Origin of the sequence: Exiguobacterium sp. UBA7533, from assembly GCF_002479335.1 — a bacterium.
Lineage (GTDB): Bacteria > Bacillota > Bacilli > Exiguobacteriales > Exiguobacteriaceae > Exiguobacterium_A.
The window spans coordinates 204,837-262,257 of record NZ_DLMP01000002.1; the positions used below are offsets into that span (position 1 = coordinate 204,837).

The window sequence follows — 57,421 nt, forward strand, 5'->3', positions numbered from 1 at the left end:
TGTGTGCTGTTTTATGTCACGTTAGAAAGTAATAGAAAATGCCTAATAAAATCAGAATGATCGGGAGAAAAATGAAATACATCCAAGACATATTTTTTGCCGAAGTCTTGTGATCGTACTGCTCTTCTGCTGGTTGCTTAGCAATCCGCAACGTAAAGATGAGTCCGACGAGACAAATGACTAATGCGATCCAAAATAAAGTCAACATAAGCATGCTCCTCTCTTCTTTTATCATACAGAAAATGGTCATGTTCTGCAGTGGTGAGTTGTGACAGTTTAAAGTTGACAACGTACTAGTTGAGGGGCTAAACTAACTTCATAAGTTTAGGGGGTAAACTAAAAATGAAAGATAATTTACGTGAAGCAGTCCTCCTGTTCGAAGAAGTCATGATCCATGGAACTGAACGTGTGCTGAAGTCAGTCGAAGCGCCTGTTTGGCAAATGTATTCACCGGAACAACTCCATGTGTTGAAGCTCGTTGGAAAATACGGACCAATCTCATCGGGGCGTCTCGCGGCAGTACAGGGCGTACATAAAAGCGCCATTTCCAATCGGCTGAAAAAGTTGACGGAAAAAGGACTTGTCATCGTCGAACGCCGAGAAGATGATCACCGAACGAAGTACATCTCGTTGACCGAAGCAGGACGATTGGTTGCGACAGAGGCGGAGCAAGAAATCTATACGTATCTCGAAAGTTTGATTGAAGGAAAGGTCGAGGAAGAAGAAATCATCCAGTTCATCGAAACCTTTAAGAAAATCAAAGAGATTCTGCAGTTGAACGTCTAAAGACAGAATAGAAGGAAGAGGAGAATCAGACATGCGACAAATCGTCAAATGGCGCTGGGCAATTCTTGCATTATTGCTCATCGTCACAGTAGGTTTACTATTTACGGCACCAAACTTGGCAAAACAAGCAGAGGACGCAGGGGCGATTCAGCTTGCGGATAACGCTGACTCACAGCGGGCAGCAGATATTTTAGAAAAAGCGGGAGCAAGTGAAGAAACGATCTCTCTTGTTATTCCGCTCAAAGACAAAGTCAGCGATGCTGATCGAAAGTCGATTGGGAAAATCGTTAAAGATTTAGAAGCACTCGATCGTCCGGTCACGGATGTGCTGAATCCGTTTGAAAACAAAGAGACGGAAGGACAGCTCGTCTCAAAAGATCAAAAGACAGTCCTTGTGCCGATCACGGTCGACGGTTCGCAAGAAGAAATCGTCAAACTGGCAAAACAAATTCGGACAGATCTCTTGCCAAAGGATCAAACGATTTATCTAACGGGTGAAGCGTTAATCAACGATGACGTCAATACAAGCTCACAAGAAGGGTTGAAGCGGACGGAACTGATTACCGTCGGGTTGATTTTCGGACTACTTCTGCTCGTCTTCCGTTCCATCGTCACACCGTTCGTACCACTTGTGGCAGTGGGCTTTACGTACCTGATCAGCCAATCACTCGTCGCCTTTTTCGTCGACTGGTTCGGATTCCCGGTATCGAACTATACGCAAATCTTCCTCGTTGCCATCCTGTTTGGGATTGGGACGGATTACTGTATCTTGCTACTGAGCCGGTATAAGGAAGAATTGACGGCAGGACACGATGTCGAGACAGCGATCGTCAACACGTATAAGACAGCAGGGCGTACGTTACTAATCAGTGGTCTTGCTGTTCTTGTCGGTTTCTCAGCGATTGGGTTTGCGGACTTCCCAATCTTCAAATCATCGGTCGCTGTTGCGGTCGGGATTGCCGTCCTCTTACTCGTCTTATTTACACTTGTCCCCTTCTTCATGGCGACACTCAAAGAAAAATTATTCTGGCCGTCAAAGAAGGCAGCGAGTCACCAAGATAGCAAACTGTGGTCACATTATGGTGGGTTATCGATCCGTCGTCCTTTACTTGCGATGATCATCGTTGCGATCGTCACGGTCCCGACACTCTTTACGTACGATGATGACCTCTCGTTTAATACCGTCGATGAGATTGGTGCGAAGTATGATACGGTCAAAGGACTGAATGCGATCTCGGATGGATTTGGAGCAGGTGAGTCGCTCCCGGTCAATGTCATTCTTAAGAGCGACAAAGATTTGATTACAGAAAAGACAGTTCCTTATGCGGAACAGTTGAGTCGTGAGCTCGTGAAAATCGACGGGGTCAAATCGGTTCGTTCGATTTCTCGTCCGACAGGCGAAATCATTAATGACTTCTACGTCGATCGTCAATTAAAACAAGTTGCTTCCGGCATGAAGAAAGCAACCGCCGGTCTTACGGACGTTCGGTCTGGTCTGACGACAGTTGAAGACAATCTCAACGGTATTACAGGACAACTACCGGCAGGAGACTCGGCTTCAGCAGGAGCAAGTCAGTTGCAACAAGCAGCAGACGGACTTGGACAGATCAACCAACAGTTGACGCTCGTCGGTCAAGGTCTGCAATCGACTCAAAATATACCGCAAACCATTGGGACATTAAATGCCTTGTCTGGTCAATTGAGCCAAGTTCAATCTGGCATCAGTCAAGCAGCAAGTGGAATAGCCTCACAAGGAGCACAAGCCGGTCAACTTGGAAGTGGGCTGACACAACTTGCGGATGGTGTTGGTCAAGCAAACACAGGGCTTGCGAAAATTAGTAATGGTCTAGATGACATCTCGAATTTGTTAACCGAGATGGCACAAGCGACATCGATCCGTGGGACAGGTGTGTTCGTGCCAAAAGATACGTTATCGGACAAGGCCTTTAAACCAGCAATTGACCGTTACGCGATTGATCAGCAAACCGGATTGAAGTTTGAAGTCATCCTCGAAGATGATCCGTATTCACCAGAAGCGATTCAAACTGTCGCTGCAATCAAAAAGACGACAGCGAATACGATTAAAGGGACACCGTTTGAAGACAGCACTGTCGCATATGGCGGGATTTCAAGCGTCAACAGTGACTTGAATGATACGTCGAAAGCCGATTTCAAACGAACAGTGACCGTCATGTTGATCAGTCTCTTTGTGATTTTAGCGATCATGTTCCGTTCGTTGATCATGCCATTGTTCATGATTGGTTCGTTATTGCTGACGTATTATACGTCGATGTCGATCGCTGAGCTGATCTTCGTCAACGGTCTCGGATATGACGGCATCAGTTGGGCTGTTCCGTTCTTCGGATTCGTCATGTTGATTGCCCTTGGTATCGATTATTCGATCTTCCTACTCGATCGTTTCCGCGAAGAGACGATCAAGGGACTCGATACGAAGGAAGCGATGTTCCTGTCGATGAAAAAGATGGGATCTGTCATCATCACGGCAGCGATCATTCTTGCAGGAACCTTCGGAGCGATGATGCCGTCTGGTGTCTTGAGTCTCGTTCAAATCGCGACGATTGTCATCACAGGTCTACTTTTGTATGGATTAATCGTCTTACCACTCTTGATTCCAGCGATTACAGTTTCGTTTGGTAAAGGGGTCTGGTGGCCGTTTCGATCAAATGTCAAAAAATAAGAACTAATCAAACCGGATTCGTCTTCTAGATGAATCCGGTTTTTTCATGACGTATACTAAGAGCAGAGTATAAGGAGGTAGAACATGCAATACTTCAAACAACTGACTTCACGGATTTGGTATCAGACACCGGTCAGCGAGACGGATCGCCCGATTCTCGCCGTCGTGCGTGGGGAGAAGCATCAATTGATGATTGACGCGGGAAACTCGTCAGCCCATGCCGCTTTGTTTTTAGAAGAAATGAAAAAACACAATCTTGGATCACCTGACTTATTGGCCCTGACCCACTGGCACTGGGATCATATTTTTGGAATGAAACATCTCCGTCTGCCATCGATGGCAACACAGCAAACAATCACCCGTATGAAAGAGATGCAACCATACGCTTGGACGGATGCAGCGTTACAAGAACGAATGGATCAAGGGATCGAGATTCCGTTTTGTGCGGATGCGATCAAGCTCGAGTTTGGTACGACACGCGATATTGAAGTCGTCTTACCGACGATTGGCTTTACTGGACAATTGGAAATTGACTTAGGTGGCGTGCAGTGCCAACTGATTGAAGTCGAAAATGATCATTCTCCTGGTAGCCTACTCGTCTACATTCCGGAAGAACGCGTCGTGTTCTTAGGAGACGCGATGTATGCGGATATCTTTTCATCGAAGTGGAATTATACGGTCGAACGGACGAAGCGCTTATTAGCGGCAATCGATCGTTTAGAAGCCGATTATTATGTCTGGTCGCATGGAGAAGCGATGCCGAAGTCTGAATTTGAAGAAGAGGTCAACATGTTGCGTCGAGCCATTCGTGTAACGGAAGCGACCGGAGGACGACTGAAGGATATGCGGACTTTATATGCAGAAGAGACAGGACGATCGTTGACGGAAGACGAAACCGAAACATTGATCTATTTTGCAAATGGAGTGAAATGACAGATCGTAACAAGGGATAAAACGGAGGACGTCGAAATAAAAAAGTACTACGAGCTTGTTAAAGGGAGCGGTACTATATGACAAAGCCAAAATTCGAACGGGATGAAACCATCGATCGCGTTTTTTTTGGAAAAGCGGGCATCTTTTCATTTTTGGTTATCGTGGGAGGCATTCTATATCTACTATATGATCTGTACGTACAATGATCGGAACGCATGCGTTCCGATTTTTTGAATTCAGGGGAGTGCACGAAAACCAGATATTGGGTAATAACTTGCGTGAGACTGTTAGTGAAAGTGAGAGGAGATGTCGGATGAAACGAATTCAAATTGCGGATTTTGATCGACGCATGCCATCGATTGAACTGGTCGAAAAGGATGATCACTATGAAGCGATGCTTGTTCCGAGTTATGATCATACGTACCCTTCGACACAAATCCGGACGATCCGCTTAGCGGATATCTCCGTCAATCTGATTGTGACTCCGCAAGAAACACTGCTTGTTTCTGCGCTTTTTCATAAACCGGTTCAAGTGACGGATATTGTTTCCTGGATGCAGCTGTATACGATTAGTTTTGCCCAGTCGGATGAGACTGGTTATTTCGTCGAACAAGCGGATGAAATTTTAGAAGTCGTCTTGTATCAGAAACATCCGATCGTCATCGCGACACGTGGTCAAGATCGATTGTATTACGATACGACGGGAGCAATCGAGGTCCGGCGGGCGACGAATGAATCGGTCGGCGAGCGTCCCTTGCTTTATTTGAACGGGGAAGCCTGGTATGGTGTCCCGCGCTTGTCGTTCAATCGAATGAAGGATGAGCTGCACGTCAATGGAACGTTTTTATATGCGGACTATATGGACGCACACCATGGAAAAATCGGTTTCTTTCGCGAGAATGATCCCTCTCTACCAATCGTTTTGCTCGTCGGTCAGGCAATCGTTGAGATCGAACTGACCGAGAATCCGGACGGTTCACGCGTCCTGATTTTAGAACAACCATATGACGAAGCATGAAAGTGCACAAAAACCGTTCAGCAGATGAACGGTTTTTAAGTGAGACCGTGAAATCCCTTACAAAATATGCGAAGATAGTAAAGAGACAGACCAAAGGGGTTGATGGGGACATGGCGAAAGAAACACCGCGTAATTCTAAATGGATGCGTTCCTATAATCGGGCACTCGTCTTGCGACTGATTCGGATGCATCAACCGATTTCGCGGGTTGAGTTAGCACAACGGACGAACTTAACGAAGCCGACGGTATCGAACATCGTCAGTGAATTGATTGCAGAACAACTCGTGACGGAGCGAGAGCTTGGGGTATCGAACGGGGGACGAAAACCGATCATGCTCGAACTCGTCGCAACAGAGCAATACGTCATCGGCATCGATGCGACAAGTCACCAATTCATCGGAGTCGTCGCGGATTTAAGTGGTAATACGATTCATGAGTCCGAAGCCGTGGGACGTTTTGAGACGAATGAAGAATTGATTGAAGCGATTGGTCGATTATGCGAGACCTTGATTGCACAGACACAAGGACGGGGAACGATTCACGGTATCGGGATCTCCGTCCACGGGATGGTCAATCCGGAGACAGGTGTCATCTTGTTTGCACCACGTTTCCACCTGCATGACGTCGAGTTGAAGGTACAACTTGAAGCACGCTTTGACTATCCTGTCTTCATCGAAAACGATGTTCGAGCACTCGCTTCGTTTGAGCTATTATTCGGTGAAGGTGTTGGGGTCGAACAATTCTTTTATCTCTATGCCGGGGAAGGCATCGGGGGTGCTTATGTGCTCGATGGACAGCTTGTCGACGGACAACATCATATTACGGGAGAGGTCGGACATATGCGTCTTGATCTCGATGGACCGATTTGTTCGTGTGGGAACAGAGGATGCCTAGAAGCATTAGCAGGCGAAAAAGCATTGTTACGGGATTATGCTGTCGTGGATCCGCAAGTCATGACGATTGCTGATTTGCGCAAACGGTTAAACGAACGCGATGAACAAGCAGTTCGTACATATGAACGGGCGGGGGAATATATCGGAATCGGTGTCTTGAATACGATTCATCTCCTGAATCCACGCCGGATTTTACTTGGGGGACCGATGTTTGAGCTCGCACCCACGATCGTTGATCAAATCAAGGAACGGGTCGAGCACACGGCGTTGACCGCTGCTTCACGTGAAACCGATGTCAAGATGGTTCCGTGGGGTGAAAAACAAGGAGCACTCAGTGCGGCTGCCCTTGCGACAAATAGTTTATTTCAAACGATTTAATGAACCGATTCCGTGTCTTGCAAACTAGCAAGACACGGAATCGGTTTTGTTATTCAACAAATAATTTGTTGAAACCGTTTACAAGTTAAAAACCAATGTGCTATAGTCGATATAAAGTTAGATAATAAATTTAATTTACTAAGTTCATGGTCAACTAAGTGGAGGTGGATGCAGGTTAGCAGGGGCTAATCAAGCTGAAGCAGGAAAGGGAGGCATCGCGCAATGGAACCACACGATCCATGGGTTTCGTACCGTGAAGCTTTCGGGCGTTACGGAGCAATCCGCGGTTTTTATTTTCATCGGTCAACGCAACAGATGACAGAACAGGGTCCAGGCGATGTCCCGACAGACGAGCAGGATATCGTGCTCGTCCGACCACGACGTGACGGTGTGTTTCAATTCCGGATGTCATCGGTACAAGGGGTCCTGACGATCCGTTCATCCGAGCTACACATTCGAAAAAATGAGAGCGGATACATTGAATTACGCGCACTCATGCAACACATGCGCTCTGCCGGTTGTTTGACGCTGGGTGGAGAGTTATATCTCTTCGTCCGACCGGACGTCGATACGCTGGCATACCGTCTTCGATTGATCGCCCGTGTATTGATTCAGCTACAGGGAATGCCGATTCAGACGAAGGTGATCGAAGAATGGTGCCGACAGGCACTAATCGAAGGGGAACACGCTAGACGATACGCTTGACTACTTACACATAAAAGGGGAGTTCTTACATGAAATTCAAAAAAACGAAACTCGTTGCTGCAGCATCAGTCCTAACATTATCCGCATTCCTCGCCGCTTGTGGTGGCGAAGACGAGCAACAAACGAAAACAAAAGACGGTAAGACGATCGTCACATGGTGGGGCTGGGCACCGCAACCAGAAGCGGGGAAAACTGTCGTTGATGCTTTCAATAAATCACAAGATAAATACGTCGTTCAATTCAAACGATACAGTGAAGACTACGAAAAACAATTACAGGTCGCGATGTTGTCAGGTAAAGGTCCAGACATCATCGGTCTGAAAGAACCGATGATTCAGCAGTACAAGGATCGCGTCGTACCGGTCGATTCGTACATGGATAAAGCAGCAGGTAAAGGCTGGAAAGATAAGTTCGTTGAGCTCGGAATCGAACAAACAACGATTGACGGCAAACAATATGCAGTTCCAATTGGTTTCACAGGTCAAGCGTACTTGATGTACAACAAGACGATGCTTGATAAATACGGTGTGACACCACCGAAGAACTACAAAGAAACAGTCAGCGCAGTCAAGAAGATTAAAGACTCAGGCGATAAAGTCATCCCACTCATGCTCGGAGCAAAAGATGCATGGATTGACATCGATGTCTACAACGTCCTCAGCCACCAGGTCGCACCAGGTTACATTCAAAAAGTCCTCTCGGGTCAAGCAAAATGGACAGACGACGAAATGGTTAAAACAGCACAAGTCTGGCAAGATCTCTTCAAAGATAAAGTTTTCCAAGAAGGAGCGCTTGGTCTAGCGACATACAATGACGGGATGAACCAATTCTTTGATAAAAAAGCAGCGATGTGGGTCATCGGTTCATGGGAAGCACACTCGATGACAACAGCTGAGAAAAAAGACAAATGGAAAATCAAAGATGAACTCGGATTCGTTCCACTCCCGAACTTAGTAGGTGGAACAGAGCAACCGGTCATCGCATCGATCGATATGGCACTTGGTGTCAATAAAGAGTCGAAACAACAAGAAGGTGCAGCAGAGTTCATCGCCTTCATGAGTCAAGGAAAAGGACAAGAAGTCTACATGGGTGAGTTTGAAATGGCACCTGGTATCAAGGATGTCAAAGTCGATTCAGACGCTGCCTTCACATCTGAAGGCGAAAAAGAATCGTACAAGATGTTAAACGACACATTAGCAAAAGCGGTTGCTAGCCGTGGTATCCGAGATACGAAATTAAACGATATCCTCGGTAAGGAACTTCAAAACATCGCGACAGGACAAGATCCGAAAGAATCATTACAACGCGTTCAAGACGCAGCGGATCAATCAGCGAAATAAGACTCGACAGTGAAGTGGTACGCCTGCGTGCCACTTCCTGATTTTTGGACTTGAGGAAAGTGGGGAATCGATATGCAGACAGAGCGACAGGAATTGCCGATTAAACCAAAAGCAGAACCGCTCCAGCCGGTGGCGACACGCCCGCCCGCACCGAAGAAGAAAAAGAACATGAAGCGAAACATGGTCGGATGGGCCTTCGTTGCTCCGATCGTCTTGTTCGTCGTCAGCTTCATCTATTATGGGATTTTCTATAATGCCTATAACTCATTCTTCTCGTGGGACGGGATTTCGTTTGACAAAGTATTCGTCGGACTCGACAACTATGCTGAGATGTTCCAAGATCCGGACTTCTATCTCTCGCTGAAGAACACATTCATCTTCACGATTTTGACCGTTTCGATTCAAGCTGGTATCGGTCTCGTCTTGGCGTACTTCCTGCATACACCGGGACCATTGCGGACGGCGATGAAGTCGGTCTTCTTCTTCCCGGTCGTCTTGAGTCCTGTCGTACTCGGTGCGGCATTCTCACAAATTTATGATTTCCAGTTTGGTTACATCAATGAGTTCCTCCGTGCGATTGGTCTCGGTAGCCTCGAGCAGAACTGGCTTGGTGATCCGGATATCGCGCTTTATTCCGTCATTGCGATCAACATCTTCCAGTGGACGGGTTCTTCGATGGTCATGTACTACATGGCAATGTTGACGATTGAGAAGGAAATCTTCGAAGCAGCAAAAATCGATGGAGCTGGATTCTTCCGGACACTGTGGAGCATCGTCTTCCCGAACTTGAAAGGAACGACGTTCACTCTGTCGATTCTCGGAGTTATCGGTGGTCTGAAGACGTTTGACTTAGTCTGGATCACGACAGCTGGTGGACCAGGATCGTCGACGGAGTTCATTTCGACATACCTATTCCGAAAATCGATGTTGCAACAGGAAGTTGGTTTCTCGAGTGCTGTTGCCATCATCCTACTGACGATCGCCTTGCTGATCACGTACTTCCAATTGCGTGTACAAAAGAAAATGGATAACTAAGGAGGAACGACCCATGGATGTAGAATCTAAAAAAAGCCGCTGGATGATTAACCTCGTATTGGCGCTTGCGTCAATCGTCTGGTTATTCCCAATTTTCGTCATGTTCAAAGAGAGTCTTCGCGTCAATGGATTCGATAACTATATTGCGACATTACAAAACCCGAACTTCCCGACATTCGTCTTCAACAGTTTCTTTGTCGCTTTCTTCATGATCATCATCTCGATCACGATTTTGGCGTTCGCAGCGTTCGCTTTCTCGAAGCTTGAGTTTGCTGGAAAACGTCTTTTGTTCAACATGGTCCTTGCTGGACTCATGTTACCTGTTGCATCGATGATCGTACCCTTGTTCTTCACGCTTCGTTCATTTGACGGGCTGAACAACCACTGGGGACTGATCGGAGCGGAAGTTGCCTTCTTCTTACCATTCGGTCTGATGCTTATCAAAGGATACTTTGATGAATTGCCAAACGAATTGATGGAAGCAGCGTATATCGATGGTGCGACGATTCTTGAAGTCTTCTTCAAAGTCATGCTACCGCTCGCAAAACCAGCGCTCGCAACAGCTTTAATCTATGCGTTCCTTAACTCATGGAACGAGTACTTGATGGTTCTTACGTTCATGACCGACCCTGCTTATCAGACAGTCACGATGGCACCAAGTTTCTTCAAGGATGCGCTTGGCGGGGACCCAGGGAAAATCTACGCTTCACTTGTTTTGATCAGTTTACCGACGATGATCTTCTATATCTTCTTCCAACGTTTCTTCCAAAAAGGGATGACGGCGGGTGCAGTAAAATAATTGTTTTTGCGTAAGGGGGAGCACAATGTATTTAGGAGTCGATTATTATCCAGAACAAACACCACGAGCACTATGGGAGGAAGACTTCCGACTGATGAAGGAACTTGGTGTCAACGTCGTTCGTCTCGCAGAATTCGCTTGGTCGATGATGGAGCCGGAAGAAGGCGTCTATGACTTTAGTTTTTGGGATGACGTCATCGAACGTTTGAGTGCGGAAGGATTCGATATCGTACTCGGGACACCAACCGCGACACCACCTGCGTGGTTGTGTACGAAGTATCCAGAAATCTTACCGGTCGATGAGAACGGTGTGACGATCAGCTTTGGTGCTCGTCGCCATTATACGGTCCATAGCGAAACGTACCAACGACTATCCGTCAAGATCACGGAAGAGATGGCGAAACGATACGGTCAACATCCTCGTGTTATCGGGTGGCAAACGGATAATGAATATGGGCATGAGAAATCGGATCGTTCTTACGGTGATGTCGACCGCGCTGCTTTTCAGCGCTGGTTAGAGAACCGTTACGGAACGCTTGATGCTTTGAACGAAGCATGGGGAACCGTCTTCTGGAGTCAGACGTACACGGCGTGGGATCAAATCCCGGTACCGCGTAAAGTCTATCAGGAACATAACCCATCCCTGCTCGTCGACTTCGATCGTTTTTGTGCCGACGGCTATACGTACTACAACAAATTACAAGTCGATGTCTTACGTCGCTACATCCCAGAGAACGTCTTCATCACGCACAACCTCGTCTACAGTGACATGGCGGTCAATCAACAGCAAATGGCGCAAGATCTCGATTACGTCGCGTTCGATAACTACCCGGTCTGGGGTGGCTTACCGGAGCCGAACCGGTTCGAGAAGATGGCAAGCGATCATGATCTTTGCCGCTCTTCGAAGCAAGGAAAAGGCTTCTGGGTCATGGAACAGTTGAGTGGCGCACAAGGCTGGAGTAAAATCGGTTACTTGCCACGACCAGGGCATATTCGTCTCTGGACGTATCAAGCAGTCGCGCGGGGAGCAGAAGCGATCGTCTACTTCCGATTCCGGGCTGCTCATTTTGGAACAGAGGAGTTCTGTCACGGCATCATCGATCATGATGGAAAACCGAAACGGAAATTCGAAGAAGTCAAACAGATCATGACGGAACTGAATACGTATGGCGATGAGATTAACGCGAGCCGTTACGACGCGAAGGTTGGTGTCTATTTCGATCAAGAAAACGTCTGGGCGTGGACGCATCAGCCGCACAGTGATGCGTTTGATTTTAGGACGGAGTTCGTCCGCTTCTATGGCGGAGCGGTTCGTCAACAAGTCGCAACCGACATCGTCTTCCCAGGTGATGATTTATCTCGTTATAAACTGATCATCGTTCCACTCTATTTCTTGACGAATCCTACGTTCGATGACGCCTTGATTGCGTACATGGAACAAGGCGGTCACGTCATCTTCACGTACCGGACAGGTGTCAAAGATGCACAAAATCATGTCGTACCGACGACGTTACCGGGTAAATTCGCACCGTATGCGGGTATTGAAATCGACGAATATGAGTCACTTCAATCCGTTCAGCAACATAAGGTGGCAGGTATCGGCGAGATGTCAGGACAATCCTCAACAGCGCGCCTCTGGTGTGACTTGATCACACCAACGACAGCAGAGACGCTTGCTGTCTATGAAGATACGTTCTACGAGGGTGTAGCGGCTGTGACGCGCAATGCCTATAAAGGAATGATTACCTACATCGGCTCATCGATTGATGATGCGATGATTGATACAATTTACCGTCAAGCGTTCACAGAGGCTGGCATCGAGATGATCGATGCTCCGGATCAAGTTGAAATTATTCGTCGTCACGGCGAACAACGCGATTTCCTCTTCTTGATGAACCATAACACGAAAGAAGCACGGGACGTCACGCTCGACGGAACATACAAAGCATTGACAAAAGATGGGACATATCGTGGAACGGTCCAGCTCGCACCACTTGAGACACTGATTCTGACGACGTAAGGAGGAAGAGAACCATGGCAATCTTTGAAGTAGCAGGACGTCGTTTCGTCATCGAAGGGAAACGGGTCGCTCACGTCGTCACGATCGGTGCGAACGGGAAGCTGATCCACACGTATTTCGGTGCCAAGTTACCATATCGAGATGATTATGAAGCGTTACCGAGTCCGATCGTCGCACACAGTTCGTTTGAATCACCAGATGGCGTCGCGACGTACGATTTCGTACCATTCGGCGAGATGTTGTATACGGAGCCGACATTGAAGTCGGAAAGAGAGGACGGGCAACGGATTCACCAGTTCCAGTTTGAACGCTCCGAGCAGACAGAAACGAAATTGACGCTCTGGCTGTTTGATCCCTTGCAGGAGATGCGTGTCGGAGTGCAATATGAACTGTTTGAAGATTACGATATCATCGGTCGTTCGATTGTCGTCGAAAATACAGGACGATTACCTGTTCGTTTAACAGCAGCCCAGTCCTTCGCAATGGGACGTTGGCATCAACCGAATTTAAAACTGCATCACTTCGCTGGGATGTGGACAGGTGAGTTCAAGAAACAAATCACACCGGTGACACCAGGACGCCAGACGATTGAAAGTCGGCGCGGGGTGACGAGTCATCAAGCGAATCCTTGGTTCGCACTCGAACAGGATGCAACAGAAGATGGCGGTGAAGTCGTTTACGGACATTTTGCCTATTCGGGTAACTGGGCGATTCACGTCGAACAAGATGCGTTTGGTTTCGTTCAGCTATCGGGTGGCATGAATCCGTTTGATTTCAGTTGGAAACTATCACATCAACAACAGTTGACGACACCGACGTTCTACATCGGGTATGCGGACGGTTTCGCAGATATGAGCGCCCATGCGCATGCGTTCCAACGTGATGTCATCATGCCGCGTGCGACTGATCGTCCAGTTCTCTATAATTCATGGGAAGCGACCTATTTCGATGTGACGGAATCTGGTCAACGTGAACTCGTCGATCTTGCAGCAGGAATCGGCTGTGAACTGTTTGTCGTCGATGACGGTTGGTTCGGTGAACGCCATTCCGATCAAGCGGGACTCGGGGACTGGCAAGTCAATCGGGAAAAGTTTCCGAATGGTCTAGAGCCTTTGATCTCATATGTAAAACAACAAGGGTTACAGTTCGGGCTATGGGTCGAACCGGAGATGGTCAATCCGGATTCTGATCTATACCGGGCGCATCCGGATTGGATTTATCATGCACGGGATGCGGTTCGGACGACGTCACGGAATCAACACGTCTTAAATCTAGGATTACCAGAAGTTGAGCAATTCATTCTCGAGATGATGGATGACTTGCTGACGCGTCACGCGATCGACTACATCAAATGGGACATGAACCGTGCCTTCTCGGAACCGGGTGTTCCAAAAGACCAGACGGATCGCCAACAGGAATTATGGAAACGTCACGTCGATGCATTGTACCGGATCTTTGATGAATTGCGTCGCTTGCATCCGACGGTCGACTTCGAAGCCTGTGCCGGTGGTGGCGGACGAATTGATCTCGGGATCCTCGCACGGACGGAGCAAGTCTGGACAAGTGATAACACGGATCCACTCGATCGCTTACAAATTCAGCATGACTTCTCTTACGCTTATAACGCGAAGATGATGAGCTGCTGGGTAACGGACGGACCGAACTGGTTAAATGGACGCAACGTGCCACTTGCGACACGCTTCGTCTCCTCGATGCAAGGAACGCTCGGGATCGGTGGTAACTTAAGCGAGTGGTCGACGGATGAGTTAGCGGAAGCAAAAGGCTGGATCGAGACCTATCAAGCGATTCGTCCGACAATCCAACGCGGCATCCAGTACCGTCTTTCATCCTTCACACAACAGACACCAAGCGTCATGCAGTATACATCGGAAGAAGAAACAGTCTTGCTCGCGATCGCGCCACTTCGGCAATACGGAATACATCAGTATCACTTTAAGCTAAAAGGACTCGACCCAACAATGCGCTACCAAGTCGAGGACCGGATGTTAAGCGGTGCCTACTTGATGCAACAAGGCTTGACGTTCTCATACACGACGGATTATGAAGCCCGCTGTCTGCGGATTCAGCCGGTCCATCGTGCGCTCTCACTACTCGAATCAAAGGAGACGATCGTATGACAGACCAGACGTTAGAAGCACAATTTGAACAGCGGTTTGGCTCACCGTCGACGCATCGCTTTTTTGCCCCGGGTCGGATCAATTTAATCGGTGAGCATACGGATTACAATGGTGGTCACGTCTTTCCATGTGCGTTGACGTTCGGTACGCATGCGATCGCGCGAAAACGAGACGATCAACGTTTCCGCTTCTACTCGCTGAATTTTGAGCAGGACGGCATCATCGAAGTCGCACTCGAAGAACTGGCGTATGACGCGAAGCACGGTTGGGCGAACTATGCGAAGGGTATGATTACAGTCTTACAGGAAGCAGGGTACCGAATCGATTCAGGATGTGACATCCTGATTCAAGGTGACATCCCGAACGGAGCCGGTCTTTCGTCATCCGCTTCACTTGAACTCGTCATCGGAGTCTTGCTCGATCGATTGTATGGATTAGACATTCCACGTCTTGATCTCGTCCGCTTTGGTCAACAGGTCGAAAACCGTTATATCGGCGTCAATAGTGGTATCATGGATCAATTTGCGATCGGTATGGGGAAAGCGGGAGCGGGATTGTTGCTCGATTGTGAAACGCTCGACTATACGTATGCTCCACTCGATTTGACGGGATATACGATCATCATCATGAATACGAACAAACGCCGTGAACTGGCAGATTCGAAATATAATGAACGCCGGGCGGAATGTGAGGCAGCACTCGCTTATCTCAATCAGTTCACATCACGGGAAACGCTTGGACAATGGACGACGTCAGAATTCACGAAAGTCGCATGGGAAGACGAAATCTTGATGCGTCGTGCCCGACACGCGATTTCAGAAAATGAACGAACACTTCAAGCACTAGCGGCACTCGAAGCGGGAGAACTGAAGACGTTCGGTCAGTTGATGAATGCTTCACACGTCTCGTTACGGGAAGATTATGAAGTGACAGGGATTGAACTCGATACACTCGTCGAAGCCGCTTGGGAGCAACCGGGTGTGCTCGGCGCACGGATGACAGGTGCTGGTTTTGGTGGCTGTGCGATTGCGATTGTTGAAGACGAGGCAGTCGACGCGTTCAAACAAGCTGTCGGCGAACAATATGAAGCACGGATCGGTTACCCAGCGACGTTCTATACAGCGACGGTCGGTGACGGAGCACGTGAAATCGAACGGGAGGTCATCTAAATGGCAACTTTAGTCGTAGGTGGAGCTGGTTATATCGGCTCCCATGCTGTCTATCAATTGATTGATGCCGGAAAGGATGTCGTCGTCATCGACCATCTGCAGTCCGGTCACCGTGAAGCGGTTCATCCGCGGGCACGTCTATATGAAGGAGACATACGCGATCGTGCTTTTCTCGATCGCGTCTTTACGGAAGAGACGATTGAGCAGGTCATCCATTTCGCTGCTTTTTCACTCGTTGGCGAGTCGATGACAGAACCATTACGCTACTTTGATAACAACGTTTACGGGACACAAGTGTTGCTCGAAGCGATGATTGCCCATGACATTAAACAGATCGTCTTTTCTTCGACGGCAGCCACATACGGTGAACAGGAGCAGATGCCGATTCTCGAAACAGCAGAAACGCGTCCGACGAATGCCTATGGTGAGACGAAGTTGATGATGGAGAAGATGATGCGATGGTCTGAACAAGCATATGGCTTACGTTATGTCGCATTACGTTACTTCAACGTTGCCGGTGCGCGCGTAACAGGAGAAATCGGGGAAGATCATACGCCGGAAACCCATCTAATCCCGCTCGTCCTCGAAGTTGCCAACCGACAACGGTCAGAAATTTCGATCTATGGCGATGATTATCCAACGCCTGACGGTACCTGTATTCGTGATTACATCCATGTCGAGGACTTGATCGACGCCCATATGCGAGCACTTGATTATTTGGCTGATGGAAACGAGAGTACGGTCTTTAACCTCGGTTCAAGCCAAGGGTTTTCCGTTCGGGAAATCATTGAAGCAGCCCGTCGCGTGACGGGACATCCGATTCCAGAACGGATCATTGAACGTCGTGCAGGGGATCCGAGTATCTTAATCGCCGGATCTGCCAAAGCAAAAGAAGTTCTCGGCTGGACACCACAACGTACCGACATCGAAACGATCATCCGTGATGCTTGGAATTGGCATGCGCACAATCCAGAAGGGTACCGGACGAGCGTTCGTTAATAGAGAGACAGAATGAGGAGAGTGACGGCGATGAATGAACTCATCCAACAGTTAGTAGCGCAAGCGATCCAGAAACGCTTGATTGAACCGGAAGATGCGATCTACGCCCGGAACCGGATTCTAGCGCGAATCGGTCAAGCCGATTTTGAAGAACAGGCAGACGTACCATCTCGCCCAATTCCCGATATTTTGGACGACATGATTGAAGTGTTGATCGTAAGTGGGCAGTTGCCGGCGCGTCTTGAAGACAAAGAGCAGTTCGCAGCAGATGTGATGGACATTTTCGTTGCCCGTCCATCTGACGTGACGGCGGCATTCCGCCGTCTGTACGCTGAATCACCGGTAGCGGCAACAGATTACTTCTATCAACTTAGCCAAGCGAGTAACTACATCCAAACGAAGCGGATCGCTAAAAATAAACGCTATCAAGCGGATACGGCTTACGGGACGATCGATGTCACGATCAACTTATCGAAGCCGGAAAAAGATCCGCGTGAAATCGCAGCAGCTCGGACAGAGGCATCAACGGCGTCGAACTATCCTACCTGTCTGTTGTGCGTCGAAAATGTCGGCTACGCGGGTCGTGCGAATCATCCGGCCCGTGCGAATCACCGGGTTGTTCCGCTGACACTGATGGAAGAATCGTGGGCACTTCAATACTCACCATACGTCTACTACAATGAACATAGCATCATCCTGTCGCAGGAACATCGTGACATGGTCATCAATCGGGATGCCTTTGCACGTCTGATTGCCTTCGTTGAGCAGTTTCCACATTACTTCGCTGGTTCGAACGCTGACCTGCCAATCGTCGGTGGATCGATCCTGACGCATGATCATTATCAGGGCGGACGCTATACGTTTGCGATGGACCGAGCAAAAACTTTAACATCCTTTACGTTCCCGGATCAGCCGACAGTCACTGGGGAGACATTACACTGGCCACTGAGTGTGTTGCGTCTGAAGAGTAAAGATGCGTCGGCATTACTCAATGCTGCGACGACCGTCTATGAGACATGGTTGACGTACACGGATGAGAGTCAAGAGATTCGTTCACATACTGGTGAGACGCGACACAATACCGTGACGCCGATCGCCCGTCAACGTGATGGACAATTCGAGCTCGATCTCGTCTTACGGAACAACCGGACGTCAGCAGAACATCCGGACGGTATTTTCCATACGCATGCCGATATTCACCACATCAAGCGAGAAAATATCGGTTTGATCGAAGTGATGGGACTGGCAGTCTTACCGGCACGCCTGCTTCAAGAGTTGCAACAGGTCGAACAGTTCATCACAGGTGAAGTCGACGAAGTAGCTGTCGCTCATGCTGACTGGGCACAGGAACTAAAACAAGCGTATGTCGGACAACATGTCACGACATACGTCGAGCAAGCAGTTGCTGCAAAATTCGTACGTGGTCTTGAGGACTGTGGTGTCTTTAAACAGACAGAGGAAGGTCAGGCGGCGTTCGGACGATTCGTTCAACTCGTGACGCGCCAACCAGTGGAGGAACAACGATGACACGACTACTTGAGAAAGAGTTGATTCGACATACATTACGTCAGGAAGGCATCGAAGTGACACTCTGGAACTATGGCGGCATTATCCAGGACATCCGGACGATTGATCGGGATGGTCATTTGGAAAGCGTCGTCTTAGGTCTAGAGACGGTAAAAGACTATCAACAACACTCGCCGTACTTCGGGGCAATCGTCGGACGCGTCGCTGGTCGAATCGGACAGGCACGTTTCGAAGTAGCGGGAGACGTTTATCAGCTCGTCGCAAACGACGGGGCGAATCATCTGCATGGTGGAATTCACGGATTTGATCAAGCGTGGTTTGATGTCATCGAAGCGACGGATACATTATTCCATTTGCGCTTAAAAAGTCCAAACGGAGAAGAAGGTTATCCGGGAACAGTCACACTCGATGTGTTTTATCGACTAAAAGATACGACATTGACACTTGAGATGTCGGCGGTGACGGATCAGACGACACCACTCAATCTGACGAATCATACGTACTTCAACCTATCTGGAAATGCGAAGCGAGATGTGTTAGATCATGTCTTGACGTTACCAAGCGACTGTTACTTACCGGTCCAGCCAGATGGCTTGCCGACAGGCGAACAACGGGATGTATTCGGAACCCCATTCGATTTCCGGAACGGTCAGTCGATTCGTAAGGGAATTACGCTTGAGCATCCTGAGACGATCGCTGTCGGAAATGGCTACGATCATCCCTTCGTGTTGCGGGATAACACACTTCGACTCGCAGATCCGGTATCCGGTCGTTTCGTCGACGTCACGACGAATCAGCCGGCGGTCGTGCTCTATACGGGAACGCAACTACTGACCGATTATACGGTTCACGGTGTTCCTGCTCGACCATCACTTGGTTTATGCCTTGAAACACAAGTCCATCCGAATGCAGTCCATGAATCTGATTTTCCATCAATCTTGTTGTCACCAGGTGAGACCTATCACTGGAAAACAGCTTATCGTTTTAGTGTAGTATCTTGAAATAAGCCCCGCGTCCCGTGTCCAATTGGACAGGGAAGCGGGGCTTATTTGTGGTAGAACAGGGAAGGAAAAGTCTCAATTCACAGACGTTGCTCGAGCGCGAGTAGCGTCCGCTTCATATTCAGTCCACCATGATAGCCGAGCAAATCACCTTTTTTGCCGATAATCCGGTGACACGGAATCGCAAGCAGTAATCGATTTTTACCGATTGCCGTGCCAATCGCGCGAGTCGCGTTCGGTCGGAAAAGACGTTCCGCGATATCGGAGTAGGTGGCGGTTTGACCGTACGGTACCGCACGTAGAGCATTCCAGACTTCAAGTTGAAACGGGGTACCGACTGGTGCGATCGGAAAGGACAGTGTCGTCGACTGCTGATTCAAGTAGGCCAGCAGTTGCTCCGTATATGGAGCAAGCGCGGTATCAGAAGCAATTCGTTCCGCCCGAGGCAAGTGTTTCCGCGACCAGTCATCGAATAAATCCTCCGGTTCATCCCAAGCACCGACATAACAGAGACCATCCGCTGTAGCGGCGACCGGAAACGTATGGGTGTTCCATTGCATGCGAGTGAAGTACAGTTCCATGACCATATTTTCCTTTCTACACGAAATGAAGTGACGCATCCCAAAGAGGTGCTTTTTGCGCAGAGGCACCTCTTTTGATTACGCGCGCGAACCGACCTGTTGACGTGGTGGAAGATGGATCGATTGACCAAATAAGGATTCCATCGATTCCGTCAAGGCTTCGACCCTACTCGGATGTGCCATGACAGGGAAGAGGAGGTCTTCTCGTTTCGCTGTCAGTTCCAGTGCTTGGGTGAATTGACCGACGAGACGATGAGCATCGTCTCCTATCATATGAATACCAAGGATCAGTGATGTCTGTTCGTCAGCGATGACCTTGACGAACCCACTGCCCCCTTCAATCGTCGTCGTTCCGTTTGCATTTAGTGGGAACTGTCCACTCTGAACAGTATGTCCGGCTTCACGGGCTTCCTGTTCCGTCATCCCGACCGAAGCAATCGGAGGAAACGTTCGCAGAACGGTCGGATAATACGGTGTCGTCGGATCGACGTCTTGACCGGACAAGTGAGCTGCTGTCCGCTTCGCTTCGTGAATCGCACGAGTGGCGAACTGTGGACCCGGTGTGACATCACCGATCGCGTAAATATGCGGTTGATCGGTTTGTCCGTATGCGTCGACGGGGATCGTCCCGTCTTCTGCAAGCGTCACACCAATCCGTTCGAGACCGAGTGTCAAACTGTTCGGGATCCGGGAAAGGGACTGGAACAAATAGGCACCCTGATAGGCGACTTCTTCTCCGTTTTTCATGACCGTGACGGTCGCGTCCGATGAAGCCTCGATACGTGTCACGACATCCGACACGAGACGGATTTTTTGTTTTTTGAATGTCCGCTTCAGTTCCTTTTCAACGCTTGGTTCAAGCGACAATTGATCGGCAAACAAAGTCACCTCTGTCCCAAGTGCATGGAAACAGGCTGCAGCTTCGAGTGCTAACGTGTCAGATCCAATGATCAATAAGCTGGTTGGTAGTTGCTCGAGTTGATAAAGCTGTTCGGCATTCAGTCGGCACGATTCCTCGTGCTGGATGCTATGACTACCGGTCGCAATGATAACGTCTTGAAACCGGTACGTATCGAACTGATGTCCCGACTCAACACCGATCCGGTCCTCTGACAGGAAGGAGGCTGCACCAGAGATATGCTCAATCTGGTTCGCCTGACAGAGGGCGACGACACCTTGACGTAATTGCTGCACGACACGATTGCGGTAAGCATTCAGTTTACTGAAGTCATGGACAGTAGGGGGAGTGAATCCAAGGTCTTCAAGATGAGGCAAGCGTAACATTTCTTCTGCCGCATGCGCATAAACCTTGGACGGGATACAGCCTCGGTTCAAACAAAGTCCACCGAGTTCAGCTTGTTCAATCAGTGTCACCTTACGACCGCCTTGCGCAGCACGGATCGCTGCCGTGTAACCTGCGGGACCCCCACCGATAATCAGGAGATCCCGTTCTTGTGTAAGTTCGCCAACAACCATGTTAGATCAACTCCAAAAGTAGGGTAGTCGGATGTTCAATCAGTGAAACGAATCGATTTGTAAAGGCAACGGCCGTTGCTCCGTCTGCGACGCGATGATCGAACGACATCGACAAATTCATCATCGAGCGGACGACGATTTGATCGTCTTCATCGACACAGGCTCGTTTTTTCGTCTTGTGGAAGGCAATCAATGCCGTTTCTGGATAGTTGATGATTGGTGTAGCCCCCGTACTGCCCAGTGGACCAACATTGCTCATCGTAAAGGTACTTGGCTTTAAGTCCGCTGCACGTAAGGCACCGTTTTGAGCACGTTGTTGCAACGAGATCAGTTGATCATGCAATTCCGTCAGTGAGAGCCGATCGGCATGACGGATGACTGGCACCATTAACCCGTCTGGTGTCTCGGTTGCCATGCCAAAGTGGAGATCCCGCTCTAATCGAATACATTCATTCGCTTCATCGAGTTTGGCATGGAAGACGGGGTAGTCTTTTAAAGCAACGATCAAGGCTTTGATGAAGAAAGCATTGACGTTAATGTTTCGTCCAGCTGCTTTCCATTCGGCACGTAATGCGAGCAAACGTGTCATGTCGACTTCCTCGAAGTGAGTGACGTGCGGAATCGTGTACAGCGACTGGGTCATCTTTTTCGCGATTTGCTTACGAATGCCGCGAAACGGAATCGTTTCCGGTGATGTTTCTTGGTATGTGACCTCTTCAATAATCGGTGTAGCTGTCTCTTGTGGAGCAGTAGTAGCCTGGACGAAGCGAAGCACATCGTCCTCCGAGACTCGACCTGATGGATCGGAGGCCGTGATAGATTCGATATCAATTCCGTGATCACGAGCAATTTTTCGTGTGTACGGTGTCGCTAGGACCCGTTTTGATGGAGATGCTTGAGCAGGTGGGGCCGCGACAGCGATAGGCGCTGGTTCAGATACGCGCGACACTTCAGGTTTTACCGCGACCGGCACTTCAGAAGCGTTACTTGCTTCGATGTGCAACAACGTCGTACCGACTTGCACCGTCTGACCGACCGGAATGATGATTTCCTTGACGATTCCGGAGACAGGAGCCGGTAGTTCAGCGACCATCTTATCGGTCGCAACCTCAACGACCGGTTGATCGGTCGTGACGTGGTCTCCGACTTGAACGAGATAATGCGCGATTTCACCTTCCGTCATACCTTCCCCGACATCATGTAACTTGACTTCGATCATGGGACTCAGCTCCTTAAAACTCGACCGTACGCTGAATCGTCGCAAGGACTCGTTCCGGCGTCGGAATGTAATGGTCTTCGAGGGCGAACAGTGGAACCGGAACATCAAAACCTGTCACACGGGCAATTGGTGCCCGTAAATAAAGAAACGCCGTATCGTTGATCAACGTGACGAGATCATTCCCGAGACCACCCATCGCTGCGGCTTCATGCACGATGACGGCACGACCGGTCTTTTGAACGGAAGCAGCGATTGTGTCCCGGTCAAGCGGATAGAGCGTCCGTAAGTCGAGGACTTCGCAAGAAATACCGCGTTCCTGTGCAGCCATCGCTGCCTTGTGAGCCACTTGGACCATTGCCCCCCAAGCGATCAACGTCACGTCCGTCCCTTCACTGACGCAGCGCGCTTTTCCGATCTCGACGGTATAGGACTCGCTCGGTACGACTTCCTTGAATGAACGGTAACTACGCATCGACTCGAGGAACAACACGGGATCTGGATCTTCAATCGCAGCAATCAATAACCCTTTTGCGTCGTACGGTGTCGCCGGACAGACGACCTTGAGACCGGGCATTGATGTAAAGAGCGCCTCCGTACTATCGGAATGGATTTCCGGTGCCCGGATGCCGGCACCATAAGGCGCACGAATGACCATCGGCACACTATAGCGTCCCATCGTTCGCATCCGGATACGAGAGACATGGGTCATGATTTGTTCATAGGCAGGGTAGATGAAGCCGAGAAATTGAATCTCGACGATCGGTTTAAAGCCATTGATGGCAAGACCGATCGATGTACCGACGATGCCGGCTTCACTGAGCGGTGTATCAACGATCCGGTCTTCACCGAACTCTTCTTGTAAGCCGTCCGTCGCTCGGAAGACGCCACCGTTTTTTCCGACATCTTCTCCAAGAACGAGTGTCGTCTCATCCTCCGACAATTTTGTCCGCAGGGCATCCGTGACAGCTTGAACGAGTGTCATTTCTGTTTGACGATTGATTGGTGTTGCCATCTCATTTCCCCCTTGCTAGCAAATACGCTTCTTTTTGTTGCTGGACATCAACCGGTAAAGTTGCGTACGTATGATCGAACAAGTCATTGATGTCTGGCGCCTTGAATTGCTCCATCGCAACTACTGCCGCTTCGACTTCTGTTTGATGCCGTTCCTGCAGCTGTTGCATCCATGTTTCGTCAAAATAGCCTTGGTGTTTTAAGAAGTGTTCGAGTCGATCGAGCGGATCAACTCGGTCGCGCGAGCGTGCTTGATCCCGGTATTTTGTTGGATCATCTGCTGTCGTATGGGCACCAAATCGCCACGTGACGGCTTCGATCAATGTTGGTCCACCACCAGAACGGGCACGTTCAACAGCTGCTTGCATCGTAAAATAGACGGCAAAAGCATCGTTTCCATCAATCCGAACACTTGGCATCCCGTAGGCAATCGCTTTTTGCGCGATCGTCTCAGAATGCATCTGTTTTTCGATCGGAACAGAGATCGCGAACTGATTGTTTTGGTTAAACAGGATGACTGGTGCTTGGAAGACGCTTGCAAAGTTCATTCCTTCATGGAAATCCCCTTCAGACGTCGCTCCGTCACCAAAGTAGGCGACCGCGACGTTCGTCGTGCCTTTTCGTTTTTCCGCCCATGCGGCACCGACGGCATGCGGAATTTGCGTTGCAATCGGCACAGCAGGAGGAAAGATGTGTTTCTCAGACGGGACGCAACCTTCAACACGACCGTTCCAGTAGAGGAGTGTCCGCACCATGTCGGCACCGAACGTCAACGTTGCGCCGTGATCCCGATACGTCGGGAACAACCAGTCTTGATCGGACAACGCGAGTGCACTACCGACTTGCGCTGCCTCTTGTCCTTCGAACGGTGCATAAGTGCCGAGGCGCCCTTGGCGTTGTAAGTTAATCGCCTTCCGGTCGAACGTCCGGATCCGGTGCATCTGTTCATATAGGGTGAGGGTAAGCTCTTTTGTCAGATCGTGTTCTTTTGAGGCGTCGATGATACGACCTTCTTCATCGATAATGCGTTGAATCGGAAAATGTTGCTCCATGTCAGTCCCTCCTTCAGTGGTTACGGATATCCCATTTTGGTTTTGTCGTGTTCGTGAAGATGTTGTTGTGTTTCGCCCGAATCTGCATCCGTTTTTCACACATCCGGTTCGCCGCTTCGACCGTCGTGATGTTCTCTGCTTGCGACTCTTTGAAGACTTCGAGAACTGCGTCATAGATGTGACGCGTTTTTAGGAGAACCCGTTCGTGATTTGCTCCATACAGTTCGTCTGCCACTTGGATCAGCCCACCACCATTGACGATATAGTCTGGGGCATATAAGATGCCACGATCCATCAAGACGTGAGCAAGTTGTTCTTCCGCGAGTTGGTTGTTCGCCGAACCACAGATGGCTTTGCACGGTAAGAGCGCGATGTTTTGAGCGTGAATGACACCACCATATGCACACGGGACAAAAATATCAGCATCCGTCAGATGAATTTCATGAGGCGAGACGACGCGAACCGTGCCAGGCGTCATTTCAGCTTGGGTTACGATTGCTGCTAGTGCCGCTTCATTGACGTCAGAGACATAAATCGTCGCCCCGGCGAGCAACAGTTGTTCGGCGACCTTAAAGCCGACTTTTCCGAGTCCTTGGATCGCGTAGGTTGCCCGACTTAATTCATCTGAACCGAATAACGTCTCGATCGTCGCCCGCAGTCCATAGACGACACCTTCAGCCGTTGGAATCGATGAATCACCACTACCACCAAATGCTTCCGGAATGCCGACGATCCGTGATGTTTCTCGGCTAGCATGAACGAAATCATCCATCGTCGTGCCCATGTCCGTTCCCGTGTAGAACCGACCACCGAGCGAATCGACGAAGCGACCGAAGGCACGGAAAAGCTCTGGTGATTTATCCGTCGCTGGATTACCGATGATGACGGCTTTACCACCACCAAAATCAACATCAGCGGCAGCGCATTTGTACGTCATACCGCGCGACAAACGCAGCACATCGTCAAGTGCTTCATCAACAGAAGCATAAGGCGCCATGCGGCATCCACCGAGAGCAGGACCGAGCGTCGTATCATGAATGGCGATGATGGCTTGTAACCCCGAGACAGGGTCGTTGCAAAAGACGACTTGTTCGTGACCAGCGATTTTTTCCATGATCGAGAGCGTTGGATTCGTAGATGGGTTTAACATGTTCATAGTAGAGTCCTCCTCTATCAAATATAAGTAAGCGCTTTCATTTTGTCGGAACATTATTTTGTAATTTTTCTTGAATCCGCCTTTTTTCTAAAATGAATTGTGTGACTTCCCCTGTACCGATGATCGTTTGTCCGTCTCGGACTTTAATGCTCGCGTCAACGCGACGTGAGGTCATCGACGTTACTGTCGCGGTTATGATCAATCGTGCTCCTTCCGCTGCCATACCAAGATGCTTCAGTGAAACTGCACCCCCAACACCTTCTTCACCAGCTTCTAGGTAAGGTAAGATTAGTTGACGTGCTGCCCATTCCATGTGATAAACCATCGAAACGGTGGAGTATGCTGGATGAACGAGCTGACCTTCGAATCGTGCAAACATATCTTCCGAGACGACCGCTTGAATCTCTGCTGTATCCCCGACAGCTAACCCTAGTTTCATCGTGATCCCCTTTCACAACACCGCATCTTTATTCAACCAAGTGGTCTTACCAAAAATAGTATAACACTTGTCACACGATATTTTATCAACCCGTTACAAAATGAGCAAATCATTTCAAAAATATTTTCCAAAAAAAGACTGTCTATCATGAAATCTCTTGTTTAATGTTGATTAATTTATCGATAAGGTGCGTTGAAGTGATAGAGTGAGAATCGTTTGGGAGCATTTAACAAAACAAGATTGACAACATTGTGAACGTATCGTACGTTAAACATATAACTAAAAACAAACGACCGTTTTATTATTGTATACATGATGAGGAGGTGCAGATATGTACGATCAACATCACGAAATGATGGATGCTCAAACGCGGGAGCAGCTACAAATGGAGCGATTGCGCCAAACGATGGAACACGTCACGCGCGTCCCGTTCTATCAAGAACGTCTGCAGACCTTACAGATGACGGCGAACGATTTTCAAACGATCGAGGATCTACGAAAGTTTCCCTTCACACGTAAACAAGATTTACGCGATCATTATCCGTTCGGACTATTTGCCGTCGAACGAGAAGAGGTCACCCGGATTCATGCCTCGTCTGGAACGAGCGGTAAACCGACCGTCGTCGGATATACGCAAGAAGATTTAGATGACTGGGCCGGTGCCGTGGCACGCAGTTTAGTCTTAGCCGGTGGATCACCAGCTGATTTGCTGCACAATGCGTATGGTTACGGATTGTTCACAGGTGGTCTCGGGCTTCATGCAGGAGCAGAAAAACTAGGCATGACGATCTTACCGATTTCCGGTGGCAACACGGATCGCCAAATCACATTGATCGAGGATTTCCGACCGGACGGAATCTGTGGTACGCCTTCGTATATTTTACGCTTGGCAGAACGCATGATTGAACGTGGTATCGATCCACGGAAAACAAGTATGCGTTATGGCATCTTTGGGGCCGAGCCCTGGTCTGAGGAGATGCGGCAGACACTCGAACAGACCTTTGATCTGCAGGCACTCGATATCTATGGACTCAGCGAAATCATGGGACCGGGTGTCGCAATGGAGTGTCAAGAGCAAGTAGGTCTGCATATCATGGATGACTTATTCATTACGGAAGTCGTCGATCCCGTTACGGGGGAACCGTTACCAGATGGCATGGTCGGGGAACTCGTTTTTACAAGCTTGAAAAAGAAAGCGCTTCCAATCATTCGATACCGGACAGGCGACTTAGCTTCGATCACGCGTAAAGTGTGCGCTTGTGGTCGGACGACGACACGAATGTCACGTGTCAAAGGGCGGACGGACGACATGCTGATTATCCGAGGGGTCAACGTCTTTCCGTCAGAAATCGAGCGGGTCTTGCTCCAACAACCGGACGTGACGCCACATTATCAAATCCATCTCGTACGTAAAGCCGGACTCGATGCCGTTGAGCTACATATCGAATTCCAAAATATCTCAGAACGACAAATGCGTTCGATATGTGACGCCATCAAGTCGGAATGTCTCATTTCCATTGATCTCGTCTGTCACCCGCATCAAGGGTTACCACGATCGGAAGGTAAAGCCGTCCGGGTCGTTGATCGACGCTCGACATCACTCGTCTGATTCAAAGGAGGAACTAGCATGTATGATGCAACACAACTGTTCGAACCCGTCCAACTGACGGAAGACGAAAAATTAGCACGCTTCAAGGAACGAATCGAGCAAGGTGAAAAGATCGAAGCCGATGACTGGATGCCTGCTTTTTACCGAGACACACTGATTAAACTGATTTCGATGCACGGTATCAGTGAAATCATGGGTGCACTTCCGGAAAAAGAATGGGTTCCAAAAGCACCATCGCTTCGACGAAAACTTGGCATCATGGCGAAGGTCCAGGATGAAATGGGACATGGGCAATTGTTGCTTCGTGTCGTTGAGGATTTAATGAAGCCGTATGGCAAGACACGTGGGGATTTGATGGATGATTTATTTACGGGACGATTGAAATTTCACAACGTCTTCCACATGCCGACACGGTCATGGGCCGATGCCGGAATGATTGGTTGGCTTGTCGATGGGGCGGCAATTATCACGCAGACGAACATGCTCGGCGCTTCGTACGGACCGTACGCGCGTGCCTTGCAACGGATCTGTGCAGAGGAAGTCTTCCACGCACAACATGGGGAGTCAATCATCATGGCACTCGCAGAAGGAACACCGGAACAGCGGGCAATGATTCAAGAATCACTGGATGAGTGGTGGGAATCCTTGTTGATGTTCTTTGGACCAGCCTCGAAAGAGACGACCGGGACATCGAAACAGGACGTGACGATCGCTTATAAGATTCGGACGAAAACGAATGAAGAGCTCCGGCAAAACTTCTTTACAAAGTACGTGCCGCGGATTCGTTCGCTCGGACTCGTCATTCCAGACCCGACGTTACGTTTTGATGAAGAGACAGGGCAATGGGAATACGCACAGCCGGACTGGACGAAATTCAAGACGATCATCCAAGGTGGAGGACCGCGTTCGAAAGAGCGACTAGATCTGCGCCGGACATCTTATGAGAATAATGCTTGGGTACGGGATGCACTCGCTGAAACGAAGGCATGAGAGGGGAAGGTACGATGAACGAGACGTTCTATCACGAATTCGAAGTCTTTAGCAAACGGACGCCGAACGCGGCGTTCACGCATCAATTCAGTTTACTTGCTCCAAATAAAGAGATGGCGTTACTGATGGCACAAGAAAACTTCATGCGCCGGGAACCAGTCGTCGATATCTGGGTCGTCAAACGTGAAGATATCCGTGGTTTGTCACCCGATGAAAAGCAGATGCTCCAACGCCTTGATAATAAGGACTACCGGACGACTAAAGGATATGGCTACTTGAAGAAAAAATGGCGGCATTACGAGCAACAGATGCTCGATGAAAAAGAAATCATGTCGTGGCAAGGAGGCGATTCCAAATGACGGAACAAGAACGGACGGCACTCGCCTCCTTACTTTATCAACTCGCAGATGATGATTTCCTCTACGCGTATCGTGGTTCGGAATGGCTCGGACTTGCACCGCATATCGAAGAGGACGTCGCTTCATCCTCAATCGCGCAAGATTCGATGGGGCACGCGGCGATGTATTACCAACTCCTTGAGGAACTTGGTGAAGGGAATGCCGATGCGTTAGCCCACGTCCGCTTGGCACATGAACGGAAGAACTCGATTCTTGTCGAACGTGTCAATGGACCCGGCTACTATATGGAAAAACCCGAATATGACTGGGCATTCGCTGTCGTCCGGAACTATTGCTACACGGTCGCGAAAAAGATCCGGATTGATGCGTTGAAATCGAGCAGTTACGAACCCCTTGCTGCTGCTGCCGTCAAGATCAATATGGAGTTGTACTATCATTTGCTGCACTGGCAAACGTGGTTCACCCAGCTCTACCAATCGACGGAGACAGCTCGCCAGAAGATGGATGCAGCCCTAGAAAAAGTCCTCTACGACTTCGGCGACATGTTCGATTATGGCGAACACGGTCAACTGATCGAAGAGATGCGGTTGATCGAAGGGCAAGGGATTTTACTTGATCGTTGGTATCAGACGATCACACCGTTACTCGTCGAATTGAACGTGACCCTCCCAGAAATGCAGATGACACGCAACGGGCGGGACGGCGATCACACGGAAGACTTGAATGATGCACTCACGACACTCGGAGAAGTCTATCTGATTGACCAAACGGCGACGTGGTGAAAGGAGAGGGAAGCATGACGACGACACTTCAACATGCGATCCGTGAAGCCCTGAACGGGGTGAAGGATCCAGAAATCGATAGCGTCAGTATTTTAGATCTTGGCATGGTCGAGACGATGGACGCGGAAGCGACGGCGCATGGCTACACGGTGCACGTCACGCTTCTCCCGACGTTTCTCGGTTGTCCGGCGCTTGAAATCATTAAAAAAAATACCGAAGCTGCCTTGCAGGTGATTCCGAACGTCGAACAGGTCGATGTCCAGTTCCGGTTTGATCCACCGTGGACATCGGACCGAATCACAGAACAAGGGATGCAAGGATTAAAAGCATTCGGCATCGCACCCCCTCGATTCGAACAAGGAAAGTGGGAGATTGACTGTCCGTATTGTGGATCAACGTATGTGACGATGGAAAACTTATTCGGACCGACGGCATGTCGAAGTATTCTCTACTGTAAATCGTGTAAAAATCCATTCGAGGCGATGAAACCCGTCTCTACTCTCATGTGAAGGAAGGTAATCAATATGGCAAAATTAATCGCATTGTACAAACACCCGGAAAACAAGGAAGCATTCGATCAGCATTACTTTGAAGTCCATGGTCCGCTAACAGCAAAAATTCCAGGACTAAAAGAAATGAACGTCACAAAAATCGTTGGTTCACCAATGGGTGGAGACGGAAAGTACTACTTAATGTGCGAGATGGTCTATGAAAGTCAGGAAGCGATGCAAGCTGGCATGCGTTCTATTGAAGGAAAAGCGTCAGGGAAAGACTTGATGAGCTTTGCGGGGGATCTCGTCACATTGATGATTGGTGAAGATGTCCATGCCGACACAACAGTACGTTAAGACGGAAATGGTTGGTCGGATCGGTCGAATTCGCCTCGACCGGACGGCACGATACAATGCGCTGAACCGGACGATGGTCCGCGAAATCGTCGAGGCGATGGAGATATTTGATCGTGACGATCAGGTGACGGTCATCGTCTTGACGGGAAACGGAAAGTCGTTTTCAGCAGGTGCTGATATCGAGGAGATGCTCGAAGCGACACCGATCTCGATGGAACTCCTCGATCCGTTCGCGGACTGGGACCGGATCAGCCGAATCAAAAAGCCGATCATTGCAGGTGTCCATGGTTTCGTCCTTGGCGGCGGTTTCGAACTCGCACTTGCTTGTGATTTAATCTATGCCGATCCTGCGACACAGTTCGGTTTTCCAGAAGTCGGACTCGGCGTCATGCCGGGAGCAGGCGGGACGCAACGTTTGACGAAATGCATCGGTCGGACGCGGGCGCTCGAATGGCTCTTCACGGGTGACCGGATGCAGGCAGACGAAGCAGAACGACTTGGCATCATCAATCGAGTGACGATGGACGTTGAAGCGACGGTGCTTGCGATGGCAGAGCGGTTATCGAACCAGCCGAGCATGGCGTTACGACTGATCAAGGACGCAGCAAACAAAGCCGTCGATTTGTCGTTACAAGATGGCATGGAGCACGAACGCCGGAACTTCTATCTGTTGTTCGCAACAGCCGATCAAACAGAAGGTATGCAAGCTTTTCTCGAAAAACGCCCACCGATTTTCAATCAACAGGAACAGGAGTGAATACAATGTCGACAGTACATGAAAAAACACTTGAAATGAAACGGTCCGTCTATCATTTGCTCATTAACGGCGAACAAGTCGAAGGTGCAACAGGCGAGACATTTAAAACATATAATCCGGCAACAGGTGAAGTGATTGCAGAAGTTGCAAAAGCGTCGAAGGAAGACGCTGATCGTGCCGTTCAAGCCGCACGGGATGCGTTTGATCACGGGAAGTGGAAGATGTGGCCAGTCGGACGCCGCGCGCAAATCTTAAATAAGATTGCGAGCATCATGCGTTCCCGCTTCAACGAAATCGTCGAACTCGAGATTCTCGATACAGGGAAATCACTAGCAGCGGCACAAGGACAAGTCACGCAAGCGATTGAAGACTTTGAGTTCTACGCAGGTGCGATCGTCGGTCATCGTGGTGTCGTCAATAACGTGCCGGGACAATTCCATAACTACACAGAAAAAGAAGCGGTCGGTGTTTGTGCGCAAATCATCCCGTGGAACTATCCGTTGATGATGGCAGCTTGGAAAGTCGCACCAGCGATCGCAGTCGGTTGTTCGGTCGTCGTCAAACCAGCGACATTGACACCGTTGACAGCGATCATTCTCGGTGAGATTTGTCTAGAAGCTGGTGTACCAGCAGGTGTCGTCAACGTCATCCCAGGCTCAGGACGCGAAATCGGCAACCATCTCGTTGAGCATCCTCACGTCGATAAAGTCGCCTTCACGGGCTCGACGCCAGTCGGAAAAGACATCATGGGACGTGCCTCGGAAACACTAAAACGAGTCACACTCGAACTCGGTGGAAAATCACCGAACATCGTCTTTGAAGATGCAGATGTGACAGCAGCCGTTGATGGTTCGTTGTTCGGAATCTTCTATAATAGCGGTCAATCGTGTGAAGCACGCTCGCGTTTGTATGTTCACGAAGAGATTTACGACGCGTTCATGGAGCAATTCGTCGCGAAAACAAAACAACTCGTTCTCGGCAATCCATTTGATAAAGGGACACACGTCGGAGCGATCATCGACCAACAACAAGTCGATGTCATCGATGGATACGTCCAGTCAGCGAAAGCAGACGGAGCGACAATCGTCACAGGAGGTCACGCGACAGCACCAGAAGGATACGAAAAAGGCTTCTGGTACGCACCAACGATCATCACGGACGTCACGCACGAGATGAAAGCGGTCAATGAAGAAATCTTCGGACCGGTCGTCGTCGTCATGCCGTTCAAAGATGAAAAAGAAGCGATTCGTTTAGCGAACGACACATCGTTTGGACTCGGATCAGCGGTTTGGACGAAAGATGGCGCAAAAGCGACGCGCGTTGCCAACCAAATCAAAGCCGGTATCGTCATGGTCAACTGTCCGTTTTCTGCTTTCCCAGGTACACCGTTTGGTGGGTATAAACAATCAGGATTCGGTCGTGAACTCTGTATCGAAACACTTGATCTGTACACAGAAACGAAGAGTATCTTGTCGTATTACGGCAGTCGTCCACTCAATCCGTTCGGACTATAAGCAAGAGGGAAGGCTGGAGTTCCGTCGGGAAGTCCAGCCTTTTTTTAACAGCACAGGGGATAAGGGGGAAATCAGATGGTAGAACAAATCGTTGTCGTCGGGTCCGGCGTCATGGGACGTGGCATTGCGTACGTTGCCGCACACCGTGGATTTCAGGTGACACTCGTTGATATCAAAGAAGCGTATGTCGAAAGTGCCTATCAAGAACTCGAACGCATCGCGGAGAAAGGCATCGCGCGGGGGAAAATGTCCGCGAGTGAAGTCGAGGGACTGTTCGATCGATTAAGTTTGTCGACGGATTTAGCAACAGCTGCACAACAAGCAAATCTCGTCATTGAGGCGGTACCGGAACAACTCAGCATCAAACAGCAAGTCTTTGAAACGTTAGAAGCGAATGCACGTCCGGACTGTTATTTCGCGACGAACACGTCGACGATGAGTCCAACGGAAATTGCGTCCTTTACGAACCGGGCGGACCGGGTCATGGCGATGCATTTCTTCAATCCGGTCCATCTGATGCCGCTGATCGAGCTCGTTCGTGGTCTTGAGACATCGGATGAGACGGTTGCTGCCTTAGAGCAAGTGGCGCGTCAAATGCAGAAGGAAACGGTCGTCATCCGTGAGTTTCCCGGTTTTGTGACTTCACGGATCAGTGCGCTCGTCGGAAACGAAGCGTTTTATATGTTGCAAGAAGGGCTTGGAACACCGGAAGAGATCGATAAAGCAATCAAACTCGGCTTGAATTATCCGATGGGACCCTTTGAACTGGGTGACTTGGTCGGACTCGATACTCGACTCCACAACTTAAAGTATCTCCATGAGAAACTCGGTGAAAAATACCGTCCGGCACCACTGCTTGAACAGTATGTCAAAGCCGGTCGACTCGGTCGTAAAACAGGTCGTGGGGTTTACGACTACACGAATCGTGAGGTGACGTCATGAAACGTGTTGCCATCATCGATGCCGTTCGGACACCAATCGGTCGCTATAACGGCGCGTTGCGTCAAGTTCGCCCGGATGATTTAGGGGCACGTGTCATCGAAGCGTTGCTGAAGCGCAATCCACAAGTCGATCCAAAGACGATCGAGGAAGTCATTTTCGGCAATGCGAATCAGGCGGGGGAAGATAACCGGAACGTCGCCCGGATGTCCGGACTGCTGGCTGGTCTACCGGTCGAAGTCGCCGGTACGACGATCAATCGCTTATGTGGATCAGGACTCGATGCTGTCATCGCAGCCGCTCGCGGAATTGCCTTAGGTGAAGGGGACATCTATATCGCTGGAGGAACGGAAAGCATGACACGTGCGCCGTTCGTCCTCGCGAAGCCGGATCAAGCCAACCCACGTGGCAATCAGACGATGTATGATACGACGATTGGCTGGCGATTCGTCAATGATCGCTTAGCAGATCAATACGGAACGGATTCGATGCCGGAGACAGCTGAGAACGTCGCCCGTCAGTACGGCATCTCACGCGAAGCACAGGATGACTTTGCGTTTGAGAGTCAGCAACGCGCAAAACGAGCGATCGAGGCAGAGCACTTCACGGAAGAACTAGTTGCGGTTACGCAAATGGATCGGAAAGGTAACGTCAGCGTCTTCGACCGCGATGAACATCCTCGTCCTGAGACGACACGTGAGAAACTGGCGACACTTCGTCCGTTATTCCCGAACGGTACCGTGACGGCGGGGAATGCATCTGGTGTCAACGACGGTGCGTCGGCGTTGTTATTGATGAGTGAAGAAAAAGCAAACGAACTCGGTTTGACGCCGCTTGGGTATTACCGGGCGAGTGCGACGGCAGGGGTCGAACCTGCCATCATGGGGATCGGACCGATCGACGCGACGAAAAAAGTCCTCCGACGGGCAGGGTTGACGGTCGAACAGCTCGATCAAATCGAGTTGAACGAAGCGTTTGCGGCTCAAAGTCTTGCCTGTATCGAAGCACTTGGTTTACCAAGCGAAAAAGTCAACGTCAACGGCGGTGCGATTGCCTTCGGTCATCCACTTGGTGCAAGTGGGGCGCGGATTTTGACGACATTATTGCATGAGATGCGCCGGACGAACCGGACGTATGGTCTCGCGACGATGTGTGTCGGAGTCGGACAGGGTATCGCACTCGTCGTCGATCGGGAGGGGCTCGTATGATTCACTTAGAACGAGAAGGCTATATCGCAATCGTTCGGATTGATCGTCCAGAACGTTTGAACTGTCTCGATTATCCGATGCTTGTCGCTTTGCAAGAACAAGTCGATGCGTTATCGGTCGACCCGGAAGCGCGGGTCGTCCTGTTTACGGGAACGGGGAAAGCATTTAGCGCCGGCGCCGATTTAAAAGAACGCGTGCATTTAAACGAAGAAGAAGTCCGGCGCAATGTCCTTGCGATCCGGAATGTCTTCACTTCGATCGCACAATTGCCGCAACCAACAATCGCAGCCGTCAACGGTCACGCGCTCGGCGGTGGGTTCGAGTGGATCCTTGCCTGTGATTTCCGTTTTCTCGTCGAGGATGCACTCGTCGGCTTGACGGAAACTAGCTTCGGGATCATTCCAGGAGCCGGTGGAACACAACGCTTGCCACGACTGATTGGGGAGACGCGGGCAAAGGAATTGATCTTCACAGCGAAAAAAATCGATGCGGTGACAGCAGAACGGTACGGACTCGCGACAGCCGTCGTCGCCCGGGAAGCGTTGATGACGACCTGTCTTGAGTTTGCCGGTCAGATGTTACAGAATGGTCCGATCGCCTTGCGCCAAGCGAAGCGAGCGATTGATCAAGGGCGGGATGTCTCACTCGAAGAAGGACTACAGCTCGAAACAGAAGCTTATGAAGTCGTCATTCCGACGGCTGATCGTCAGGAAGCGCTACAAGCCTTCGCTGAAAAACGACCACCACGCTTTGAAGGAAGATGAGGATGGTCGACGTTTGAAATAACCCGTATACTAACGATACACACTATGAACGACTGAAGAGAGAGTGAATACCATGAGTGCGAACACCCAATCAATGATCTTTACGATTTACGGCGATTATATCCGCCATTACGGCAATCAAATCTGGGTCGGGAGTTTAATTCGACTTGTCAAAGAGTTCGGACATAACGAGCAGGCCGTTCGGGTTGCTGTGTCCCGGATGGTTAAACAAGGCTGGCTCGTCTCCGAGAAACAAGGAAATAAAAGCTTCTATTCATTGACACCACGTGGGGTGGAGCGGATGGAGGAGGCTGCACGTCGGATCTACAGATCAACACCGCACGACTGGGACGGGAAGTGGCGGACGCTGATGTACACGATTCCGGAGGATAAACGCCAGATTCGCGATGAGCTCCGCAAAGAACTGACGTGGAGTGGGTTTGGCAACCTATCGAACGGGGTTTGGATTTCACCGAACCCACTTGAAAAAGAGGCGGAACGATTGATTGAAGCGTACGAAATCGAAGAGTATGTCGATTTCTTCGTCGGTGAATACCACGGTCCGAAGCAAGACCAATCCCTTGTTGAGCGCGCTTTTCCACTCGAGGAATTGCAGGAACGTTACGAAACGTTCATCACGGATTATAGCCGGCAATACATCGTCCATCAGAGTCAGATCCAACTAGGAGAAATGACGGATGAGCAGTGTTTCGTCGAACGGACGATGCTCGTACATGAGTACCGAAAATTCCTCTTCACGGATCCGGGACTCCCGCAAGAACTATTACCGGATGCTTGGAGCGGACACCATGCGGCACTGTTGTTCGAGCAATATTACCGTCTGCTTGCGCAACCAGCGAGCCGGTTCTTTGAATCAATCTTTGAAGAGACACACGATGTGTCACAACGTAGCGCTTCGTATGATGCAACAGAACACCCGCTGTTTGCGGAACGATGATATACAAAAGAGCGGGACGGATCGCGCGATCCGCCCCGCATTCGTGTCATTCAGATGTGTTTTGTTCGGTTGATCCTGCGAGAATGTTTCGGAAAGCGTAACCTTTATCGACATAGGAATCAATCGACTCCTGAATCATCGCGAGGTCCGCTTCCGTCAGTTCACGCACGACTTTACCCGGTGAGCCGATGATCAGCGAACGGGGTGGGAAGACTTTTCCTGATGGAATCAACGTGTTCGCCCCGATGATGCATTCTTCACCGATGTCTGCGTGATCAAGAACGGTCGCGCCCATTCCGACGATCGAACGACGTCCGATTTTACAGCCGTGTAAAATCGCGTTATGTCCGACCGTCACTTCATCCTCGATGACGACAGGTGCGCCTTCGTACAGATGAATCGTTGCGTTGTCTTGGATACTGCAGCGTTTGCCGATTGTAATCGGTCCTTCGTCACCGCGTAAGACAGCGTTGAACCAGATGGTAGACTCGGAACCGATCGTGACGTCTCCAATCAGATAAGCGCCAGGAGCGATGAATACATCGGATGCTACGTTCGGATGAATCGATTGATACGGAATCTTCATAACAGAACGACCTCATTTCTAGGATAAGATGAACTACTATTCATTCCCTGTCAGTATATCATGCGGTGGGAGTCGAGAACGGAGGAAAGATATGTTTCCGATTTGTGAGCTATTCAACATTCGTTATCCATTGATCCAAGGAGGGATGGGTAACATTAGTCATGCAGCACTCACGGCAGCGGTGTCGAATGCCGGAGGACTCGGAACGCTTGGGTGCGGTACGTTGTCGGTCGATGAAGTAGCGTCTCGGATTCAGGAGACACGAACCCTGACGGAGCAACCATTTGCCTTGAACATCGCGATTCGTGTATCTCCTTATACGGAAGCACTGATCGATCTCGCGATTGCAGAAAAGATTCCGGTCGTCTCTTTGTCGGCAGGAAATCCGGCACCATACATAGAGCGACTTCAAGCTGCTGGCATCAAAACGATCGCTGTTGTCGCTTCAGTCAAACAGGCAGTAAAGGCAGAACAGGCAGGCGCTGATGTACTCGTAGCGGAGGGAGTTGAAGCGGCAGGTATCAATTCCCCGCTTGAACTGACGACCCTCACTTTGATTCCGCAGCTTGTCGACCGGGTCAAGATTCCGGTTCTTGCAGCGGGTGGGATTGGCGATGGGCGTGGGCTAGCAGCTGTCCTGTTGCTTGGTGCTGCCGGCGTCCAGCTCGGAACACGGTTGATCGCGACGGAAGAGGCGAAGGTTCATTCGGCATACAAGGCGCACTTAATGGATGCGACCGATACCGATACACGCATCATTGGACGTTCCGTCGGATTCGTTCGACGTGTCCTTGATGGTCCTTACGTCGAACAGCTCACAGCCAAGACACCTGCTGCTTTTCTCGATCAGACGAATGAGTCGTATCATATTACAGGCGCTCTTGAAGGCAATGAAGAGAAAGGATATGTCAACGCTGGACTGGTTGCCGGTTTGATTCGTGATGTGCCAACGGTTGCTGAGTTGTTTACGCGCATGATGGAGGAAGCAGAGGAACAGCTGAAGCGGACGACTGCTCGTTTTGCGACATGAACATACAATGATGACCCGTAAACCCGCTTGTGGAAAGCGGGTTTTTCATGTTTTTTTGAAAATGGGACATTTGTCCTTTTCAAGTGAGGCACGAATAAGGTCTACTCTAGTGTAGAGATTAAAGGAGGAGATGACGTGCAAGGAGTCGTGTTTGCTTTGATGAGCGGTCTGTTCATCGCCCTGCAAGGTATATTCAATGCGCGCCTTGCGACAGGCGTCGGACCGTGGTTATCCGTATTGATCGTCCACTTTGTTGGTCTGATGGGTTGTTTAGTCATTTATAGCTTCGTACGAGATCGGAAAATCGGCGGATTCCGTCAGTTACCGTGGATTTATGCGAGCGGTGGTTTGATTGGCGTGCTAGTCGTCGTAACGGAACTCACAGCGATCCAAAAACTCGGCATGACATGGGCGATGTGTTTGTTACTCGTCGCGCAGATTTTATGTGCCTTTCTGATTGATTTAAAAGGATGGTTCGGTGTCTTAAAAAAACAAGGAAATCGTGGTCAGTGGGTTGGTGTGGGTCTCATGCTTGCAGGAGTTGCGATTTTCTCACTTGCCTAAAGGGAGGGAACGAACATGGAAACCGTCATCCAACAATATGGACTGGATACGATTTTAACGGAAGAGACGCGCGCTTGGTTGCGTGAAGAAACCTTCCGAAAAGGAGAACTCCTCTGTACGACCGGTGCAACAATCGACCGGATGTACTTCATCGTCGCAGGCAAGGTCAAGATTTCTGCTGCTTCGTCAGAAGGGAAACAACGGATTTTACGATTCAAAACACCACTGACAGTGATTGGTGACGCCGAGTTCATCAATGAACGAGAAGTGTTGAATACAGTTGAGGCGGTGACCGATGTCGATGTGTTGAGCGTGCCGTATGCGATTTTACGCGAGCACAATACGACGAATGTCTTTCTGCAATTTTTACTACGAACAATTACAGCGAAGTGGTATGCCGATTCGAAATCAGCGTCGCACCACGTACTCTATACGGTCGAGGAGCGATTTGCAGGCTACTTATTATCGATTGCGTCCGAAGCTAGTGACAGTTTGTTTTATCAGGAGATGCGGACGTCGAATCTACATGACGTCGCTGACTGGCTTGGAACGAGTTATCGTCACCTTAACCGGATCATCACGAAGTTGTGTGAGGAAGAGATCCTTGTTCGACGACGTGGCAAGATCATCATCGTCGATTTGGAACGGATTCGCGAGAAAGCGAACGGTAACAGCTATGAGTAAGGAGGAACGAACATGATAATAGGCATTGTGTGTGCCGTATTGGCTGGAATGTTAATCAGTTTGCAGACGGTATTGAATGCTCGGATGAGTGATGCATTCGGCGCATGGGCGACGACGACGCTGGTTTTCTTCGTCGGCTTCATCGGAGCAAGTGTCACGTATGTTCTGTTTCGTGGTGGAACAATCGGACAGATTCAAAACGTATCGCCACTCTATTGGTTCGGTGGACTCGTAGGTGTTGGCGTCGTCTTTTGTGTCATGCGTGGAATTCAATTGCTTGGTCCGTCCGTCGCGATCTCTGTCGTTCTGATTTCGCAGTTAAGCTTTGCCCTCGCTGTCGATACGTTCGGTTGGTTCGGTTTGCCGCAAATCGATTTATCGTTTGGTCAGCTCATCGGTCTCGCTGTCATGGTGTGTGGCATCTTCGTCTTGAAACGGTATCAAGTCGTGGCACCGGAACAACAGGCAAAGGATCAACTAGAACGTGTTTCATGACTTACTTTTTCCATAACAATGAAACAGGTCAGCAAACTAACGTTTACTGACCTGTTTTTATATACATTTTTTTGAATCAGACCGTCGTCGTATCTTTCCATTCCTGCTCGATGAAAGCATCGCGACCAGAAGCAGCACGATCTTTTTTATAGTGTTCTGGATTTTTCTTATGGAAGTCTTGATGGTACTCTTCCGCTGGATAAAATTCAGAAGCGGCATCAATCCGCGTCACGATCGGTTGTTTGAAACGATTGCTTGCAGCAAGGGCGTCACGGGAAGCGATCGCTGCTTCGTGCTGTGCATCCGTATGATAGAAGATCGCTGGTGCGTACTGCGTGCCGCGATCTTGGAATTGACCTTCTGCATCCGTCGGATCCGTTTGTGGCCAGTAGAGTTCGAGCAGACGCTCGTACGGGAATAGGCTCGGATCAAACGTGATTTGGACGACTTCGAGATGTCCCGTCGTTCCTGTTTTGACTTGCTCGTATGTCGGATTGTCGACGTGTCCGCCCATGTAACCTGATACGATTCCCTCGATTCCTGGTAATTCTTCAAACGGTGTCACCATGCACCAAAAACATCCACCTGCAAATGTTGCTTTTTCCATCTGTCTCTTCCTCTCCGTGGGAAATCCCCATTGTATGTCTGACAGCGAGAAAACGAAAACGACTCCTTCGCTTGGTTGCAAAAGGAGTCGCCGCTTTTTATCAACCAAAGCTTTCGCTTTGCTGGTCGTAGCACCTTGCTATGCGCAGGTTGCTGGGACGTCATCGATCCAGATCTCTCGGTCCACTCTTGATAAGGGTATATGAAGTTGATGTCATTCGTTATCATTGTTGTGATGATACCATTCACAAAGAAATAAAGTCAATCCTTAGAATTTAAGGCACGTAAAACCGTCGCTCCGAGTGTCTTCGCACCGATCAACAACGCTTGTTCGTTGATTTCGTACTGCGGATGATGCTGTGGATAGTTGACACGACCGTCCGTATATCCGGAGCCAGTAAAGAAATAACTTCCCGGGACATGTGTTAGATAATGCGCGAAGTCATCTGCAGCCATCATTGGTGTGAGTGCCCGGACGGATGCTTCCGGTAAGAAAGCAGCAGCTTCCTGAACGAGTTTTGTCTCATCCGGGTGATTCCAGAGCGCCGGGTAACCAGTCGTGAAGTCAATCGAATACGAAGCACCGATGCCGGCACACGTCGTCTTAGCGACAAGATCGACTTCTTGCCGGAGCTGATGCCGAAGTGTCTCATTGAACGTTCGGATTTCCCCGACAATGCGTGCCTCACCCGTAACGATATTTGGTGCTGTTCCTGCATGGAAAGAACCGATTGCGAGAACAGCCGGCTCAAACGGATCAACCCGTCGACTAACGAGATGTTGTAAGTTGCAGACGAGTTGCGCTCCAGCGACGAGAGCATCTTTTGTTTTATGCGGTGCCTGGGCATGACCACCTTGACCATGGACGATGATTTCGAATTCGTCGATCGCACACAATGTATGTCCTTCCCGGAACCCGATCGTGCCAACCGGTAAATCATTTTCGAGATGTGTCGCGAAAATTGCATCGACCCCTTCGAGGACGCCGGCTTCGATCATTTGGATTGCTCCACCGGGAAAGACCTCTTCTCCATGCTGGTGGATGATCCGAATCGTTCCTTGCAATTGATCGCGTAACGGATAGAGTGTAGCAGCAAGGGCCATCACGATCGCCGTATGACCATCGTGTCCACATGCATGCATGACACCGGGATGGATCGACCGGAAGGCAAGCGTCGTCTCTTCTTGAAGTGGTAAAGCATCAAAATCGGCACGGACCGCAATCGTCGGACCAGGCTGTTTGCCTTCGATCGTCGCGACGACACCACGACCTCCGACGGCTGTTTGATGAGGGATGCCCTGCTCCGCGTAAAAGTTTGCAATTCGTTCTGGTGTGCGGACTTCCTGGAAAGAGAGTTCCGGGTGTCGATGAAAATCACGACGTAACGCGATCATCGTCGGTTCGAATTGTTCGAGTGCTTCAAAAAGTTGAGTTTGCATGTTCAAGCTCCTTTGACGTGTGTCTTTTCGTGAAAATGGGTACAGATACAGGTAATCACGAAAGGGGATAATGTAACATGGGAGAAATCGTCGTCAATGCTGTACTTACAATCAAAGCTGGACTTGCGGATCAAGTCTTCCCGATTCTACAAACGGTCTATCATGCTTCACAAAAAGAAGAAGGATGCTTACGTTATTCCTTGCACCAATCGATCGAGGATGAGCATCAATTCATGTTGTATGAAGTGTATCGGGACGAAGAAGCGCTTGAAGCGCATATCGCATCCGACCACTATAAAGCCTACCGTGAACAGATCGAATTATACTTGATGGACCGACAAGTGGCGAAATACGTCGAGATGACTTTCTGACGTGTTGCGATAAGAAGAGACGAACCCGTCGAAACCGACGGATTCGTCTTTTTTATTACATCGATTTAAAGCCGAGGAAATGCTCCTGCCAACGCGGTTCATAGATTGAATTGATTTGCAGCTGTGAACCACCCGCATGGATGAAGTGTTCGTTATCAAGCATGATTCCAATATGCGATGGACCGTCTGTATAGGTGTTCTGGAAGAAGACGATATCTGAGCGTTTACCACTTGAGATGCTCGTCCGGCGATTCGTGAAGAACGCACCATACCAGTAGCCACGAACGTTCGTCCGACCACCGTATTTTCCAGCTTGGTTCGTCGCATAGTGAATCAGTCCGGAACAGTCGAAGCCACCGTTTACGGCATCTTGCGAACCCCATGTGTAGGGTGTTCCGATATGCTGGACGGCTGCTTGGATCAGCTTTTCACCACGCGTATTATTCTTTTTGACGACTCGTTTATCGGACGTGATCGTCACGGCGGATACCGGAAGATAGACAGGTGTCCAACCTGATTGGATGACATAGAAATTTCCGACCCGGTGACGCGGATAGACGCGTTTGCCTTGTTCAACAAGTCCACTGCCTTTTGGGCTCGTCGGACTTGCGAAAAAGGATGTCGTCTGTTTGACGGTATAGATTTTCGCCCGGTCGATCGCTTTTTGTGCCAGGCTCATATCGGGTTTACTCGTGCTGATATAAGGGTTGAGGACATAACCGGTTTGACCACTGACTAAGCGGACTTGCCAAAAGTCATCATCAATCGATTTCAAACCGACTAATTTCGTCCCTTTCTTCAAATAAGCGGCCGGACGACTGTAAGCGACGTCGGCAGAGAAGAGGGGAGTTTGATCTAGATGAACATAAAACGTCGTCCCTTTTTTTGCTTTTGCCATCGGTTTGTTCAGTCCGATACGACTCGAATCGACGAAACCAAAGGTATTTTTGTATTTGACACGTGTATAATAACCGCTTTTTCCGTAGATCGAGATCGAGGCACCTTTTTTTAATGTACCGATTTTTTTACCCGACAGTTTTGCCTGCGAACGAATGATGACATCGTCTTCCGTCACGTAGCGTTGACCAGTGACATCATACAGATCCGGTTTTTTCGTGACGAGATCCGTCGTCTTGACGTAACCGTAGACCGATCCTTTTTTCAAGCGTGTGTAACTACCGCTCGTTCCGTAAATCGTCAATTGATCAGCCCGTTTAACAGTATAGACTGTTTTACTGCTCGTCGAAGCCGACGTATAAACAGACAGGTTGCGTTTCGCGTATCGTGTCCCGGTTGATGCATAGACTTTTCCAGTACCGAGATCAGCTGTCTTGACGTAAGCATGAATCCCGCGGAAGATGATTCGACTATAGGCACCGTTCGTCCCGTAAACGGTCAGTAAAGTATTCGTTTGATGTTGCTTTAAGATAGGACTTGAAGATTTGGCATCCGAATAGATGGGTGTAGCGCGCTGAACATATAGGCGTGCGGTCTTCGGATAGTACTTTAGTGTCCCAAGATGTGCCGTCAGCACATAGGCATACTCGTCGTTTCGTTTGATTCGTGTAAATGAACCCTCGATGCCGTACGTTTGAAGCGAAGTATTCACAGGAAGCGATTGTACGACTTTTCCTTTCGTAGTCGCAGTAGCATAGACCGTCGTCTGCTGTTGGACGTAACGCACTCCTGTTTCCGGATGGTTCACGACCGGCGCATCAGCTAAATCAGCCGTCAATACGAAAGCGTGACCCGTTTTAGTCGCCACGCGTGTAAAAGTACCGATCGTACCGAACGTTTCGAATGCTTGATTTTGAGTAACAGCTGTCTTCGCGCTCGTCGTCTTCGGTTCAACGAAGAGAGAAGTCGTTCGTTTGGCATAACGCAGTCCTGTTTCCGGATAATTTTCGACCGGCGCATCAGCTAAATCAGCCGTCAATACGAAGGCGTAACCCGTTTTAGTCGCAACAAGTGTAAAAGTACCCGTCGTACCGAACGTTTCAAATGCTTGATTTTGAACGACGGCTGTCTTCGCGCTCGTCGTCTTCGGTTCAACGAAAAGAGAAGTCGCTCGTTTGGCATAACGCGTTCCAACTAATTTCGGAAGTTGCTCGAGTTGTGTCGTAGAGACGTAGACGTATTGCTCGTCCCATTTCAGACGTGTGAACGTGTCGAAAGTGCCGTATGTATCGATTCGCTGATAGGCGGGAAGTGTCGTCACGACGGTGGAATCAAATGGTGAAGCAACTAATGAGAGTGGACCTTTCGACGTCAGTGTTGCTTGTTTTTGAAAGACAGGTGCTGTTTGCGTCAACGCGTTTGTTGCGACATAAGCAGCGCCTTCTTGCCAACTGACACGGGTAAAGTCACCGTCCGTGCCAAGTGTCTTGAATGTCGTTCCTGCTGGTAGTTGTTGGATGACCGTTGCGGAATCAGCCGTTTGTAGCAACGCAGCATCCTCTTTCAAATAAGCCGTTCCGATCGTCTCGGTGACTGTTTGTGTTTCTGCCGTTGGTTGAGCAGGTGGCGATTCAGCGAAAGCGGGTGCGGGTAAAACCGAGCTCAACATTAACGTTGCGGCAAGTCCAGCAACATGAGCAGTCCATTTTTTCATCAAGAAGTTCACTCCAATTCTTAAAATTTGTCATTATGAATAGTGTAGCATGCGCTTGTTTAAAAATTGATAAAAATCAAAAAAATAGGAGATTGTCCATAAAAAAACGGTATGCCTCGGCACACCGTTTGAAGTCATATGTTAGTTATCTTCTTCGTGATCCACTTGCCATTCCCAGTCGAGCATGCCGTAAATCAAGGAATCGCGCCAGTGGTCTTCGAGATAGACCGTCTCGCGAAGCTGTCCTTCCTTCGTCATGCCGACCTTTTGCAACACGCGTTCGGAAGCGACGTTCCGTGGGTCACACGTTGCCGTGATGCGGTGTAGTTCTAGTTTTTCGAAACCGAATTGGAGAAGGAAAGAGGCGATCGACGTCGCATATCCGTTCCCCCATTCATCAGGCGAGAGGACGTATCCGATTTCGGCGATTTTATTATCAACGTCTGTGATGACGAGTTCACCGGCACCGATGACGACGTCACTTGGAAACGTCACGGCAAAGACATAACGACGTCTTGGTGTCTCGAGTTCACTTTCAAGCGCATCATGTAGGAATTGTTTCGTATCCGTTTCGGTATTCGGTCCCCATGATTGGAATTGACTGACGATGGGTTGTGAGGCATAGGCGTGAACCGCTTCTATATCTTCTGGTGTAAAACGACGAATCCGAAGTTGATCATTGATTTTATAACGCATGCAGCATCCTCCTCTTTCAGATGAAGTCACTTTGATTCTATTTGACAGATGGGGAACGGATTCCTGTTTGACACGGGAAAAAGGGCGTGCTAGGGTGGTTGTATCGAATGGAATAGGGAGTATCCTCTAGGGTTCCGTACGGCTGGACCGAGGGAGGAACATGGACGTTTGTCCATGCAACGGAGGGATAAAAGCCCGGGAGTAAAGCGAATCGTCTCGCTTGCTCCCGGGCTTTTTCATTTGAAATCATCTATTAGGAGGCAATTACTATGGCAAAGTATTGGATCGGGATCATTATCGCAGCGTGTTTTGAAGTCGGTTGGGTCATCGGGTTAAAACATGCGGCAACACCATTCGAATGGGGAGCGACAGTCATCTGTATCATCGTTAGCTTCACCGTATTGATTAAAGCAAGTAACCATTTACCGGTCGGAACGGTCTATGCTGTCTTCGTTGGTCTCGGGACGGCAGGGACGGTCTTGACGGACATCGTGTTGTTCGATCAAGCGGCTTCCGTGATGAAATTAGCATTGATCGCTGTCTTACTCGTTGGCGTCATCGGTCTAAAATTAGTCAGTGGAGAGGAGAAATCAGCATGAGTTGGGTGTATTTAGTCATTGCCGGAATCTTTGAGATGTTTGGTGTCGTCTTGATCAATACATTTAATCAAAATAAGAATGCGAAGAATCTACTGTTGATGGGAACAGGGTTCGGACTCAGTTTTCTATTCTTGACGCTTGCAATGAATGGCTTACCGATGGGAACAGCGTACGCGGTCTGGACAGGAATTGGAGCAGCGGGCGGAGCGATTCTCAGCATGGTGCTTTATAACGAATCAAAAGACTGGAAACGGCTCGTCTGTATCGGTCTTGTCTTAAGTGCGACGATCGGTTTAAAACTTGTCGGCGAATGACCGTTTACATGTCAAACAGATGACGTTTTAACGGAACGCATATTTTTTGGCATATTTTAATGCAAAAGAGGAAATACTCCTTATAGAAGCCACGCATGACAAATCGTGTTAATAAGGGGAGAACATCCATGAAAACGAAACAATATATCGGAACGTTCTATTCAGAAGACGAATTGATCTCAAAAATGGACGAACTACACATTCAAGGACATCGGGAAGAAGACTTTTACGTGATCGTCAAGGAGAAGTCGAATATCGCACTCGTCCGTAGCCAGATGGACGCAGAAATCGCGACAACAAAACCGTCTTGGATGGACCGGATTCGCGGGAACAAAGGTCGTGATCAAGAAGTCGATGATCTGTTCGAGTCACTTGATCTATCAGATAATGAAATCGAACAACGAAAAACGGAAGTCGAAGGTGGGGGCTTTGTTCTGTTACTTGAAGTCCAAGACATCCAGTTCGATCCACATTTAAATACAGACAACACACATCCTGATGTAAAAGTCCGTTATGGTAGTGGAGAAGAAACGCATACGTCATCAGACGCTAATTCTAACGCACAGCTTGGCTCAGGTAATTCGCTTGACGTTGATAAGGATTCAAAGGAAGAGCACGCGGAGATTGATTTGCATCGCGCAGGTACCGATAAGATGCCGCAAGACGAGCAAGCAATCGATCATTCGAAAAAGCTCGATGGAAACCGAGAACCGAATATTGCGATGCGTCGGGATGATGATTTCCGGCGTCCAGAAACAGAATACGAGGAAAAAGAACAGGATGCAACGCAAGACGGTGAAGAACATCGTCAATCCAAACATCAATCGAATGACATTGCCAAGCAAGACCATGGAAATAATTTAGACCGCTAAAATAATAGAATGGAATCACACGTCAGGGTCATAATCGAAGAAGGTACCTTTCGGATAAAATCTGAAAAGTACCTTCTTTTTGTATGGAGATAAAACGAGAATCGTCTCGTTTTATTTATCATCCGGATTTGATCCTGTACGCACATTAGCGTTCAATTGATCAATCGCTTGCATATCAGTGTCTGACAAGCTGAAGTCGAAGACATCGAGATTTTCGCGAATCCGGCTTGGTGTGACGGATTTCGGAATCGCGACGATGTCATGTTGCAAGTGCCAACGGAGAACGACTTGAGCAGGTGTTTTCTGATGACGGTCGGCGATATCGACGATGACCGGATGCGTCAACGCATCGCGTCCTTTCATCAACGGACTCCATGCTTCGACGACGATACCTTGCTTGCGGCAAAAGTCTCGAATCGCTTCTTGGCTAAGAAACGGATGGAGTTCAATCTGATTGACGGCAGGAACAACCGATCCTTCGGCTAAAATTCGTTCCAAGTGAGGAATATGGAAGTTCGAGACACCGATGGCACGCGTCTTCCCTTCTGCATAGAGATGCTCGAGCGCTCGCCATGTCTCGACATAGCGATCTTCTTTAGGCATTGGCCAATGAATCAGATACAAATCAACATAATCAACGCCGAGCTTTTGCAGACTCGTCTCAAAAGCGGCAAGTGTCTCTTCATAGCCATGATCGGAATTCCAGACTTTCGTCGTCAGAAAGATCTCTTCCCGGGGAATACCCGAGTCACGCAGAGCACGACCGACGCCTTCTTCGTTCTCATAAATCATCGCCGTATCGATTGAGCGATACCCGGCGCGAAGCGCTTCGCTGACCGCTTCATATACTTCTTCTTCCGGTACTTTAAAAACACCATATCCGAGTTGGGGCATGCTGATACCGTTATTTAACGTGATCTGTTGCATCGATTCATCGACTCCTTTATAGTAAATTCTTTTCTTGTCTAGTGTACGCGCTCCTCCTATAAAAATCGAATGATTGCCGAAGCGCGTTCTTTTGCGTATACTGAGCGATAACAAATATTAGGAGGCGATTCTGTGATTCGACAAGCTGTTTTACAATACATACATGAGGAACACGCACTCGATCAACTCGAAGAAATAATAGGTAACCGTTCGGCAGTCTTGATTCATGGACGTCAAGCCTACGAAGCAGCTGCTTTTGCTTTACCGGATGTTCCCCGCTTTTTATTTGAAGGACATTGTACGGATCAACAGGTGGCATTCTTCAAACAAGTATGTGCTCCGTATGATGTGATTCTCGCACTCGGAGGTGGGAGTGTCATCGATACGGCAAAACAGGTCGCGTTTCAATTACAACGTCCTGTCATCGTCATTCCGACGATTGTCTCGAACTGTGCCCCGTGGACTCCGCTCAGTGTCATGTATAACGAACAGGGACAGTATATTCGATTTGACATGTTTCCTGTCGTGATTGAAGCTCTTTTACTCGATCATCGTATCATCGCAACGAGTCCGTATGATTATTTTGTCGCCGGACTCGTCGATACGCTAGCAAAATGGTATGAAGCACGTGCCTTGAGTGGGTCTACAGCAAGCGATCCCGTCATCGAGACGGCACTCCGGACAGCTGAGCGATGCAAGGACCTCATTTTGTCGACGAATGTGACAGAAAAACGTTTTCGTGAATATCCAGCTGAAATCCAATACCTCGTCGAGACCGTCATTCCATTAGCCGGAAGCATTGGAGGTTTTGGTGATGCGGCGACACGCGGTGCAATCGGACACGCGGTACATAACGCATTATCTCCTTATCCAGAAACTCATGCGTTCTTACATGGGAGTAAAGTCGGTTACGGGTTACTCGTCCAAGAGAAGCTGCTCGGACATGATGATGATTATATAGAGTTGCGTGACTACCTTCTTGCACAAGAGCAGCCAACGACCCTCACTGATTTCGGAGTTTCGCTCAACATTGTCGAAGCACTTGCTTTTCAAACATCGAAAGAGGAGCTGTGCCGTCTGTTGCGTCCAATCGTATCAGCAGAACAACTAGTCGATGCCATCACACAGAACGAGACAGTGTCCGTTTCGACTTCTTAACCTAAAAATACGCACATGTTCCGAATCAGACGGTCCATGTGCGTATTTTTATTGTGCTTTCGCCAAATGAGCGTAAGGAGTGGGACGACCGAGTAGGTATCCTTGACCAAGATCAAAGCCGAGTTCGCGGCAAAAATCGAGTTCTTCTTGACGTTCGATGCCTTCAGCTAAGATTTGAATCCCCATTTCTCGCGTTAGATAACGGGCTTTTCGTAAGAAAGCTTCGTTTTCTGAGTTCGTATCGCAGTGATCGATGAAGGAACGATCGATCTTAATATAATCCGGTTGAAGCAAGGACAACATATCAAGTGTTGAGAAACCAGCGCCGACATCGTCTAGTGCCACTTGAATGCCTTGCTTTTTATACTGTTCGAAGACGTGTTTCAAATGGTTGACGTCTTCAATTTTTTCCGTTTCGACGACTTCGAAGACAAGCCGACTTGGATCAACTTGATAACGCTCAACGATTTCAAACGTATGGCGCAGGCAGTACTCCGGATTATAGATCGTCGAAGGGAGAAAGTTGATGAACGTTTTTGTTGTGCCACCGATATGATGTGTCGCGCGAATCGCTTCTTCGCGCGCCCGTTGATCAAGCCGAGAATGAAGCCCCATCTTCGATGCTGTTGAGAATAGGACACCTGGTGAGATAGGAGTGTTGTCATCTGCTGCTCGCAGTAATGCTTCATTCGCAACGAGTACATTTTGTTGAATATCATAAATCGGTTGCAAATGGCTCGTCATGACACCGTGTTGGATAAAATCAATTGCTGACCGATGCTTTAGTTGTTCTAGAAGTGCTGAAGCTAGAATGGGTGCTGTCACATAACGCGATTGTGTGGCGCGACAGGATACCGAATAATCCGCTACACGCAAGAGCGATGTTAGTAACTGTTCGAGTTGTTCGAACGATTGATAGGAATAGATTTCTGGTGTTGGTGATTGGATATGGAGTGCTCCAGCTTCGACGAAACGGATTGATGTCGTACATTCGGCGCAAGGATGCCACATAAAAGATGTCCACCTCTCGATACATCAAAAGATGTATTTATTAAATTAGTTAAACTCTTTACCCTGAGAGAAAAAGAAATTAAACCTATTTTTCATAATCATTGACCTCATATAAAAAAGAGAAGGGAACGACGGATGCATTTCCGTACGTTCTCTTCTCTATCGGTCACATGATTTCATTGTGAAGTGTAAAATATCCAGAAAGCGAGATGCAACACAGCTGCAAGTGGCACCAACCATTGAAATTTCGCTTTCCGTGTCTTGTGCCGGACTGTATACATACCGATCCAAGAACCAAGCGCACCACCGAGAAAAGCAATCGTCAATAGTGTCGCTTCCGGTGTCCGGTAAGCATGTTGTCGTGCTCGACGTTTATCCTGCCACATCGAGCCAAATCCGATGAGTGTCAGGAGGATGTAATAGCCTAAGATAATCCTCATGAAAACCGACTCCTTTTCTAACGTTCGGCACCGCCGCCGCCGGAACTTCCGCCACCACCACGACTACCGCCGTTTCCACCACCGCCACCGCGCATGATTGCGGAAAAAATGTTCAAAATTGCAAAGAAGAACATACCGCCAGTGAACTTCATATCGAGGAACAATAAGATCAGTAATCCGGCACCGATCAGAATCTTCGTCCACAGCGGAAGCCCACCATCATTTTGAGATTTCGGAGGGTCTTGCGACTCAAGCGACTGATCTTTTGAAATGACACTGACGACAGCTTTGTATGTTTCGCTTGCTGCTTTTCCATACTGACCATTCTCTTTATAAGGAACCGCGTATTGATCGAGGATACGACCGGCCGTGATATCGGTCAGAACCCCTTCGAGTTTATAACCGACCTCGATCCGAAATTGGCGATTCTTTTCGTTCGGAGCGACGACGACGAGTACACCATTGTCTTTTCCTTTTTGACCGATTCCTTGTCGCCGGAATGTTTCATTGGCGTAAGAACTTAAGTCCTGTCCTTTTAGATCGGGAACCGTCTTCAGCACGACTTGCGCCGTCGTGTACTGTTCGAGTTCCTGACCGAGTTGCGCGAGTTCGGCTTCTTCCGACGGTGTGAGCAACTGAGCATCATCTTGAATGAAAAAGGCTGCTCCCGTTCGTTCTGAAACGGCACTAGCCGTCGGAACGAAGAGGAAGAAGACGAGGAACGCGCTCAACAGAAGTCGCGTCCACCGCCGAATCATTTCGAATCACTGTTAAAGTCGACAGTCGGATTTTCTCGGTCGCTGTCTGAAATTTCGTAATACGGCTTTTTCTCAAATCCGAATGCAGAGGCATAGAGTGCTGTTGGGAAGCTCCGACGTTTTTTGTTATAAAGCGTCACGGCATCGTTGTAATCCTTGCGGGCGATCCCGAGACGATTTTCTGTTCCTTCCAGCGTATCCATCAATGATTGGAATCGTTCGCTTGATTTTAGTTCCGGATAAGTGGTTTGCAAAGCAATCAATCCACGAAGCGAAGACGTGACTTGTTGATCGGCTTCAATCCGTTGTTCGGTTGACGCGGCGCGCGCAAGACCAGCTTGAGCTTCAGCGACTTTGCCGTATACTTTTTCTTCTTGACCCGCGACACCTTTGACCGTTTCGACGAGGTTCGGAATTAAATCCGCACGACGCTTGATCTGGTTATCGACTTGCGACCATTTATTCGATACATCTTCTTCTACATTGACGAGGCTGTTGTATTGGCCGATTGCTAAAAACGCAATCACGACGACGACAACGACTCCGATGATTAATGGGAGTTTTGATCGACTCCGACTTCTGCTTGCCATGTGGCATTCACTCCTTTAGTTATGTCTCATCCCTATATACCCTTAACGAAGTGAATTAGTTTCAAAAAAAATAAAAAACCGTCAGCTAAAATAGCTAACGGTTAGAATTTACATGTAGACGATGACAGCAAGAACAGCTGCTAAGACAAGACGGTAGATCGCGAACGGGACAAGTTTGATCTTGTTGATCAGCTTCAAGAAGAAGCGAATCGATAAGAGGGCAAACACGAACGAAGCGATAAATCCGACGGCATAGAAACCGAAATCACTCGCATGAATGTTATCCCAGTTCTTAACGAGTGAAAGGAAACTGGCACCGAACATGATCGGTACGGCCATGATGAACGTGAAGTCAGCTGCCGTCCGGTGATTCATGCCGAGGAAGACCCCTCCTGAAATCGTTGAACCAGAACGGGAGAAGCCAGGCCAAAGGGAAATACATTGGAACAGACCGACGAATGCTGCTTGGCGATATGTAATCTGATCAAGCGATGTCGTTTTCGGTTCCTTTGGTCCGAGTTTGTCGGCTGCAATCATCAAGAGGGCACCGACCGCAAGACCGATGATGACTGTTTCAATCGAGAAGAGATTCTCATCGATGAAGTCCTCGAATAACAATCCGAGAACAGCTGCTGGTAGAAGACCAATCAAGACGTGACGTAGCTTTAACTTGTGTGTTCCTGATGCGTCGTGCTCTCCTTCGATCTTATATAAACCGATCAAGCTGAAGAGGCGTTTCCAAAAGACGACGATGACAGCTAGAATCGATCCGAGCTGGATGACGACCTTAAAGGTGTTCGCCGAATACTTACCAAGAAATTCTGTTGTTTGTAACCACATGTCATCCACGATGATCATATGACCAGTCGAGGAGACAGGTGCGAATTCCGTCATCCCTTCGACGAAACCGAGTAAAAGAGCTTTCAAGAGTTCAATGATGTGCATGGTAATCTCCTTCTATAATGATGTGCTATGTAAAAACATATCATGTTTTATTCTTGTGAGATAGAACCAATCGGAATATCGGGCGCAAGACCGAGGAAAGTACGGATTGATAACGGAAGGAAAAAGGCGTACGATGACTGTATAATCAAACAAATATTTGAATGAGGTGAGAGAATGCGTGAAGCGACTGAACCGATCCGGATTTCAGGAATTGATTGTGCGAACTGTGCAGCGAAAGTAGAGCGTGGCGTGGCAAACGTAACAGGAGTCAAGGAAGCGACGTTGGATTTCGCAGGGCAACGTCTCTATATCACATACGCATCCCCAGATATCCAAGAACAGACGTATCGTCACGTTGTTCAGCGTGTTCACGAACTAGAACCAGATGCTCTCCTGCAACGCGAGCAGGATACACGAGACACGACTGAAATGGTATTTTGGACAAGGTCAAAGAAACTTCAAACACTCATAGGTCTGACTTCTTTCGGAATAGCATTCCTTGTTCCCGAGTCCATACAAATATGGTTGTATCTTACGGCGTATGTATTCATCGGGAATGAAGTATTACGTAATGCACTTCGGTCGACACGACGCGGACAGTTGTTTGACGAGAATTTTTTGATGATGCTCGCGACGATCGGGGCATTCGTCATTGGGGAGTATACAGAAGCGGTGGCAGTCATGTTGTTTTATCAAATCGGTGAATATTTTCAGCATAGGGCTGTCAATCAATCACGACGCTCGATTTCAGCATTGATGGATATTAGACCACAGCAAGCCGTGCTTGAGGATGGGCGACGTGTGCGACCGGAAGATGTCATTCCAGGACAGCGAATCATCGTCCGTGCTGGGGAACGGATTCCACTTGATGGAACGATCAAGCAAGGTACTGCCTTTCTGGATACGGCAGCATTGACAGGAGAATCGGTTCCTCGGCGTGTTCATGAAACGGATCATGTGCTAGCCGGTACGATCAGCACGGACGGACAGTTAGTGATTGAAGTAGATCGGTCGTATACGGACTCGGCGGTCGCGAAAATCATTTCACTGGTAGAACAAGCCTCTCGTCATAAAGCACCGACGGAAAAGTTCATCACACGATTTGCGCGAGTTTATACGCCGGCTGTTGTCGTGATTGCGCTAATTTTAGCGGTTCTGCCGCCTCTCTTACTGAATGCTTCCTTTAGCGAGTGGACGTACCGGGCGCTTGTCTTTCTCGTCATCAGTTGTCCTTGTGCGCTCATGCTTTCCATCCCGCTCGGCTTTTTTAGTGGAATCGGTGCTGCTTCAAAGCGAGGCATACTCGTCAAAGGCGGAAATCATCTAGAATCGTTGCAACGAATCGATACCCTCGTCTTGGATAAAACAGGTACGTTGACGAAAGGGAATTTTGAAGTCGTCGCTATTCAAGCACATACGATGACGAAACAAGAGTTACTACAAGTAGCAGCTCGGGTGGAACGGCAATCGAATCATCCGATCGCGACTTCAATCGTCCGGGCGGTTGATGGCTTACCATCTAAAGATGGTGGCATTCACTTATCAGAAATAGCAGGGAAAGGCGTCAGTGGGGAGTACGATGGTCGACTGCTGCGTGCAGGAAATGCCGAGTGGTTAAAGGAACTGGGCTTTACACCTGATAAAGAAACCGAAACCGGTACCTATGTTCACATTACTCAGGACCAAGACTATCTGGGATGGATTCGAATTGCAGATCAACTGAAGACGACGACGATGGAAGCGATCATCCAATTGAAAAAGCGAGGCATCCGTCGAATCGTCATGCTGACAGGCGATCGGAAACAGACGGCAGAAGCAATCGGAAAACAGTTGGATCTCGATCACGTCATTGCGAACTTGTTGCCGCATCAAAAAGTCGAAGCGCTGGAAGAACTGATGAAGACAGCAAAAGGAAAAACAGCGTTCGTAGGGGATGGAATAAACGATGCCCCTGTCCTGACACGGGCGGATGTCGGAATCGCCATGGGCGGACTCGGGAGTGATGTGGCGATTGAAGCAGCGGATGTCGTTTTGATGACCGATGAGCCGAAACAGCTTGCCGATGCGATGGATGTTGCCAGAACGACGCGAAAGATCGTCTATCAAAACATCTATTTTGCCCTTGGAATCAAAGCAATCTTTTTGTTACTTGGAGCCTTTGGAATCGCAACGATGTGGGAAGCCGTCTTTGCTGATGTCGGTGTGACAGTGTTAGCGGTCCTGAATGCGACGCGTCTATTAAAGATACGTGCATGAACAAATATGCGATCATTTCCTCTTTTGAGGAGATGATCGCATATTTTTAGATTACCCGAGTGCGACATCGAGAATCATCATGACCGTAAAACCGACCATCAAACCAAGCGTTGCTAAATCGGATCCGTTCTCTGCTTGTGACTCCGGAATCAATTCTTCGACGACGACGAAAATCATCGCTCCGGCAGCAAACGATAACGCATACGGTAGAAGCGGTTGAACGAAGAAGACAGCCGCCGCACCGACCATCGCAGCAATCGGTTCGACGATTGCTGACAATTGACCGTAATGAAAGGCGCGCCGGCGCGACATCCCTTCACCGCGTAACGGAATCGATAACGCAGCACCTTCGGGCATGTTTTGAATGCCAATCCCGAGTGCGAGTGTCAAAGCCCCGGCGACGGTCGCTCCGTCCATATTCAAGGCAGCGGCACCAAAAGCGACACCGATCGCAAGACCTTCCGGAATGTTATGCAACGTGATCGCAAGAAACAGCAACGTCGTTTTCTTAAGTCCTGTTGAAGGACCTTCAGCTGTTTCAAGTGGTGCGGATAAGTGCAAATGCGGTGTGACGAAGTCAAGGAGACGGACGAAAAATCCACCCACAAGGAATCCAATTGCAGCAGGAATCCACGCGATGCCACCGTCCTGCTTCGTGAATTCGATCGCTGGGGCGAGCAAAGACCAGAATGAAGCGGCGATCATGACACCGGCTGCAAAACCAAGCATCATGTTCATGACGCGTTTTTCAATCGTTGTAAAGACGAAAACGAGTGCCGCACCAAGTGCGGTTAATCCCCAAGTCATCATACCGGCAAGTAATGCTTGCACGACGACGGGGAGGGAAGTGAACCAATCCAACATGACTATTCCTTCTTTCCGGGCACGATTTGAAGCGGCGATCTGTATGAAAGCTTACCCGTTTTCGATCCGAACGATTCGTGTGAAGGAGATTTCTACTGCAACACGACCACGCAGAAAGAGAACAGAACGTTCAGGCTCTAGCCGTTCAACAAAACCGACGACCGTCACGTAGCTACTTTCCTTATAATACGTGATTTCGAGTTCGTTTCCTTCTATTAAAGCCTCTTGAAGTAAAAAGTGCCACGATTCTTGCAGTTGTTCATCGATTTCAGGCAAGTCGAGCTGATGCATTTGGACATAATACTCCCGGAGCAATTGCAAGTGCTCCGGCATGAGAAAAGGGATCCACTTTAAATTCCCTCGATCACGATACGCTGTCATGAAGATCACCTCCTGGATGACCGCCAACGAAACGAAGCCGCCGTTTGGCGACGCTCGTATCGAGAAACGAGACAGCGAGACGAATCGTTCCTTTCCCGTAGCGGAGGTTAACGATGTCCATT

At 49.0% G+C, this 57,421-nt stretch carries 59 protein-coding genes and 1 riboswitch (1 of these 60 running past the window's edge); of the genes, 37 read left to right on the plus strand and 22 right to left on the minus strand.

Features of this window, described 5'->3' with window-relative positions; genetic code table 11:
- Positions 1–16: 16 nt before the first annotated feature.
- Entirely contained in the window at positions 17–208 is a 192-nt protein-coding gene (locus tag B2U10_RS05145; protein WP_035411129.1) for a hypothetical protein, read from the minus strand.
- 134 nt (positions 209–342) lie between these two features.
- On the opposite strand from B2U10_RS05145, the gene B2U10_RS05150 reads away from it, so the two are divergent.
- The 15 genes from B2U10_RS05150 to B2U10_RS05220 all read left to right on the plus strand — a co-directional run bounded on the left by B2U10_RS05150 (position 343) and on the right by B2U10_RS05220 (position 19,439).
- Positions 343–786 carry a MarR family winged helix-turn-helix transcriptional regulator gene (locus B2U10_RS05150; RefSeq protein WP_035411126.1) on the plus strand — a complete coding sequence of 148 codons (444 nt, stop codon included), beginning with the start codon at positions 343–345 and terminating at the stop codon, positions 784–786.
- Between the two features lie 31 nt (positions 787–817).
- The gene (locus tag B2U10_RS05155; RefSeq protein WP_290786110.1) at positions 818–3,484 is read left to right on the plus strand and encodes an MMPL family transporter; all 2,667 of its coding nucleotides are present in this window, start codon (positions 818–820) and stop codon (positions 3,482–3,484) included.
- Between the two features lie 84 nt (positions 3,485–3,568).
- On the plus strand, positions 3,569–4,417 hold the full coding sequence (locus tag B2U10_RS05160) for an MBL fold metallo-hydrolase (protein WP_290774463.1): 849 nt from the start codon (positions 3,569–3,571) through the stop codon (positions 4,415–4,417).
- A 313-nt stretch (positions 4,418–4,730) separates the two neighbouring features.
- Positions 4,731–5,435 carry a hypothetical protein gene (locus tag B2U10_RS05165; protein WP_290786114.1) on the plus strand — a complete coding sequence of 235 codons (705 nt, stop codon included), beginning with the start codon at positions 4,731–4,733 and terminating at the stop codon, positions 5,433–5,435.
- A 110-nt stretch (positions 5,436–5,545) separates the two neighbouring features.
- Entirely contained in the window at positions 5,546–6,706 is a 1,161-nt protein-coding gene (locus tag B2U10_RS05170; RefSeq protein ID WP_290786117.1) for an ROK family transcriptional regulator, read from the plus strand.
- A 222-nt stretch (positions 6,707–6,928) separates the two neighbouring features.
- The gene (locus tag B2U10_RS05175; RefSeq protein WP_035411111.1) at positions 6,929–7,411 is read left to right on the plus strand and encodes a hypothetical protein; all 483 of its coding nucleotides are present in this window, start codon (positions 6,929–6,931) and stop codon (positions 7,409–7,411) included.
- Between the two features lie 29 nt (positions 7,412–7,440).
- Positions 7,441–8,751, plus strand: coding sequence for an ABC transporter substrate-binding protein (locus tag B2U10_RS05180; protein ID WP_056063835.1), 1,311 nt, complete (start codon positions 7,441–7,443; stop codon positions 8,749–8,751).
- 72 nt (positions 8,752–8,823) lie between these two features.
- Positions 8,824–9,786: a carbohydrate ABC transporter permease gene (locus tag B2U10_RS05185; RefSeq protein ID WP_035411105.1), complete on the plus strand. Its 963-nt coding sequence runs from the start codon at positions 8,824–8,826 to the stop codon at positions 9,784–9,786.
- A gap of 13 nt (positions 9,787–9,799) precedes the next feature.
- Positions 9,800–10,585 (plus strand): carbohydrate ABC transporter permease, encoded by a 786-nt coding sequence (locus tag B2U10_RS05190; RefSeq protein WP_035411101.1) that lies wholly within the window; start codon positions 9,800–9,802, stop codon positions 10,583–10,585.
- A 25-nt stretch (positions 10,586–10,610) separates the two neighbouring features.
- A complete protein-coding gene (locus B2U10_RS05195) occupies positions 10,611–12,605 on the plus strand; it encodes a beta-galactosidase (protein ID WP_290786120.1) in 1,995 nt (664 codons plus the stop codon).
- 14 nt (positions 12,606–12,619) lie between these two features.
- Positions 12,620–14,743, plus strand: coding sequence for an alpha-galactosidase (locus B2U10_RS05200; protein ID WP_290786123.1), 2,124 nt, complete (start codon positions 12,620–12,622; stop codon positions 14,741–14,743).
- Positions 14,740–15,912 carry a galactokinase gene (locus tag B2U10_RS05205; RefSeq protein ID WP_290786126.1) on the plus strand — a complete coding sequence of 391 codons (1,173 nt, stop codon included), beginning with the start codon at positions 14,740–14,742 and terminating at the stop codon, positions 15,910–15,912. Before B2U10_RS05200 ends, B2U10_RS05205 begins: the two co-directional genes overlap by 4 nt.
- Positions 15,913–16,911, plus strand: a complete 999-nt coding sequence (gene galE / locus B2U10_RS05210) for a UDP-glucose 4-epimerase GalE (RefSeq protein ID WP_290786130.1) — start codon at positions 15,913–15,915, stop codon at positions 16,909–16,911.
- A 30-nt stretch (positions 16,912–16,941) separates the two neighbouring features.
- Entirely contained in the window at positions 16,942–18,438 is a 1,497-nt protein-coding gene (locus B2U10_RS05215) for a UDP-glucose--hexose-1-phosphate uridylyltransferase (RefSeq protein WP_290786133.1), read from the plus strand.
- A complete protein-coding gene (locus B2U10_RS05220; protein ID WP_290786136.1) occupies positions 18,435–19,439 on the plus strand; it encodes an aldose epimerase family protein in 1,005 nt (334 codons plus the stop codon). Before B2U10_RS05215 ends, B2U10_RS05220 begins: the two co-directional genes overlap by 4 nt.
- 80 nt (positions 19,440–19,519) lie before the next feature.
- Here the strand turns inward: B2U10_RS05220 and B2U10_RS05225 are convergent, their stop codons facing one another.
- The 7 genes from B2U10_RS05225 to B2U10_RS05255 form a co-directional block, all read right to left on the minus strand.
- A complete protein-coding gene (locus tag B2U10_RS05225; protein WP_290786139.1) occupies positions 19,520–20,020 on the minus strand; it encodes a methylated-DNA--[protein]-cysteine S-methyltransferase in 501 nt (166 codons plus the stop codon).
- Positions 20,021–20,098: 78 nt separating this feature from the next.
- Entirely contained in the window at positions 20,099–21,496 is a 1,398-nt protein-coding gene (locus B2U10_RS05230) for a dihydrolipoyl dehydrogenase family protein (RefSeq protein ID WP_290786142.1), read from the minus strand.
- A 1-nt stretch (position 21,497) separates the two neighbouring features.
- Entirely contained in the window at positions 21,498–22,715 is a 1,218-nt protein-coding gene (locus B2U10_RS05235) for a dihydrolipoamide acetyltransferase family protein (RefSeq protein WP_290786145.1), read from the minus strand.
- A 13-nt stretch (positions 22,716–22,728) separates the two neighbouring features.
- Complete coding sequence (locus B2U10_RS05240; RefSeq protein ID WP_056063806.1) at positions 22,729–23,727, minus strand: alpha-ketoacid dehydrogenase subunit beta; 999 nt, start codon at positions 23,725–23,727, stop codon at positions 22,729–22,731.
- 1 nt (position 23,728) lies between these two features.
- Positions 23,729–24,778, minus strand: coding sequence for a pyruvate dehydrogenase (acetyl-transferring) E1 component subunit alpha (pdhA, locus tag B2U10_RS05245; RefSeq protein ID WP_290774441.1), 1,050 nt, complete (start codon positions 24,776–24,778; stop codon positions 23,729–23,731).
- A 13-nt stretch (positions 24,779–24,791) separates the two neighbouring features.
- Positions 24,792–25,934, minus strand: a complete 1,143-nt coding sequence (locus B2U10_RS05250) for a Glu/Leu/Phe/Val family dehydrogenase (protein ID WP_290786148.1) — start codon at positions 25,932–25,934, stop codon at positions 24,792–24,794.
- 37 nt (positions 25,935–25,971) lie between these two features.
- On the minus strand, positions 25,972–26,373 hold the full coding sequence (locus B2U10_RS05255; protein WP_290786151.1) for a thioesterase family protein: 402 nt from the start codon (positions 26,371–26,373) through the stop codon (positions 25,972–25,974).
- Between the two features lie 331 nt (positions 26,374–26,704).
- On the opposite strand from B2U10_RS05255, the gene B2U10_RS05260 reads away from it, so the two are divergent.
- The 12 genes from B2U10_RS05260 to paaX all read left to right on the plus strand — a co-directional run bounded on the left by B2U10_RS05260 (position 26,705) and on the right by paaX (position 37,101).
- A complete protein-coding gene (locus tag B2U10_RS05260) occupies positions 26,705–27,982 on the plus strand; it encodes a phenylacetate--CoA ligase family protein (protein WP_290786154.1) in 1,278 nt (425 codons plus the stop codon).
- 18 nt (positions 27,983–28,000) lie between these two features.
- Positions 28,001–28,972 carry a 1,2-phenylacetyl-CoA epoxidase subunit PaaA gene (paaA, locus tag B2U10_RS05265; protein ID WP_035411059.1) on the plus strand — a complete coding sequence of 324 codons (972 nt, stop codon included), beginning with the start codon at positions 28,001–28,003 and terminating at the stop codon, positions 28,970–28,972.
- 14 nt (positions 28,973–28,986) lie between these two features.
- Positions 28,987–29,331 (plus strand): 1,2-phenylacetyl-CoA epoxidase subunit PaaB, encoded by a 345-nt coding sequence (gene paaB / locus B2U10_RS05270; RefSeq protein WP_023466991.1) that lies wholly within the window; start codon positions 28,987–28,989, stop codon positions 29,329–29,331.
- Positions 29,328–30,113, plus strand: coding sequence for a 1,2-phenylacetyl-CoA epoxidase subunit PaaC (gene paaC, locus B2U10_RS05275; protein ID WP_290786157.1), 786 nt, complete (start codon positions 29,328–29,330; stop codon positions 30,111–30,113). Before paaB ends, paaC begins: the two co-directional genes overlap by 4 nt.
- Positions 30,114–30,127: 14 nt before the next feature.
- Positions 30,128–30,622: a 1,2-phenylacetyl-CoA epoxidase subunit PaaD gene (gene paaD, locus B2U10_RS05280; RefSeq protein ID WP_056063796.1), complete on the plus strand. Its 495-nt coding sequence runs from the start codon at positions 30,128–30,130 to the stop codon at positions 30,620–30,622.
- A gap of 15 nt (positions 30,623–30,637) precedes the next feature.
- Positions 30,638–30,961 carry an EthD family reductase gene (locus B2U10_RS05285; protein ID WP_056063793.1) on the plus strand — a complete coding sequence of 108 codons (324 nt, stop codon included), beginning with the start codon at positions 30,638–30,640 and terminating at the stop codon, positions 30,959–30,961.
- The gene (locus B2U10_RS05290) at positions 30,939–31,718 is read left to right on the plus strand and encodes an enoyl-CoA hydratase/isomerase family protein (protein ID WP_056063790.1); all 780 of its coding nucleotides are present in this window, start codon (positions 30,939–30,941) and stop codon (positions 31,716–31,718) included. Before B2U10_RS05285 ends, B2U10_RS05290 begins: the two co-directional genes overlap by 23 nt.
- Before the next feature lie 5 nt (positions 31,719–31,723).
- Entirely contained in the window at positions 31,724–33,232 is a 1,509-nt protein-coding gene (locus B2U10_RS05295; protein WP_058703594.1) for an aldehyde dehydrogenase family protein, read from the plus strand.
- Between the two features lie 75 nt (positions 33,233–33,307).
- Complete coding sequence (locus tag B2U10_RS05300; protein ID WP_290786165.1) at positions 33,308–34,174, plus strand: 3-hydroxyacyl-CoA dehydrogenase; 867 nt, start codon at positions 33,308–33,310, stop codon at positions 34,172–34,174.
- A complete protein-coding gene (locus tag B2U10_RS05305) occupies positions 34,171–35,379 on the plus strand; it encodes an acetyl-CoA C-acyltransferase (protein ID WP_290786168.1) in 1,209 nt (402 codons plus the stop codon). Before B2U10_RS05300 ends, B2U10_RS05305 begins: the two co-directional genes overlap by 4 nt.
- Positions 35,376–36,143 carry an enoyl-CoA hydratase-related protein gene (locus B2U10_RS05310; RefSeq protein WP_290786171.1) on the plus strand — a complete coding sequence of 256 codons (768 nt, stop codon included), beginning with the start codon at positions 35,376–35,378 and terminating at the stop codon, positions 36,141–36,143. Before B2U10_RS05305 ends, B2U10_RS05310 begins: the two co-directional genes overlap by 4 nt.
- Before the next feature lie 73 nt (positions 36,144–36,216).
- Positions 36,217–37,101: a phenylacetic acid degradation operon negative regulatory protein PaaX gene (gene paaX / locus B2U10_RS05315; protein ID WP_290786174.1), complete on the plus strand. Its 885-nt coding sequence runs from the start codon at positions 36,217–36,219 to the stop codon at positions 37,099–37,101.
- Between the two features lie 46 nt (positions 37,102–37,147).
- Here paaX and B2U10_RS05320 read toward each other — a convergent pair whose 3' ends face one another.
- Positions 37,148–37,687, minus strand: a complete 540-nt coding sequence (locus tag B2U10_RS05320) for a gamma carbonic anhydrase family protein (protein ID WP_290747965.1) — start codon at positions 37,685–37,687, stop codon at positions 37,148–37,150.
- 91 nt (positions 37,688–37,778) lie between these two features.
- Between B2U10_RS05320 and B2U10_RS05325 the strand changes: the two genes are divergently transcribed.
- The 4 genes from B2U10_RS05325 to B2U10_RS05340 all read left to right on the plus strand — a co-directional run bounded on the left by B2U10_RS05325 (position 37,779) and on the right by B2U10_RS05340 (position 40,460).
- Complete coding sequence (locus B2U10_RS05325) at positions 37,779–38,717, plus strand: NAD(P)H-dependent flavin oxidoreductase (protein WP_290786177.1); 939 nt, start codon at positions 37,779–37,781, stop codon at positions 38,715–38,717.
- A gap of 135 nt (positions 38,718–38,852) precedes the next feature.
- On the plus strand, positions 38,853–39,281 hold the full coding sequence (locus tag B2U10_RS05330; RefSeq protein WP_035411027.1) for a DMT family transporter: 429 nt from the start codon (positions 38,853–38,855) through the stop codon (positions 39,279–39,281).
- A gap of 15 nt (positions 39,282–39,296) precedes the next feature.
- Entirely contained in the window at positions 39,297–39,965 is a 669-nt protein-coding gene (locus tag B2U10_RS05335; RefSeq protein WP_035399014.1) for a Crp/Fnr family transcriptional regulator, read from the plus strand.
- A gap of 12 nt (positions 39,966–39,977) precedes the next feature.
- Positions 39,978–40,460 (plus strand): DMT family transporter, encoded by a 483-nt coding sequence (locus B2U10_RS05340; protein WP_214748566.1) that lies wholly within the window; start codon positions 39,978–39,980, stop codon positions 40,458–40,460.
- 76 nt (positions 40,461–40,536) lie between these two features.
- Here B2U10_RS05340 and msrA read toward each other — a convergent pair whose 3' ends face one another.
- Together msrA and B2U10_RS05350 are read right to left on the minus strand one after the other, a co-directional pair.
- Positions 40,537–41,067 (minus strand): peptide-methionine (S)-S-oxide reductase MsrA, encoded by a 531-nt coding sequence (msrA, locus tag B2U10_RS05345; RefSeq protein WP_023467010.1) that lies wholly within the window; start codon positions 41,065–41,067, stop codon positions 40,537–40,539.
- A 94-nt stretch (positions 41,068–41,161) separates the two neighbouring features.
- Positions 41,162–41,265: riboswitch (SAM riboswitch) on the minus strand.
- Between the two features lie 62 nt (positions 41,266–41,327).
- Positions 41,328–42,506: a M20 metallopeptidase family protein gene (locus tag B2U10_RS05350; protein ID WP_290786180.1), complete on the minus strand. Its 1,179-nt coding sequence runs from the start codon at positions 42,504–42,506 to the stop codon at positions 41,328–41,330.
- A 77-nt stretch (positions 42,507–42,583) separates the two neighbouring features.
- On the opposite strand from B2U10_RS05350, the gene B2U10_RS05355 reads away from it, so the two are divergent.
- Positions 42,584–42,877, plus strand: coding sequence for a putative quinol monooxygenase (locus B2U10_RS05355; RefSeq protein WP_035411012.1), 294 nt, complete (start codon positions 42,584–42,586; stop codon positions 42,875–42,877).
- Between the two features lie 55 nt (positions 42,878–42,932).
- On the opposite strand, the gene B2U10_RS05360 is transcribed toward B2U10_RS05355, so the two are convergent.
- Entirely contained in the window at positions 42,933–45,488 is a 2,556-nt protein-coding gene (locus tag B2U10_RS05360; RefSeq protein ID WP_290786183.1) for an SH3 domain-containing C40 family peptidase, read from the minus strand.
- 141 nt (positions 45,489–45,629) lie between these two features.
- On the minus strand, positions 45,630–46,184 hold the full coding sequence (locus tag B2U10_RS05365) for a GNAT family N-acetyltransferase (RefSeq protein WP_290755774.1): 555 nt from the start codon (positions 46,182–46,184) through the stop codon (positions 45,630–45,632).
- A gap of 269 nt (positions 46,185–46,453) precedes the next feature.
- On the opposite strand from B2U10_RS05365, the gene B2U10_RS05370 reads away from it, so the two are divergent.
- The 3 genes from B2U10_RS05370 to B2U10_RS05380 all read left to right on the plus strand — a co-directional run bounded on the left by B2U10_RS05370 (position 46,454) and on the right by B2U10_RS05380 (position 47,969).
- Positions 46,454–46,783, plus strand: coding sequence for a DMT family transporter (locus B2U10_RS05370; RefSeq protein ID WP_035411006.1), 330 nt, complete (start codon positions 46,454–46,456; stop codon positions 46,781–46,783).
- Positions 46,780–47,097 (plus strand): DMT family transporter, encoded by a 318-nt coding sequence (locus B2U10_RS05375; RefSeq protein ID WP_035411003.1) that lies wholly within the window; start codon positions 46,780–46,782, stop codon positions 47,095–47,097. Before B2U10_RS05370 ends, B2U10_RS05375 begins: the two co-directional genes overlap by 4 nt.
- 128 nt (positions 47,098–47,225) lie before the next feature.
- A complete protein-coding gene (locus tag B2U10_RS05380; RefSeq protein ID WP_056063752.1) occupies positions 47,226–47,969 on the plus strand; it encodes a general stress protein in 744 nt (247 codons plus the stop codon).
- Positions 47,970–48,080: 111 nt separating this feature from the next.
- Here B2U10_RS05380 and B2U10_RS05385 read toward each other — a convergent pair whose 3' ends face one another.
- The gene (locus tag B2U10_RS05385) at positions 48,081–48,896 is read right to left on the minus strand and encodes an aldo/keto reductase (RefSeq protein ID WP_056063749.1); all 816 of its coding nucleotides are present in this window, start codon (positions 48,894–48,896) and stop codon (positions 48,081–48,083) included.
- Positions 48,897–49,028: 132 nt separating this feature from the next.
- Here B2U10_RS05385 and B2U10_RS05390 point away from each other — a divergent pair, with 132 nt between their 5' ends.
- Positions 49,029–50,054, plus strand: coding sequence for an iron-containing alcohol dehydrogenase family protein (locus B2U10_RS05390; RefSeq protein ID WP_290786186.1), 1,026 nt, complete (start codon positions 49,029–49,031; stop codon positions 50,052–50,054).
- Between the two features lie 48 nt (positions 50,055–50,102).
- On the opposite strand, the gene B2U10_RS05395 is transcribed toward B2U10_RS05390, so the two are convergent.
- The 5 genes from B2U10_RS05395 to B2U10_RS05415 all read right to left on the minus strand — a co-directional run bounded on the left by B2U10_RS05395 (position 50,103) and on the right by B2U10_RS05415 (position 53,798).
- Entirely contained in the window at positions 50,103–51,065 is a 963-nt protein-coding gene (locus B2U10_RS05395) for an EAL domain-containing protein (protein ID WP_290747937.1), read from the minus strand.
- 176 nt (positions 51,066–51,241) lie between these two features.
- Positions 51,242–51,505, minus strand: coding sequence for a DUF1294 domain-containing protein (locus B2U10_RS05400; RefSeq protein ID WP_035410989.1), 264 nt, complete (start codon positions 51,503–51,505; stop codon positions 51,242–51,244).
- Between the two features lie 17 nt (positions 51,506–51,522).
- Positions 51,523–52,263, minus strand: a complete 741-nt coding sequence (locus tag B2U10_RS05405) for a TPM domain-containing protein (RefSeq protein ID WP_035410986.1) — start codon at positions 52,261–52,263, stop codon at positions 51,523–51,525.
- Entirely contained in the window at positions 52,260–52,853 is a 594-nt protein-coding gene (locus B2U10_RS05410) for a LemA family protein (RefSeq protein WP_290786189.1), read from the minus strand. Before B2U10_RS05410 ends, B2U10_RS05405 begins: the two co-directional genes overlap by 4 nt.
- 108 nt (positions 52,854–52,961) lie before the next feature.
- Complete coding sequence (locus B2U10_RS05415) at positions 52,962–53,798, minus strand: undecaprenyl-diphosphate phosphatase (RefSeq protein ID WP_290786192.1); 837 nt, start codon at positions 53,796–53,798, stop codon at positions 52,962–52,964.
- A 174-nt stretch (positions 53,799–53,972) separates the two neighbouring features.
- Between B2U10_RS05415 and B2U10_RS05420 the strand changes: the two genes are divergently transcribed.
- Entirely contained in the window at positions 53,973–56,054 is a 2,082-nt protein-coding gene (locus B2U10_RS05420; protein WP_290786195.1) for a heavy metal translocating P-type ATPase, read from the plus strand.
- Positions 56,055–56,105: 51 nt separating this feature from the next.
- On the opposite strand, the gene B2U10_RS05425 is transcribed toward B2U10_RS05420, so the two are convergent.
- The 3 genes in view from B2U10_RS05425 to B2U10_RS05435 are tightly spaced (at most 51 nt apart) and all read right to left on the minus strand, a layout consistent with a single transcriptional unit that may run on beyond the window.
- On the minus strand, positions 56,106–56,918 hold the full coding sequence (locus B2U10_RS05425) for a ZIP family metal transporter (protein WP_290786197.1): 813 nt from the start codon (positions 56,916–56,918) through the stop codon (positions 56,106–56,108).
- 51 nt (positions 56,919–56,969) lie between these two features.
- A complete protein-coding gene (locus B2U10_RS05430; protein ID WP_056063735.1) occupies positions 56,970–57,299 on the minus strand; it encodes a YolD-like family protein in 330 nt (109 codons plus the stop codon).
- Positions 57,283–57,421 carry the 3' portion of a DNA polymerase thumb domain-containing protein gene (locus B2U10_RS05435; RefSeq protein ID WP_290786199.1) on the minus strand. It continues 1,184 nt past the right edge of the window, so 139 of the gene's 1,323 nt are visible here — the last part of the coding sequence; its start codon lies beyond the right edge, outside the window — the gene reads right to left on this strand; the stop codon is at positions 57,283–57,285. The genes B2U10_RS05430 and B2U10_RS05435 overlap by 17 nt, the downstream gene beginning before the upstream one ends.

Bases quoted from the DNA above. Each gene is read 5' to 3' on its own strand.
- B2U10_RS05145 (WP_035411129.1), bottom strand. From the start codon at position 208: ATGTTGACTTTATTTTGGATCGCATTAGTCATTTGTCTCGTCGGACTC.
- B2U10_RS05150 (WP_035411126.1), top strand. From the start codon at position 343: ATGAAAGATAATTTACGTGAAGCAGTCCTCCTGTTCGAAGAAGTCATG.
- B2U10_RS05155 (WP_290786110.1), top strand. From the start codon at position 818: ATGCGACAAATCGTCAAATGGCGCTGGGCAATTCTTGCATTATTGCTC.
- B2U10_RS05160 (WP_290774463.1), top strand. From the start codon at position 3,569: ATGCAATACTTCAAACAACTGACTTCACGGATTTGGTATCAGACACCG.
- B2U10_RS05165 (WP_290786114.1), top strand. From the start codon at position 4,731: ATGAAACGAATTCAAATTGCGGATTTTGATCGACGCATGCCATCGATT.
- B2U10_RS05170 (WP_290786117.1), top strand. From the start codon at position 5,546: ATGGCGAAAGAAACACCGCGTAATTCTAAATGGATGCGTTCCTATAAT.
- B2U10_RS05175 (WP_035411111.1), top strand. From the start codon at position 6,929: ATGGAACCACACGATCCATGGGTTTCGTACCGTGAAGCTTTCGGGCGT.
- B2U10_RS05180 (WP_056063835.1), top strand. From the start codon at position 7,441: ATGAAATTCAAAAAAACGAAACTCGTTGCTGCAGCATCAGTCCTAACA.
- B2U10_RS05185 (WP_035411105.1), top strand. From the start codon at position 8,824: ATGCAGACAGAGCGACAGGAATTGCCGATTAAACCAAAAGCAGAACCG.
- B2U10_RS05190 (WP_035411101.1), top strand. From the start codon at position 9,800: ATGGATGTAGAATCTAAAAAAAGCCGCTGGATGATTAACCTCGTATTG.
- B2U10_RS05195 (WP_290786120.1), top strand. From the start codon at position 10,611: ATGTATTTAGGAGTCGATTATTATCCAGAACAAACACCACGAGCACTA.
- B2U10_RS05200 (WP_290786123.1), top strand. From the start codon at position 12,620: ATGGCAATCTTTGAAGTAGCAGGACGTCGTTTCGTCATCGAAGGGAAA.
- B2U10_RS05205 (WP_290786126.1), top strand. From the start codon at position 14,740: ATGACAGACCAGACGTTAGAAGCACAATTTGAACAGCGGTTTGGCTCA.
- galE (WP_290786130.1), top strand. From the start codon at position 15,913: ATGGCAACTTTAGTCGTAGGTGGAGCTGGTTATATCGGCTCCCATGCT.
- B2U10_RS05215 (WP_290786133.1), top strand. From the start codon at position 16,942: ATGAATGAACTCATCCAACAGTTAGTAGCGCAAGCGATCCAGAAACGC.
- B2U10_RS05220 (WP_290786136.1), top strand. From the start codon at position 18,435: ATGACACGACTACTTGAGAAAGAGTTGATTCGACATACATTACGTCAG.
- B2U10_RS05225 (WP_290786139.1), bottom strand. From the start codon at position 20,020: ATGGAACTGTACTTCACTCGCATGCAATGGAACACCCATACGTTTCCG.
- B2U10_RS05230 (WP_290786142.1), bottom strand. From the start codon at position 21,496: ATGGTTGTTGGCGAACTTACACAAGAACGGGATCTCCTGATTATCGGT.
- B2U10_RS05235 (WP_290786145.1), bottom strand. From the start codon at position 22,715: ATGATCGAAGTCAAGTTACATGATGTCGGGGAAGGTATGACGGAAGGT.
- B2U10_RS05240 (WP_056063806.1), bottom strand. From the start codon at position 23,727: ATGGCAACACCAATCAATCGTCAAACAGAAATGACACTCGTTCAAGCT.
- pdhA (WP_290774441.1), bottom strand. From the start codon at position 24,778: ATGGAGCAACATTTTCCGATTCAACGCATTATCGATGAAGAAGGTCGT.
- B2U10_RS05250 (WP_290786148.1), bottom strand. From the start codon at position 25,934: ATGAACATGTTAAACCCATCTACGAATCCAACGCTCTCGATCATGGAA.
- B2U10_RS05255 (WP_290786151.1), bottom strand. From the start codon at position 26,373: ATGAAACTAGGGTTAGCTGTCGGGGATACAGCAGAGATTCAAGCGGTC.
- B2U10_RS05260 (WP_290786154.1), top strand. From the start codon at position 26,705: ATGTACGATCAACATCACGAAATGATGGATGCTCAAACGCGGGAGCAG.
- paaA (WP_035411059.1), top strand. From the start codon at position 28,001: ATGTATGATGCAACACAACTGTTCGAACCCGTCCAACTGACGGAAGAC.
- paaB (WP_023466991.1), top strand. From the start codon at position 28,987: ATGAACGAGACGTTCTATCACGAATTCGAAGTCTTTAGCAAACGGACG.
- paaC (WP_290786157.1), top strand. From the start codon at position 29,328: ATGACGGAACAAGAACGGACGGCACTCGCCTCCTTACTTTATCAACTC.
- paaD (WP_056063796.1), top strand. From the start codon at position 30,128: ATGACGACGACACTTCAACATGCGATCCGTGAAGCCCTGAACGGGGTG.
- B2U10_RS05285 (WP_056063793.1), top strand. From the start codon at position 30,638: ATGGCAAAATTAATCGCATTGTACAAACACCCGGAAAACAAGGAAGCA.
- B2U10_RS05290 (WP_056063790.1), top strand. From the start codon at position 30,939: ATGCCGACACAACAGTACGTTAAGACGGAAATGGTTGGTCGGATCGGT.
- B2U10_RS05295 (WP_058703594.1), top strand. From the start codon at position 31,724: ATGTCGACAGTACATGAAAAAACACTTGAAATGAAACGGTCCGTCTAT.
- B2U10_RS05300 (WP_290786165.1), top strand. From the start codon at position 33,308: ATGGTAGAACAAATCGTTGTCGTCGGGTCCGGCGTCATGGGACGTGGC.
- B2U10_RS05305 (WP_290786168.1), top strand. From the start codon at position 34,171: ATGAAACGTGTTGCCATCATCGATGCCGTTCGGACACCAATCGGTCGC.
- B2U10_RS05310 (WP_290786171.1), top strand. From the start codon at position 35,376: ATGATTCACTTAGAACGAGAAGGCTATATCGCAATCGTTCGGATTGAT.
- paaX (WP_290786174.1), top strand. From the start codon at position 36,217: ATGAGTGCGAACACCCAATCAATGATCTTTACGATTTACGGCGATTAT.
- B2U10_RS05320 (WP_290747965.1), bottom strand. From the start codon at position 37,687: ATGAAGATTCCGTATCAATCGATTCATCCGAACGTAGCATCCGATGTA.
- B2U10_RS05325 (WP_290786177.1), top strand. From the start codon at position 37,779: ATGTTTCCGATTTGTGAGCTATTCAACATTCGTTATCCATTGATCCAA.
- B2U10_RS05335 (WP_035399014.1), top strand. From the start codon at position 39,297: ATGGAAACCGTCATCCAACAATATGGACTGGATACGATTTTAACGGAA.
- B2U10_RS05340 (WP_214748566.1), top strand. From the start codon at position 39,978: ATGATAATAGGCATTGTGTGTGCCGTATTGGCTGGAATGTTAATCAGT.
- msrA (WP_023467010.1), bottom strand. From the start codon at position 41,067: ATGGAAAAAGCAACATTTGCAGGTGGATGTTTTTGGTGCATGGTGACA.
- B2U10_RS05350 (WP_290786180.1), bottom strand. From the start codon at position 42,506: ATGCAAACTCAACTTTTTGAAGCACTCGAACAATTCGAACCGACGATG.
- B2U10_RS05355 (WP_035411012.1), top strand. From the start codon at position 42,584: ATGGGAGAAATCGTCGTCAATGCTGTACTTACAATCAAAGCTGGACTT.
- B2U10_RS05360 (WP_290786183.1), bottom strand. From the start codon at position 45,488: ATGAAAAAATGGACTGCTCATGTTGCTGGACTTGCCGCAACGTTAATG.
- B2U10_RS05365 (WP_290755774.1), bottom strand. From the start codon at position 46,184: ATGCGTTATAAAATCAATGATCAACTTCGGATTCGTCGTTTTACACCA.
- B2U10_RS05370 (WP_035411006.1), top strand. From the start codon at position 46,454: ATGGCAAAGTATTGGATCGGGATCATTATCGCAGCGTGTTTTGAAGTC.
- B2U10_RS05375 (WP_035411003.1), top strand. From the start codon at position 46,780: ATGAGTTGGGTGTATTTAGTCATTGCCGGAATCTTTGAGATGTTTGGT.
- B2U10_RS05380 (WP_056063752.1), top strand. From the start codon at position 47,226: ATGAAAACGAAACAATATATCGGAACGTTCTATTCAGAAGACGAATTG.
- B2U10_RS05385 (WP_056063749.1), bottom strand. From the start codon at position 48,896: ATGCAACAGATCACGTTAAATAACGGTATCAGCATGCCCCAACTCGGA.
- B2U10_RS05395 (WP_290747937.1), bottom strand. From the start codon at position 51,065: ATGTGGCATCCTTGCGCCGAATGTACGACATCAATCCGTTTCGTCGAA.
- B2U10_RS05400 (WP_035410989.1), bottom strand. From the start codon at position 51,505: ATGAGGATTATCTTAGGCTATTACATCCTCCTGACACTCATCGGATTT.
- B2U10_RS05405 (WP_035410986.1), bottom strand. From the start codon at position 52,263: ATGATTCGGCGGTGGACGCGACTTCTGTTGAGCGCGTTCCTCGTCTTC.
- B2U10_RS05410 (WP_290786189.1), bottom strand. From the start codon at position 52,853: ATGGCAAGCAGAAGTCGGAGTCGATCAAAACTCCCATTAATCATCGGA.
- B2U10_RS05415 (WP_290786192.1), bottom strand. From the start codon at position 53,798: ATGCACATCATTGAACTCTTGAAAGCTCTTTTACTCGGTTTCGTCGAA.
- B2U10_RS05420 (WP_290786195.1), top strand. From the start codon at position 53,973: ATGCGTGAAGCGACTGAACCGATCCGGATTTCAGGAATTGATTGTGCG.
- B2U10_RS05425 (WP_290786197.1), bottom strand. From the start codon at position 56,918: ATGTTGGATTGGTTCACTTCCCTCCCCGTCGTCGTGCAAGCATTACTT.
- B2U10_RS05430 (WP_056063735.1), bottom strand. From the start codon at position 57,299: ATGACAGCGTATCGTGATCGAGGGAATTTAAAGTGGATCCCTTTTCTC.